This is a genomic window from Phocaeicola sp. RTP21359st1_B8_RTP21360_211022 (assembly GCF_040911965.1).
In the GTDB taxonomy this organism is placed as follows: domain Bacteria; phylum Bacteroidota; class Bacteroidia; order Bacteroidales; family Bacteroidaceae; genus Phocaeicola; species Phocaeicola vulgatus.
This window is the reverse complement of the sequence record NZ_JBDFXP010000018.1, coordinates 1-57,671: the sequence shown is the minus strand read 5'-3', so window position 1 is coordinate 57,671 and position 57,671 is coordinate 1. Positions and strand designations below refer to the sequence as shown.

Sequence of the window (57,671 nt, the reverse complement as noted above, 5' to 3'; positions counted from 1 at the left end):
CGGTGAAGCTTATTTCGATGTGACCCAACACCCCCGGAAACGATTCATCGTTTCCACCCCTCACCATTCGCAGGTGGAAGTGTACGGAACAAGTTTTAATGTGGAAGCATACGGTAATGAAACTCCCATTTCCACCACGCTTATCGAAGGCAGCGTAGGGTTTATTTATAAGAATAGCAAAGGAAAATTTCAAAAGAGTATGCTCTCCCCCAGACAGAAGCTGGTTTATTCCCCACAAACCGGAGATATCAAGTGCTACGCTACCTCGGGCGAATCGGAGATTTCATGGAAAGACGGCAAGCTTATCTTTAATGACACTCCGTTGGATGAAGTGCTGCACATGCTTGGAAAGCGGTTCAATGTGGAATTCGTATTGTCCAACAAGGGGCTGAAAGGCTGTTCGTTCACAGGAACATTCACCCATCAGCGTCTGGAGCGTATTATGGAATATTTCCGGATTTCTTCCCACATACGCTGGCGTTACATTGACAGTGCAGATATAAAGACGGAAAAGCTGAAAATAGAAGTGTACTAATATACGTTTAACCCTTAATTTAAATACTAGAAAAATGAACAGACAACAGGCTCCCTAAACAAAAACATACGGGAGGATATTGGCGTATCACCCCGTATGAAAAAATCATCTTTCCATGCTTGTTTGGCGACAAGCAAAGACAACATTTTATTCACTTTATCTCAATTACAAAATTATGAAAATTTATTTTAGCGTCCAATTATTATGGATGATAAAGTCGTGTAGGTTAATCTTAAATAAAACTCCATTACCTATGAAACTGAGTGTACTCTTTTTAATCTGTTCGCTAAGTATGACTTATGCGGCAGAGTCGTATGCGCAAAAGACCATGATCAGTCTTGAAGTGCGTAATGAAACAGTTGGCACTGTGTTGGAAAAGCTGAAAAAAGAATCGGGGTTTGATTTCTTCTTCAACAATAAACACGTAGATCTGAAACGTATTGTATCAGTTTCGGCAAACAACAATAATATCTTCAAGATATTGGATCAGATTTTCGCAGGAACGAATGTGAAGTATTCGGTGCTTGAAAAGAAAATCATTCTTTCTACTGAGATTGTGCAAGGAATACAGCAAGAACAAAATAAGGTGACAGGTATTGTGAAAGATGCGAATGGCGAACCGATAATCGGTGCCAATGTCATCGTAAAAGGCCAGTCAACTGGTACAATCACAGATATAGACGGGCGGTTCGTTCTGGATACTCCCAAAGATGCCGTTTTACAGATTACTTATATCGGGTATGTTTCTCAAGAAGTGAAAGTTTCTGGAAAGAAAGAACTTAATGTTGTATTAAAGGAAGATACTGAAACTTTGGAAGAGGTAGTAGTCGTAGGATATGGCGTACAAAAAAAGGCCAACCTGACAGGAGCAGTAAGCAGTGTAAAAATGGATGAAATATTGGGTGATCGTCCTGTCACTTCGGTTAGTAATGTACTGATGGGAGCAATGCCGGGACTGCAGGTAACAGGCACATCAGGCCAACCCGGTGCTGAAATGTCTTTCAATATCCGTGGAGTGAACAGCATCAATGAAGGTGCCCCGCTTGTATTAGTTGACAATGTAGAGATGGACATAAATATGCTGGATCCTAATGATATTGAATCTATCTCTGTATTAAAAGATGCCGCATCTTCGGCTATTTACGGTGCACGCGCTGCATTCGGAGTTATCCTAGTTACCACTAAAAAGGGAATGAAAGACACTCGCTTCTCTATCAACTACTCTAATAACTTCTCATTCAGTAAGCCCAGTAATTTACCCCATAAAGCAACTCCGTTACAAACAGTACAAGCTTATAAAGATATGGGAACAGTATCATATCAGACAGGACAAAATGTAGATACCTGGTTAGAGTTATTGAAAGAATATAATACTAATTCAAGCAATTATCCTGACGGTTATGCCGTTGTAGACGGACTTCGATACAGTTTACAAGAAACAGATCTCTTAAACGACATGATGGAAACAGGTTTTCAACAAACACATAACATTTCTGTTGGAGGAGGTAATAAATCAATATCTTACAGAATGTCAGCCGGTATGGTGAATCAAAATGGAATTCTTGTTACAGACAAAGACTCATATAAACGTTATAATATATCATCTTACATCCGCTCCGACATTCATTCCTGGATTACTCCAGAGTTAGACATCAAATATGCGAATTCACATTCAGAACTTCCCTATACTTCAGCTTCTTATGGTATTTGGGGAGCAGCAGTAGCCTTTCCATCTTATTTTCCATTAGGTAATATGGAACTGGATGGTGAAATCTTGCCTATCAATACTCCTCATAATTTCATCAATCTGTCAGCACCTAAAGAAAATGACAGAAACGATTTACGCATCTTTGGCAAGCTGACTATTACTCCGTTCAAAGATCTGAAAATAATCGGTGAATATACATTTAATAGAAAGACCAGAGAAATCACAACTTTCGATAAGAAATTTGCTTATGCTCACGGAGCTAACTTCCGCAAAGAACAGTCTGTTTCAAATTCGAAATATGAAATAGAAAATCGGGCAACCAATTATAATGCTTTTAATGTATATGCCAATTACAACAAAACATTAGGCCAACATGACATTGGAATTATGGCTGGTTTCAATCAGGAAAGCAATTCCTATAAGATGATGAAAGCGTCACGCACAGATATGATTAACGAAGATTTACCCTCATTATCACAAGCTACAGGAGATTATAAAAACAGTGATGAATTTGAAGAATACCATGTCAGAGGATTATTCTATAGGATAAATTACTCTTATGCCGGTAAATATTTACTCGAAACAAACGGGCGTTATGATGGTTCTTCGAAATTCCCTAAAGAAAATCGTTTCGGCTTCTTTCCTTCTGTTTCCGTAGGATGGCGTGTCAGTGAAGAGCAATTTATGGAATGGAGTAAAGTTTTTCTTTCTAACTTAAAATTGAGAGGTTCTTATGGTAATATCGGTAATCAAAGTATAGAACCTTATGCTTTTATTCCTGGCATGGATTCTCCATTGGCTAATTGGGTTGTAAACGGACAAGCTACTACAACATTGGCTCCTCCAGCCCTAGTCAGCAATAGTTTCACTTGGGAAAAAGTTAGTACCTTGGATTTCGGATTTGACCTAGGACTGTTTAATAACCGCCTAAATGTTGTATTTGATTGGTACCAACGGGATACAAAAGGAATGTTGGCTCCAGGTATGGAACTTCCAGGAGTATTGGGTGCCAAAGCCCCATTACAAAACTCTGCCGACTTACGCGCCAAAGGTTGGGAAATATCCTTGGATTGGAATGACCGTATCGGCAATGTGCAATATTATTTAGGTTTTAACCTATATGACTCGCGTACGAAAATCACAAAATACGACAATGAGGTAGGCTTACTAGGAAAAGATTCGGATGACAATCTGATTTACCGGAAAGGAATGGAATTAGGTGAAATATGGGGGTATACTACAGACCGCTTATATACTACCGAAGATTTTGACAGTCAAGGAAAGTTAAAAAACAATATTCCCAAAGTGGAAGGTTATAATCCTAATCCGGGAGATATACTTTATGTGGATTTTGATGGGAATGGTATCATAAACAATGGTAAAAACACATCAAACGAACCAGGCGACACTCGTATTATCGGTAATGATACTCGCAGATATCAATACGGAATTCGTGGTGGTGCAACATGGAAAGGTATTTCACTGTCATTTATTTTACAAGGAGTCGGCAAACGGGATCTTTGGCTCATGAACGAGCTATTCTATCCACATTACGATGCTTACTCAACTTTGTTTGACTCTCAATTGAATTACTGGACTCCAGAACATACAAACAGTTATTTCCCACGTTTATATGAAAAGGCAGAAGGAAACACTAAAGCCAATCAAAAACCACAAACCCGTTTTTTGCAAAATGGAGCATATTTGAGCATACGCAATATCAGTTTATCATATACCTTCCCCATAAAACTGATCAAGCCACTGGGTATTACTAACTTATCAGTATTTTTTGGTGGAGAGAACCTCTTTACATTTGATCATCTGCCCAAAGGGATAGATGCTGAACGTGTAGTAACAGACAATTTGGGACAACGTGGATTTACTTATCCTTATATGCGTCAATTCTCATTTGGTATTAATTTAAGTTTATAATAAAAGCTGACATTATGAAAAAATATATAGTAGCAGCAGGACTCTTCCTGTTGATGAACTCTTGTTTAAATAATGATTTTATGGAGGTATATCCTAAAGATCAACAAACGGAATTAACCTCTTTCCGATCATATGAAAACTTCAAGACTTACTCTTGGGGACTGTATAACGTCTTTTTCGGCTATGCATATAAAACAGGACAAACTGATGAAATCTTTAAAGGAGATTATGAAGCTGACAATATGATCAAGCATGTCTCAGGCAATGAAAGCCAATGGGCGTATCAAAAAGCTAAGGTACCTGCATCCTCTGATTCATGGGATTATGAATACATCCGCCGGGTAAATTTAATGTTGGACAATATAGACCAATCATCCATGAATGATGCAGAAAAAGCACACTGGAGAAGTGTTGGATATTTTTTTCGCGCTTATAAATATTTTAAAATGTTGTCTCTATATGGAGACTTACCATGGGTAGAACATACCTTATCAGAAGACAGCGAGGAACTATATTTCCCTAGAGACCCACGGGATGTTGTGGCCCAAAATATTCTGAATAACTTGAAATACGCAGAAGAACATATCAAAGTAGACGGAGATGGCAATAATACAATCAATCGAGCTGTAGTACAATCATTAATCTCCCGTTTTTGTTTGTTTGAAGGGACATGGAGAAAATATCATGCCCTACCAAATGCCACAACCTATTTAGAAGAATGTACACGGGCTTCCAAGGAAGTCATGAATAAATATACTACCCTACACCCCAACTATGAAGAACTTTTCAACTCAGAGTCTTTAGCTGGCATCAATGGAATTATTCTATACAAAGAGTATGCTACCAGCCAGCTATGCCATGGACTCACACGTATGGTAAGAACCGGCGAGTCACAAATAGAAGCAACCAAAGATGCCGTGGACAGTTATTTGTGCAGTGACGGACATCCTATCAAAAACAGTACCACATACGGAGGTGACAAAGATGTGTATGCCCAGTTCCGCAACAGGGATTATCGTCTATATCACACAGTATGTCCTCCCTATATGGTAAGTCTAGCAAGTGCCTCTACTACTCAATGGAAGTTCACAGATAATCCCTCTGAACGCGAGTATATTGACTTGATGGCAACAATTTCTAAAGAAACTTATCACCGGTTGCCGACATCTAATTTCAAAGGTTTTATAACCAAAGGGCAACCCCATTTTAAAAATGTCAATTGGGGACAGGGATGGAATGCCAGCCAAATGGGTTTCTGGGTATGGAAATACTATAATACCCATACCGATGCCAGCACTGCCAATGGAGTTTGTACTACAGACGCTCCCCTATTCAGACTCGGCGAGATACTGTTGAATTATGCCGAAGCAATGTATGAACTAGGGCTATTCGATCAATCTATAGCAGATAAAACTATTAACAAACTGAGGAAACGTGCTCACGTGGCCGACATGGTCTTGACAGATATTACCACAGATTTTGATCCTGACAGAGATCAAGATGTAAATCCTTTACTATGGGAAATCCGCCGTGAACGCCGCGTTGAATTAATGGGTGAAGGAACTCGTCTGGACGATTTACGCCGATGGAAAAAAGGACATTATGTAAACAAACAACCTACTGGAGTCTATTTAAAAGATGCAAGTGAATTTAATGTAAAAGTTATGAATGGTCCATCCAACAATGAAGGATATGTATATTATTTCGAGAAACCCATAGGGTGGTTGGAACATTACTATCTAAATCCAATTCCTCTAAATCAATTGGCACTCAATCCTGCTCTCGAACAAAATCCTGGATGGGAAAACAATAAATAAAATTATGCAGTTAAAATACACTTTGTTTTCAAGCATTTCAATGCTTGCCTTCTCTTCTCTGTCTGTATTTTCACAGACAGAGAAAATGAACGTTCTATTCTTGATGGCAGACGATATGCGCCCTGAGTTAGGATGCTATGGGGTAAAAGAAGTAAAGACCCCCAATATTGACCGTTTTGCCGCCAGCGGGTTATTATTTCAGAACGCTTACTGCAATATCCCAGTAAGTGGAGCTTCACGCGCCAGCTTATTAACAGGAGTGTATCCACACTATCCAGATCGTTTTGTCAACTATTCCGCTTATGCCAGCAAAGATTGCCCGACCGCAATTCCGATATCAAGATGGTTTACATCACATGGCTATTACACAATCTCAAACGGCAAGGTTTTCCACCATCTTTCAGATCATGCTAATTCATGGAGTGAACCCCCTTACCGTAAACATCCCGACGGATATGATGTATATTGGGCAGAATACAATAAATGGGAATTATGGATGAATGAAGCCTCCGCACGAACTATCAATCCCAAAACAATGCGTGGACCTTTCTGTGAGTGGGCTGAAGTACCTGACACCGCTTATGATGACGGAAAACTGGCATTAAAAGCCATTGCAGACTTAAAACGTTTAAAAGAACAAGGAAAACCTTTCTTTATGGCATGTGGATTTTGGAAGCCACATTTACCTTTTAATGCCCCTAAAAAATATTGGGATTTATATGACCGAGAAAAAATTCCAGTTGCTAACAATCGTTTTCGTCCTAAAGATCTACCGAATGAGGTTAAAAACTCTACAGAAATCTACGCTTACGCACGTACCACCACAGCAGATGATATTTCTTTTCAGAAAGAAGCCAAACATGGATATTATGCTTGTCTGAGTTATGTTGATGCGCAAATAGGGAAAGTACTGGACGCTCTGGATGAGTTAGGTTTAGCAAATAATACCATCGTTGTATTACTGGGAGACCATGGCTGGCATCTAGGGGAACATAACTTTCTCGGTAAGCATAATTTAATGGATCGTTCTACTCACGTTCCTTTAATTGTACGTGTTCCCGGATTGAAAAAAGGAAAGACTAAGTCCATGGTAGAATTCGTAGATTTATATCCGACACTATGTGAACTTTGTCATTTGCCCATACCAAAGAATCAATTAGATGGCACTAGTTTTGTTCCTATTTTAACAAATTTAAAAGCAAAAATAAAAGACCAAGTATATATCCAATGGGAAGGAGGGGACAATGCTGTTAGCAATAGATACAACTATGCGGAATGGAAACAAAAAGAAAAGATTCATTCTCGAATGTTGTTCGACCATCACATAGATCCAGAAGAAAATAAGAACAAGGTCAACGAACGAAAGTATAGAAGCGAAATTAATAAGCTCTCTTCATTTTTAAAGGCTAAAAAAGAAACTTTAATGAAATCACAATGAAAAAACTTTCCGGTTTACCTGCTCTAACCATCGAGATCGGATTATAACTGAAAGCAATTTGACGATTGTTTTTTGTAAAATAAGAAGTGATAGGCATATTTTAGTGAGAGAATATACTTCAACCAGTATATCTTTCACTAAAATATCATCGGAAACTGTTTATCATTATTCCTCTAAAATAATCACCACATAAACCGTCATACTCAATTCTGCCGGGAATTCATATACGCCTTCACCTGTTCACTAATCTGTTTCATCCCTTTCACCGAAGGATGGCCGCTCATCTTATCAAGCCCTTTCAATTCGATGCAATCGATCTGATAATGTTTGCAAATTGTTCTGACTGATTCAGTTATCTCGTTTCCCAAACCATCATTCAACAAAAAATAAATCTCCACATTAGGATAGTAATCAATCATTGTATCCAGCATATAAGCCATGGCAGGGCGGAAAGAATACAAATCTTTTTTAGACCAATCCGCATACTTATACTCTCCTAAAGGAGATTTTGCCCAATAATCATTAGTCGCGCCAAAAATAAAAATAATATCAGGACAGCCCAACGCCTTCATCCGGGTGATGAAAGAACGGTCGCTATAATCCTCCGAACGGTAACCGGTATGGCAAATAGTAGCACCGGAAAACGAATTATTCACACAAAGACGGTAGTTGTTCTCCTTAATAAACTGATGCCACCAGGTATTACGTACAGAAACCATATCTGTCTTCCGTCCTTTAGGAGGCGTCTTCAGATACCATACAAAATTAGTATCGGGCTGAACATAGCCTTCGAAAGTGGAATAAGAATCCCCCAGAATAGAAACGGATTTCAAACCTTGAGCAATGCCCGGATGACAGAACAACGTGCAAAACAGCAGAGTTATAATATACTTTTTCATAGGTATTTGATTATTTCGCCTTCAAATATACAGCATATTTTGGTTTAACTCCTATAAAAACAACCTTTTTCTTCCCTTTACAGACAAACAAGAAGACATCGAACCGCTTTATAAAAATAAGAACAAATCCAATGGTTACAAATTCGATCTATAAACGTCATTACCTATAAGAGCCGCAAAATGAAGGCCATTTAACTTTTAAAAGACTAAGTATGACAAGAAACGCTTTTTGGGGACTGTGTATCGGGATATGTATGGCAAGCACACAAAGTGTCGCTCAAAAGATAGAAAATACAAATATCCAAACTGATAATCAAAAAAACTATACCCCATCCCATATCAATGAAATTACCAATGGGGAATCTTTATATACTGTCCGAAGCGACACAAGTCTTCATAACATCAGAACAATACAAGCAAACTCGAATCCGGAAGTATTGGATAAACTGACAGCAGAACTGAAACCGGCTATCCCCTATTTAAATGAAGTCGGTGCACAAGCCATGCCCCGGAATATCGTTCCGATCAAGAATCCCTATTTCAATATGCCTCAGCCGAAGCGTCCCGTTTTCCCCGATTTCATCGTCAATATGAAAGACAAAGGAATGACAGAAGATGCCCCTATTACGGATGTAGTGAACCGGACGATTGCCGAAGTCAGCAACCAAGGAGGAGGAACAGTCGTCATTCCTGAGGGAAAATGGAAATCGGCCCGTATTGTACTGAAAAGTAATGTTAATCTACATTTAGCCAAAGGAGCCGAAATAGAGTTTGCCGGTCGCGCGGAAGATTATCTGCCGGCGGTTTTCACACGCCATGAAGGGGTAGAAATAATGGGGCCGGCCGCCTTTATTTACGCCAATGGGGAAAACAACATCGCCATTACGGGAGAAGGAACCATCTACGGACCACCTATGGATGCTGAAATCAGAAAACGTCCTAACGGTGCTTCAGTGGTAGAAAAAGATGTTCCGTGGGACATGCCTATAGAACAACGTATCTATGACGGTATGGAAGGCAGGACTTTCTATCGTCCTAAAACAATCTCTCCCATCAACTGTACCAATGTATTAATAGAAGGGATCACGATGGAACGAAGTACCTTGTGGAATGTGGTACCCATTTATTGCGAGAATGTAATTATAAGAGGCATTACCGTCAACTCCACCAAGGTGCCCAGCGGAGACGGCATTGACATAGAATCCTGTAAAAATGTACTGATTGAATACTGCACGCTGAACTGTGGTGATGATTGCTTTACCCTGAAAGCCGGCAGAGCAGAAGACGGATTACGTGTAGGCAAACCTACAGAAAATGTAGTTATCCGCTACTCGCTGGCCCAGCATGGACATGGCGGGATAACTTGTGGTAGTGAAACAGCCGGAGTGATCAAGAATCTGTATGTACACGATTGTGTATTCGACGGAACCCGTACCGGCATCCGTTTCAAGACACGACGCAACCGTGGAGGAGGCAGTGACAACACGTACTATGAGAGACTGCGCATGATCAATGCAGGAAAAGCCTTTACCTGGGATTTGTTGGGCAGTGCTTATTATATGGGCGAACTGGCCGCACGCTATCCGGCAAGAAAAGTAAACCGGCTGACGCCTGATGTAAAGAATATCCTGATCAAAGATTTCATTGTAGAATCAGCCGACCAGTTCTTTACCGCCAATGGTATTCCCGAAATACCTTTCAACCAGGTAGTGGTGGAAAATGGAGAGATCAAATGCAGGAAATTAATCGGTGCCCTGAATGATGCCGCCGGATTTACGATGCGGAAGCTGACGATAGAATCGCAGCACAATGACATTCACATATTGGATGGAAAAGACATCCTGTTCGAGGATATACATTTCAAACTCCCCGCCGGAGAGATCATGGTGAATGTGGAAGGGGAAAGATCCGGAAACATTGTTTTCAAGAACATCAATGCCAATCAGGAAAAGGTTGAGTATAAAAAGGAATCTCCCATGAGGATAGAAATAAAGTAACTAAATATCGGTCTGATTTGGAACGCAAATGACGCAAATGACACAAATTTAACCTTTCGGTAGGTTTTGCCTCTATGTAGTGAGGGGGCTTTATTTGTGTCATTCGCGTCATTTGCGTTCCAATCTTTCTCCTAAATAATCACACTTATCACACCCACTTCCGCAACTATAATCCCCTAGAATTGTATCATTTTTCATCATAATGTATGATTTTCCATTGTAAGGCGGGTTATCCCGCCTTATTTTTGTATCATGAAAACAGTATTCAATGGTATTATGAAAAACAAATGGACCAAACTGGCGGCTTTAGCAATAGCTGCCCTGTGGAGTGGACCAACCGTGCAGGCACAAGCTCCGCACCCCGAGCGTATCTATTTATCGGGAACCGGTATTGACAACACCAAGACTTGGGAGTTCTTTTGTTCGGGAGGACAAAACAGTGGGAAATGGAAAAAGATCGAAGTACCCTGCAACTGGGAACTGCAAGGATTCGGAGAATATACTTACGGTCGTTGGTATACTATAAAAGGTGAAAGGCCAAGCGACGAAACGGGTATTTACCGATATAAATTTGAATCTCCGGCAACAACTCCCGGTGAGCGGATAAAAATATTCTTTGACGGAGTGATGACCGACACGGAAGTTTTCATCAATGGAAAACCCGCAGGCGAAATGCACCAGGGAGGATTCTACCGCTTCAGTTATGATATCACCGATTTATTGAAGCCCGGCAAAAAGAACCTGCTTGAAGTAAAGATAGCCAAAGAATCAGCCAACAAATCCATCAATGCAGCCGAACGTAAAGCCGACTGGTGGCTGTATGGTGGTATTTACAGACCCGTATGGCTGGAAGTTGTCCCGGCAGTCCACATGCGACATTTTGTTCTGAACGCCGATCAGCATGGAAAATTGCAAGCGGCAATAGAAATGGAAGGGGATGCCAAAGGATATGAATTGTCTGTTTCCGTCCGTTCATTAAAGGATGGGAAAGAGATGTACACTCAAGGACACAAACCTACCGTTTCTCATCAGATTAAGGATTCGAACAAGGAACAGTTGGTGGAAGGAAACTGGATGAATATCCAGCCTTGGTCTACAGAGGACCCTAACCTGTACGTAGCCAGACTGGAACTGAAAGACCCCGAAGGGAAAACGGTGCAAAGCCGTGAAACGCGGATAGGTTTCCGCACCATTGAATTCTTTCCACAAGACGGAGTTTATCTGAATGGAACCAAACTAGTGGTGAAAGGTGTCAACCGCCATTCTTTTTCCGTAGATGGAGGTCGTGCTACCAGTGCGGCTATAAGCCGTCAGGATGCCTTGCTGGTAAAAGAGATGAATATGAATGCGGTCCGTTCACATTATCCGCCTGATGAACATTTCCTGGATATGTGTGATTCATTAGGAATTGTCTATATGGACGAACTGGCAGGATGGCAAAACGGATACGATTCAAAAGTAGGTCCTAAGTTAGTCAAAGAAATGATAGAACGCGATGTAAACCATCCGTCCATCATTATTTGGAGTAATGGCAACGAAGGAGGATGGAATTATAATCTGGATCCTTTATTCGCCAAATACGATAAATTACAGAAACGCCACATGGTACACCCTTGGGCCGATTTCAATGATCTGGACACCCACCATTATCCCACTTATCTGACCGGAGTGGCACGTTTTACCAACGGCTATAAAGTATTTATGCCTACCGAATTCATGCATGCCATGTACGATCAGGGAGGTGGTGCCGGACTGCGTGACTTTTGGGATCGTTGGTGCACGAACCCTCTGTTTGCCGGAGGCTTTATCTGGGTATTCTGTGACGAAGCTCCCAAACGTTCTGATAAAGGAGGCATATTGGATTCTGATAAATCCAATGCTCCTGACGGGGTAGTTGGTCCGCGTAGAGAAAAAGAAGGAAGTTACTATGCTATCCGCGCACAATGGTCGCCCATCCAGTTAAAACCCCTGCTGATTACCGACCACTTTGACGGCAGCTTCCTGGTTACTAATGAATATACGTATACTAACCTGGACAAATGTCGCATGACTTACAAAATACGTACTTGCGAAACACCTTTGAAAAATGCCATGGAAAGCGGTAAAGTTATCGCAGAAGGCCATGTACAACTGCCAGCCATCGCACCAGGTGAAACCGGAAAAGCCCGCTTCACTCTTCCTGCTTCTTTCCGGGAAGGTGATGTACTGGAGTTAGAGGCATTTGACAAAGAGGGAAAAAGTATCTGTAACTGGACCTATCCTATCCGGCTGGCAAAACAATACTTTGATCATAAAATGGCGCAGACTCCGATGACCCCGGAAGCGGTACAACCGGCCACCGCCACTCAAACCGCTACCTCCATCGAACTGAAAAGCGACCGTGTAACCGTCACTTTTGACCCGGCTACCGGCATGATCAGCCGTATCACATCAGGAGGAACAGAAGTTCCATTCAAAGACGGCCCTGTGGCAGTAGGCATGAAAATGCGCTACGAACCAACATTGAGTTATGTCCGCAACAGCAACGAGGGAGCTGTTTACTGTGCCAAGTACAAAGGTGCCGCCGACTCCATCGTATGGCGTCTTACGGACAAAGGATTACTCTATATGGATGCCATTCTGCTGAACCGGGCTTCCGGCGGAGGTGGATTCGATGATGCTTTCATGGACTCCAAAGTATTCAATCTCGGTCTGACTTTCTCTTATCCTGAAAAGAATTGCTCCGGCATGAAATGGATGGGCCGCGGCCCGTACCGTGTCTGGAAAAACCGGATTCCGGGAACGAATTATGGAGTATGGCACAAAGAGTACAACAATACCATCACCGGAGAAAGTTTTGAAAATCTGGTTTATCCGGAATTTAAAGGATATCATGCCAATATGTATTGGGCCACATTGGAAAGTAACACGACACCGTTCACCGTTTATTCCCGGAATGACGGTATCTTCTTCCATGTGTTCACTCCCGAAGAACCGAAAGGACGCGTAAAAGACACCATGCCCAAATTCCCCGAAGGAGATATATCCTTCCTGCTGGACATCCCGGCTATTTGCTCCTTTAAACCCATCGAGCAACAAGGGCCGAACAGCCAGCCGGGTAATATCCGTATCAAATCGGGGGATGAAGGGTTACATCTGAATTTGATGTTTGATTTCCGACAATAAACAAGTGAATAGTGATTAATTTAATAGCAGAATCATGAAATTAATAACTTTTGTATGTGCCGCCTTTCTATGCCTTCCGTCTTTGGCACAAGAAAAATTTCCGGACGGCACGCCTGTATCCGATTGGTTTAAGGACAGTAAGATAGTAGATATAAACACATTAGGCAAGAAATACATTCTGACAGATTACGGTGTCATCAATGACAGCACCCTGTTACAAACAGAGAAAATCCAATCTGCCATTGATGCTGCCGCACAAAATGGCGGCGGAGTCATCGTCATTCCCAAAGGAACCTATTTAAGCGGAGCGCTGTTCTTCAAACCCAAAACACACCTGCATCTGGAGGAAGGAGCTGTGTTGAAGGGAAGTGATGATATCAGCAACTTCCCCATCATAGATACCCGCATGGAAGGGCAAAGCTTGAAATATTTCGCGGCGTTGGTCAATGCCGACAGAGTGGACGGTTTTACGTTATCCGGAAAAGGCACGATTGACGGTAACGGATTAAGATACTGGAAATCATTCTGGCTTCGTCGAAAAGTCAATCCCCAATGTACCAATATGGATGAATTACGTCCCCGGCTGGTTCATATCTCCCATAGCAATAACGTCCAACTCTCAGGAGTACGCCTCATCAACTCTCCCTTTTGGACTACCCATCTTTATAAATGCAATCACATAAAATTACTGAACCTCTATATTTTCTCACCGGAGAAACCGGTAAAGGCTCCAAGTACGGATGCCATTGATATTGATGTATGCAGCAATGTACTGGTGAAGAACTGCTATATGTCTGTCAATGATGACGCCATAGCCTTAAAAGGCGGCAAAGGTCCCTGGGCAGATCAAGACCCGAACAATGGAGGTAATTTCAACATCATCATCGAAGATTGTACCTACGGCTTCTGCCACGGCGCCCTCACTTGTGGAAGCGAATCCATCCACAATCGCAATATTATCTTGCGACGCATCCACATCACCAATGCCAATCGTTTGTTATGGTTAAAGATGCGGCCGGACACTCCTCAACAATATGAATATATTCTGGTGGAAGATATCACCGGAGATGCAGACCATTTTCTGTATATCAAGCCTTGGACACAATTCTTTGACCTGAAAGACAGAAAAGACATTCCCGTTTCTTACTCAAACCATGTGACAATGAGAAACATTGATTTTAAATGCGATAATTTCTTCAGCGTAGAAAAGTCTGATCAATATCAACTTACTAACTTTACATTCGAAAACCTGAACATTAAAGCTAAAAACGGGGAATGCGACAAAGAAATGATTGACAATTTCATTTGGAAAAAGGTAAGTATAAATAATATAAAATAAGATCAGCAGTTGAATAAATCAAATTCAACAATATCTAATCACGAGCCACGGCTGGCACTATCCAAACGTGGCTCCTGTTTTTTCAACATGAAATTCACAAGATCCCGGTGTATTCCACATATATCCGGCATTCGTTTCTTTACTTAATAGTTCAATAACTCTTCCAGGCATCAGCCTCTTTGGCATTACGGGCTTTTGCACGCATTTTCTTACTGAAAATGATTCCCAGCAGCTTATCGGCATCAAACGTAGCACTGATACCCGCCCCCACCATCAAAGCGCTAGGAGTAAATTTGCCTGCCGGCGCAGGTTCCAAACGAGGATCATAGCCTGCCAACAACTCTTTGTTGATAGGAATCTCTACATAAATTTGTTCCTCTTCCGGAGTTTCAAACGGTCCGTACGGCAATAACCTGATATACCCTCTACCATCTATTGTATCCATTTGAGAGATATAATAACGAGGAAGTTCCGTTTCAAACTTCATGTTTTTTTTAGGGAAGGGAGTTGATTTCATTTTCCACTTTTCGGGATTGAACAATCTGTCAATCTCTTTCTGTGTTTCATCATCTATCACAATTTCTACTTGACCGCTCAATAGTTGCTGCAAACGCAAAGAGTCCTGTTTGGTCAACTGCTTGGTCTCATTCGTTCTCTGGGCAAATGACAGCACCGAGAAACAAAGACATAACAAAAGGAAGAATATACGTTTCATAGCTATCTATTTTTAGTAACTTCCTAAAGATACGCAAAAGTAACGTATGTTCATCCTTTTCAAGTCTTTTTCTTTCGTTCTTTTTTTCGTTAATTCTGGTAATAAACTCGTTTTACCCTATTAGACACACTGGTCAAGATCTCGTATGGAATAGTTTCCAAAATCTCTGACAGGACAGTGACCGGTAAATCATCTCCGAAAATGATAGCTTTATCCCCTTCCTTACAATCAATATCCGTCACATCAATCATGCATACATCCATACAGATATTACCCACGTATGGCGCTTTCTGCCCATTCACCAAACAGTAGGCATGTCCATTTCCCAAACGTCGGTTCAGCCCGTCGGCATAGCCGATAGGAATAGCGGCAATGCGAGAATCCCTTTCCAAATGTCCTTTACGACTATACCCCACTGTTTCCTCCTTAGGAACCTCATGAATCTGAAGAATAGTGGTTTTTAATGTACTTACATTATGGATGATCTGATTGGTAAACGGATCAATTCCATAAAGACCGATTCCCAAACGCACCATATCGAACTGGGCACCCGGATAACGTTCTATCCCGGCTGTATTACAGATATGACGCAATATCTTATGCTGAAAAGCCTCCTGCAAACATTCAGAAGCAGCTTCAAACATTTCTATCTGTCTGCGCGTAAACGAATCAAACTGAGCCCCGTCACTGCCTACCAAATGGGAGAATACAGAACGTGGAATAACAGCTGTCTGTTTCTTCAGACGGTCTATCAGTTCCGGAATCTCTTCGGGTGCAAAACCCAAACGGTGCATTCCCGTATCCAATTTAATATGAATGGGGAAATTCGTTACCCCTTCTTTTTCGGCAGCTTTAATCAGTTCATTCAATAAATGGAAACTGTAAACCTCGGGTTCCAATTTATAATCAAACATGGTCTTGAATGCTGTCAACTCAGGATTCATAATCATAATGGAACAGGTAATTCCCGCTTTCCTCAGATCCGAACCTTCATCAGCTACAGCTACCGCCAAGTAATCCACACGATGATCTTGCAGTGTCTTAGCTATCTCGTATGAACCGGCACCGTATGCAGAAGCCTTCACCATACATACCATTTTTGTTTCCGGTTTCAGTTTGCTGCGATAATAATTCAAGTTATCAACCAAAGCATTCAAATTGATCTCCAAAATGGTTTCATGCACTTTCAGTTCCAAACGATCTGAAATCCGGTCAAAATGAAAAGCCCGCGAACCTTTTACCAAAATCACCTCATTACGCAGCCCAGCCAGCAAATCCGACTCCAACAGTTCTTCTGTAGTACGGAAAAAATACTTTTCTATCTCAAAACGGGCAGCAGCAGTCCGAATTTCCTCTCCTACCCCGATAATCTTCTCTACTCCCCGGCTATGTACCAATTCGGCTACCTGACGATAAAGCAGTTTGCTGCTCTGTCCTGTTTCAAGCATATCCGAGAGGATAAGTGTCCGTTTTTTTCCTTTATCATCAGAACGACGCGACATAAAGTCAAGAGCAATATCCAAAGAAGCCAAATCCGAATTATAACTATCATTGATCAACACACAGCCATTCTTGCCTTCTTTTACCTCCAGACGCATAGCAATCTGTTCCAAACGCGCCATGCGCTCGGTTATTTGTTCAGGGGAAACCATCATATACAAAGCCACAGCCAGACAATGCAGCGAATTCTCAATAGAAGCGTCATCTATAAAAGGAATACTAAATTCATTCGGCATCCCCAGATAACGGTATTTAATAGTGGTAGCATGTGCCCCTTTTTGAATGGACTCAATAAACAACGGACGTTCATTGTCCTTTTTCGACCAAGCAATCTCACGCGAGGTAAAAAGAGATTTTGCCACACACGAACTGATCAGTTCGTTATCGCCATCATAAATGATGACGTCACAGTCTTTGAACAAAGTAAGCTTCTCCATACATTTATCCTGTAAAGAGAAAAAGTTCTCTTGGTGCGCACCACCAATATTAGTCAAAATCCCCACAGTAGGTTTAATGATAGTCTGCAACGCCTCCATTTCCCCCATTTCGGAAATACCCGCTTCAAAAATAGCCAACTCAGTGCGTTCATTCATCAACCATACCGAAAGTGGCACACCTATCTGTGAATTATAGCTACGTGGCGAACGGGTTACCACACGGTCCGGGCTCAGCAATTGATACAACCATTCCTTCACAATGGTTTTTCCATTGCTGCCTGTAATTCCTATAACCGGAATCTGAAACTGCTCCCGATGCTTTTCCGCCAATTTCTGTAATCCTTTCAGAGGATTGGCCAACTGCAGGAAATTCGCATCTTGAAAAGATTTCATATCGGCCGGCAATTCGCCCACTACAAAATTACGGACTCCACGTTCATACAATTCCGGAAGATATTTATGCCCGTCATTCCGTTTGGTTTTTAAAGCAAAAAATAATGTTTCTTCCGGAAAGCACAATGAACGGCTATCAGTTAAAATCCAATCAATCTGTGCACTACGGTCCCCAAACCGCTTTGCTCCCAGAACTTTTTCTATATTTTCAATCGAGCTTGACATTGTTCTAATTCTTTTTGAAGGTCAAAATACGGGAACTTTTCTTTAAGTCGCTCTATCTTTAACACTATTTGAGTTAAAAATTTGCGATATGTTTCAGATTGGGCATTAAACGGTTTGTGAGCTAAAGCCTTCCGGATATCCTCCCACTCTTTCATTATTCTATCCGTTTCTTTACTAAAATAACATTCTGTAAAACATTCCCATAAATAAGATACAGCAACAGGAGAAGGATGCAACATGTCATCTGCATAAAAACGATAATCACGAAGTTCATCCATCATGATTTCATAAGAAGGGAAATAGTAACAATCAGACCAGCGGCGGCATAATTCATCCACCGCAAGAAGCAAAGTGGACTTACTTATCTGATTACCATGCATACCATCTTTGCTATGCCGTATGGGGCTGACAGTGAAAAGTATCTTCAAGAACGGATTTACTTTTCTCAATTCCACCAACACACATTCCCATTCAGTGACAATTTCCTCTACCGTAAGAAGTTGTCGGGTAAAAAGGCTGTCGGGCTGTTTGTGGCAATTTCCTACCACCATGGTCCTTTCCTTCAGCCAATAAGCAAATGCAGTCCCCCAAGTAATAACCAGCCAATCAAGCTGAGGAAGTCCGGCTGAAGCCTGTTCCAGCCGCGTATTTATAGAAGACAAACAAGATGCTGCCGTAGAGGCTGAAAAAACGCTATGATGCATCCAACTGTGCCAACAGCCTCCGGCATAGAACAAATCCTCTTCCGTATATGTTTGATGGGATAGAATTTGCCAAAGAGCTTCCACTATGGATAAAGGATTATAGAGGATTCCAAAAGGATTTACATCACAACGGAACTTATTTGCCAACAACAAATTTCCGATGTTTTCTGCAAAACAAGAACCAAATAGCATGATTCGGTCCGAATGCCGGATTTCTGTTTCCCTTTTAGGTAATTCTACTTGCGTTCTGAAATTCATACGATAAGGAAAGCTTTTAAAATTTAAGGGCAAATGTAATCATAATACACATATTTATGCTATTTTTGCACGATATTTATCATATCATAGGAATGGAACAGGATAATTTATATAACTTACTGCAAAGCATAGATACTCCGGATGATTTGCGCCATTTAAGCGCAGACAAACTGCCCGAAGTGTGTAAAGAGCTAAGGCAAAAGATTATAGATGAGCTCTCATGTAATCCGGGGCATTTCGGTTCCAGTTTGGGCGTAATAGAACTGACCGTCGCCTTACATTATGTATTCAACACACCCTATGACCGCATTGTATGGGATGTAGGGCATCAAGCTTACGGGCATAAAATTTTAACCGGACGCCGGGATGCGTTCTGTACCAACCGTAAACTGAATGGCATACGTCCTTTTCCTTCTCCATCCGAAAGTGAATATGACACATTTACTTGCGGGCATGCGTCAAATTCTATTTCCGCAGCTTTAGGTATGGCTGTAGCAGCCAAAAAGCACGGAGAGAATAACCGGCATGTCGTTGCTGTAATTGGTGACGGTTCCATGAGTGGAGGGCTGGCTTTCGAAGGGCTGAACAATGCCTCGGCAACTCCTAATAACCTTCTGATTATCCTGAATGACAACAACATGGCTATAGACCGTAGTGTAGGAGGCATGAAACAATATCTGTTGAACCTGCAAATGTCTGAAGGATACAACCGAATACGCTATAAAATATCACAAATGTTCCATCGATGGGGTATCCTGAACGAAGAACGCCGGAAAAGCCTGATACGATTTAACAACAGCCTGAAATCCATGCTGGTACAACAGCAAAACGTATTTGAAGGCATGAATATCCGTTATTTCGGACCTATTGATGGACACGATGTCAACAATTTGGCACGTGTATTAAAAGAGATTAAAGATATGCAAGGACCTAAACTGCTCCATATACATACCACCAAAGGAAAAGGTTTCGGTCCGGCAGAAAAAGCTGCCACCATCTGGCATGCTCCGGGCATATTCGACAAGGAAACCGGAGAGCGTATCGTTGTCGATACCAAAGGAATGCCCCCTTTGTTTCAGGATGTTTTTGGAAATACCCTATTGGAACTGGCCCAAACAAATGATAAAATCGTAGGAGTCACTCCCGCAATGCCCTCAGGGTGCTCTATGAACATATTAATGAAAGCCATGCCCGAAAGAGGTTTTGATGTGGGAATTGCCGAAGGACATGCCGTTACCTTTTCAGGAGGAATGGCAAAAGATGGTCTATTGCCTTTCTGCAATATCTATTCGTCTTTCATGCAACGTGCCTATGACAATGTGATTCACGATATAGCGATACAAAAACTCAATGTAGTATTGTGCTTGGACCGCGCTGGATTGGTAGGAGAAGACGGTCCTACTCATCACGGAGCATTCGATCTGGCTTATATGAGACCGATACCCAATCTCATTGTGGCCTCCCCTTACAACGAACATGAACTGCGTTGTTTGATGTATACCGCCCAGTTACCTGACAAAGGTCCTTTTGTCATCCGTTATCCACGTGGAAGAGGTTCATTGGTAGACTGGAAATGTCCAATGCAAGAGATTGAGATAGGAAAAGGAAGAAAATTGAAAGAAGGAAAAGACATAGCGGTCATTACGCTGGGGCCCATTGGCGTTCAAGCAGAAAAGGCTATCACACATGCCGAACAGGAAACAGGAAAAAGCATTGCTCACTATGATTTGCGTTTCTTAAAGCCGTTAGATGAAAGTATGTTACACGAAATAGGCAAGAGATTCAAGCAAGTAGTCACTGTTGAAGACGGTGTGCTAAAAGGTGGAATGGGCAGTGCCATACTGGAATTTATGGCAGACAATGAGTATAATCCGCAAATAAAACGTATCGGACTACCGGATCAATTTGTCCAGCATGGTTCAGTAAAAGAACTATATCATATTTGCGGCATGGACGAAGAAGGTATTTACAAAGTTTTGATATCATTCTAAGAGAGACGAACAATGAAAATCATTATTGCAGGAGCAGGAGCAGTAGGCACCCATCTGGCGAAATTATTATCGGATGAAAAGCAAGACATCATTTTGATGGATGAAAACGAAGAAAAGTTGAGCAAACTTGATTCCAACTTCGATTTAATGACTGTCAATGCATCCCCCACCTCCATTTCCGGCCTTAAGAATGCAGGAGTGGCAGGCGCGGATTTATTTATCGGGGTCATGCCGGAAGAAAGCCGCAATATGACGGCCTGTATGTTGGCTACCAATATGGGGGCAAAAAAGACTGTAGCCCGGATTGACAATTACGAATATTTACTTCCTAAACATAAAGAATTCTTTTCCCAACTAGGAGTACACTCACTGATTTATCCGGAAATGCTGGCCGCCAAAGATATAGTAGATGCCATCAAAATGAGCTGGATACGCCAATGGTGGGAATTTTGCGGTGGTGCATTGGTCCTGATAGGTACCAAAATGCGCGAAACGGCAGAAATTCTGAACGTTCCCCTTCATGAACTGGGAGGACGTAATATTCCATTCCACATTGTAGCTATCAAACGGGGAAATGAAACAATCATCCCCCGGGGAGATGATGTTATCAAACTGCATGATATTGTTTATTTCACAACAACAAAGAAATACATTCCCTATATCCGCAAGATTACAGGAAAAGAAAATTATCCCGATGTACGCAATGTGATGATTATGGGCGGCAGCCGCATAGCTGTTCGCACCACACAATATGTACCGGATTACATGCAGGTCAAGATTATTGAAAATGACATCAACAGATGTAACCGGCTGACCGAAGTGGTAGATGACAAAGTAATGATTATCAACGGAGATGGACGGGATATGGATCTGCTCATGGAAGAAGGGTTAAAAAACACGGAAGCATTTGTCGCTCTGACGGACAATTCTGAAACAAACATTCTGGCTTGTCTTGCCGCCAAACGTATGGGAGTAACCAAAACTGTGGCAGAAGTAGAAAATATCGATTATATCAGCATGGCAGAAAGCCTGGATATCGGTACGGTTATCAATAAAAAAATGATTGCCGCCAGCCATATCTATCAAATGATGCTGGATGCAGATGTTTCCAACGTAAAATGTCTGACTTTTGCCAATGCTGATGTAGCCGAATTTACGGTTAAAAACGGTTCACGTATAACCAAATGCGCTGTCAAAGATGCCGGCCTTCCCAAAGGTGCCACCATTGGCGGACTGATTCGCAACGGTGAAGGGATACTGGTGACAGGTAATACCGTCATCCAACCTAACGACCATGTCGTAGTATTCTGTCTAGGTATGATGATTAAGAAAATAGAAAAATTCTTCAATTGATGATAAATGCAAAAATGATAGCCCGGATTATGGGGGCGTTATTCTTCATCGAAGCGGGGTTTCTTATTCTATGCTCGTTTCTCGCTGTCTATTATAATGAATCAGATATTTCAGCTTTCCTATATTCTGCCGCAATAACAGCCGGAGCAGGTAGCATAGCCGCTTTAGCAGGGAAAAATGCAGAAAAGAGAATCAGCCGCCGCGATGGATACGTTATTGTAACCCTTGCCTGGGTGTTTTTTTCTTTATTCGGTATGCTTCCATTCTATCTAAGCGGATATATTCCCACTATAACGGATGCTTTTTTTGAAACCATGTCAGGATTCACCACCACCGGAGCAAGTATTTTGGACAATATAGAGTCATTGCCACACGGGCTTTTGTTCTGGCGAAGTATGACACAATGGATCGGAGGATTAGGAATTGTCTTTTTTACTATTGCCGTATTACCGATTTTCGGAGTAGGCAGTGTACAATTATTTGCGGCGGAAGCCACCGGTCCCACCCATGATAAAGTACATCCGCGTATTGGAGTTACGGCCAAATGGATTTGGACTATCTATTTGGGGCTGACCATTACAGAGATTATTCTGCTGGTTGCTGGAGGCATGAACTTTTTCGACAGTGTATGTCATTCTCTGACTACTACCGCCACAGGAGGATATTCAACCAAACAAAATAGCATTGCCGCCTTCAACTCTCCTTACATAGAATATATAATTACGCTATTCATGTTTTTGGCAGGTATCAATTTCACCTTACTATATCTACTGTTCTTAAAAGGAAATTTCAAACGCTTATTCCAAAATACAGAACTCCACTGGTATTTGGGAACTGTGGGATTTTTTACCCTTTTCACTACCGTCACTCTTATTTTCACCAGTCCGTTCAGTATTGAAGAATCTTTCCGTAAAGCCATATTTCAGGTTGTTTCCTTACAAACCACTACCGGATTCATTTCTGCAGATTATATGACCTGGGTACCTGTACTTTGGACATTAATGTGCATCATCATGCTGTTTGGAGCTTGTGCCGGATCCACCACAGGAGGAATAAAATGTATACGCATAGCCATTATGAGCCGTGTTTCTAAAAATGAATTCAAACATATCATTCATCCCAATGCTATACTTCCTGTACGTATCAACCGCCAAGTTATTTCATCAACAACCAAGTCAGCAGTACTTGCATTCATTTTTCTATATATGGCTATTATTTTTATTGGATGGCTGGTTCTTATGCTGTTTGGAGTAGGGTTTGAAGAAGCTTATAGCGTAGTCATTTCCAGTTTGGGCAATGTAGGACCAGGTATTGGAAAATGCGGCCCTTCCTATTCATGGAGCGGGTTGCCGGATGCAGCAAAATGGATAAGTGCAATATTGATGCTGATAGGGCGTTTGGAATTATTTACCGTACTTCTGCTCTTCATGCCGAGTTTTTGGAAAAAGCATTGACATTTACGTCCTATAACCATTTTTATACATAAATAATTCAAAAAATCTCAATGAAGCTTCAAATATTGGCTATCTTTGCACCCTCATTTAAAGGGTAACAAGATGAATAATATGTTGAGATACATTGTATATATCCTATTATTTCTACTGTTTACGATAACAGTAGGTCAGGATTATCATACGGTTGAGACAACAGATTTACCCCCACAGACCTCTTGTTACCAGCAACAACAAGACCCCTGCAAAAGAACAGTGGACTTCCTGTTTACCAACAATTTTGCAGATATGCCACAAATAGCCATATCACTTGACAACCCTTCCACATCAAAGTTCAAATGTATAGTCCGCATTTTAGCAGCATTGAACGAACTTAAAAAGCAGGAGCTACAAACAAACCATATAGTTTGCCACACTTTTCATTCGCTTTACACTGATGCAGTAGATTATTATATCTATGCACTCCGGCGGATCATCATTTAATTTTTAATCTTTTTTCAGCATTTTGCTGAGTAGAAATCCTTATAACAAACGTCTTATAAGGAAAATTTTTCTATCCGTTTGTCTAATCAAAAAAAGTTTAGATATGTATTTTACATTATTAGTTGTCGTTATCCTGACGGCAATCGCATTAGTTGCCGTAGCATTGGGAATTGCCCGTGCCATTTCTCCCCGTTCATACAACTCACAAAAGGGAGAAGCTTACGAATGTGGTATTCCTACGCGGGGACGGTCGTGGATGCAATTCAAAGTAGGTTATTATCTATTTGCTATCCTCTTCCTGATGTTCGATGTGGAAACAGTATTTTTATTTCCTTGGGCTGTAGTGGTACAAGACCTAGGAGTGTACGGTCTGTTTAGCATCCTTTTCTTTTTAGTTATATTAGTTTTAGGTCTGGCATATGCCTGGAAGAAAGGAGCGTTGGAATGGAAGTAAAGAAACCAACCATAAAGTCTATTCCTTATGAAGACTTCAAAGACAATGAGTATTTGGAAAACATGGTCAAGCAGCTCAATGAAGGCGGTACCAAAGTATTGGTGGGCTGTTTGGATGACCTTATCAACTGGGGACGCAGCAATTCGTTGTGGCCGCTTACATTTGCAACCAGTTGTTGTGGAATCGAGTTTATGGCAGTGGGTGCTGCCCGGTATGATTTCGCCCGCTTCGGGTTTGAAGTAGCCCGTGCCAGTCCGCGCCAGGCAGATATGATCATGGTAGCAGGAACTATCACACACAAGATGGCTCCGGTACTAAAACGTTTGTATGACCAGATGGCGGATCCTAAATACGTCATTGCAGTAGGCGGATGCGCCATTAGCGGCGGTCCTTTTAAAAAATCATATCACGTATTGAACGGAGTAGACAAAATTCTTCCCGTTGACGTATATATTCCCGGATGTCCGCCCCGACCTGAAGCCTTGTTGTACGGCATGATACAATTGCAACGTAAAGTAAAACTGGAAAAATTCTTCGGCGGAGTGAACCGCAAAGAAAATGAACCACAAAATCCCGAACAAGCATGAGTGAAAGAATAGAAATACCTGCCGAAAAGCTACATGAAGAAATGCTGAAATTGCGGCAGGGTAAACATATGGATTTTCTACGCAGCCTTACCGGAATGGACTGGGGCGAAGAAGGACTAGGTGTAGTCTATCATCTGGAAGATACGAATACAAGAGAAAATATAGTGGTCAGCACTCGCACAACCAACCGAGAAAAGCCGGAACTTCCTAGTGTAAGTGATATTTGGAAAGGTGCTGAATTCAATGAACGCGAAGTGTACGACTATTATGGTATCCGCTTTATAGGACATCCTGATATGCGCCGTTTGTTCCTGCGTGATGACTGGGTAGGCTATCCATTGCGTAAGGACTACGATGAAAGCCTCAACCCACTCCGTATGACCAATGAGGAACCTGTAGACACGACACAATATATAGAAGTACAACATGATGGCAGTGTAATAGAAAAACGCGAAACCATTTTTGATGAGGACGAATATATCATTAACATAGGTCCTCAACATCCGGCAACCCACGGTGTACTTCGTTTTCGTGTTTCACTGGAAGGTGAGATTATCAAAAAACTGGATGTGCACTGCGGATACATCCATCGAGGTATCGAAAAAATGTGCGAAAGTCTTACCTATCCCCAAACCTTGGCCCTGACCGACCGTTTGGATTATTTAGGTGCGCACCAAAACCGCCATGCTCTCTGTATGTGCATTGAACAGGCAATGGGCGTAGAAGTAAGCGAACGGGTACAATACATTCGTACCATTATGGACGAATTGCAACGTATAGATTCTCACTTGCTTTTCTTCTCCTGTCTCTGTATGGATATGGGTGCCTTGACCGCATTCTTCTATGGATTCCGTGATCGTGAGAAGATATTGGATATCTTCGAAGCAACTACCGGAGGACGTTTGATACAGAATTATAACACCATTGGAGGGGTACAAGCTGATATCGCTCCGGACTTTGTACAGAAAGTAAAAGAATTCATTGCTTATCTGCGTCCGATGCTAAAAGAATACCATGAAGTATTCACCGGAAATGTCATTGCCCAAGAACGTTTGAAAGGTGTGGGAGTTCTTTCACGGGAAGATGCCATCTCTTTCGGAGCGACAGGAGGTACAGGACGCGCCAGCGGTTGGGCATGCGATGTCCGCAAGCGTCATCCCTATGCGATGTATGGCAAGGTAGATTTTAAAGAGATTGTCCACACTGAAGGTGACTGCTTTGCACGTTATATGGTCCGTATGGAAGAAATACTGGAAAGTATGGATATCATTGAGCAACTGATAGACAATATTCCTGAAGGGAACTATCAGGAAAAGATGAAACCGATTATACGTGTGCCCGAAGGGAATTATTATGCCGCAGTGGAAGGTTCTCGCGGAGAGTTCGGTGTTTATCTGGAAAGTCGTGGAGACAAATTTCCTTACCGCATGAAATTCCGCGCTACCGGTTTGCCTTTAGTATCAGCAATGGAAACTATGTGCCGCAACGCAAAAATTGCCGACTTAATTGCTATTGGTGGAACGGTGGATTATGTAGTACCGGATATTGACCGATAATAATGTGCCGATTCTTCAATATACAATTTGGAGAATGCACTATTTATCAGACTGAGAATTAACAAATTAAATAATTACAAGTTTGCCTATTGGCAAATTAGCAAATTGACACATTATTAAATTATGTTCGATTTTAGTATAGTCACCCAATGGGTACACTCACTGCTCACGTCATTTATGCCTGAAGAACTGGCAGTGCTCATAGAATGTATAGTAATTGGCGTATGTATCATGTTGGCATATGCAGTTATTGCTATCATTATGATTTTCATGGAACGTAAAGTGTGCGCCGCTTTCCAATGCCGCTTGGGGCCAATGCGTGTAGGTCCCCAAGGTACCATACAGGTGTTTGCCGATGTATTCAAGATGTTGATCAAGGAAATTATCACCATCCGGCATGCTGACAAGTTCCTGTACAATTTGGCACCTTACATTGTTATCCTCGCCTCTATCATGGCTTTCAGTTGCCTACCCATCAACAAGGGCATGGAGGTCCTTGATTTCAATGTAGGTATTTTCTTCTTATTGGCAGCATCCAGTATCGGCGTGGTAGGTATTTTGCTGGCAGGTTGGAGTTCCAATAACAAATATTCATTAATCGGAGCCATGCGAAGTGGCGCTCAAATGATTAGTTATGAATTATCTGTAGGATTAAGCATCCTTACCATTGTAATCTTAACAGATACCATGCAACTAAGCGAAATTGTAGAACGCCAAGCTGACGGCTGGTTCCTTTTTAAAGGACATATACCTGCATTGATCGCTTTTATCATTTATCTGATAGCCGGAAATGCAGAAGTCAACCGCGGCCCGTTTGACTTGCCTGAAGCAGAAAGTGAACTGACTGCGGGATATCATACCGAATATTCCGGTATGCACTTCGGTCTGTTCTATGTGGCAGAATTTGTAAACTTGTTTATCATCGCCGCAGTAGCCACAACCATCTTCCTGGGAGGATGGATGCCGCTACATATTCCTGGGCTAGACGGATTCAATGCCATCATGGATTATATACCCGGATTTATTTGGTTCTTTGGCAAGTCATTCTTTGTAGTATGGTTACTAATGTGGATCAAATGGACATTTCCCCGTCTGCGTATTGACCAAATTCTAACGCTGGAATGGAAGTACTTGGTTCCAATAGGTTTGTGCAACCTGTTGTTGATGGTAATTATTGTTGTATTTAAATTACATTTCTGATGAAAGAAGAAAAACATTCCTATATAAAAGGGCTGCTTCATGGCATCGGTACATTACTTACCGGCATGAAAGTGACAGGACGAGAGTTCTTCACTCCTAAAGTCACTGAACAATATCCCGAAAACCGTGCCACATTAAAAATATCGCCCCGTTTCCGAGGACGGCTTATCATGCCGGTTGATGAGAATGGTAATAACAAATGTATTGCTTGCGGACTTTGCCAGATGGCTTGCCCCAATGATACAATCACCATTACCAGCGAATCTGTGACCAACGAAGAAACAGGCAAGAAAAAGAAAATATTGGTAAAGTATGAGTACGACCTGGGAGCCTGTATGTTCTGTCAACTTTGTGTGAACGCTTGTCCACACGATGCCATTCGGTTCGATACAGAATTCGAAAATGCTGTATTCGACCGCAGCAAACTAGTTCTCACTCTGAACAAAAAATAAAAAACAAACGATATTATGACACTACAACTAATTGTATTCATTGTACTAGCGTTGTTTATCGCTGTCTGTTCGGTATTGGCAGTCACGACCTCACGTATCTTGCGTGCAGCAACTTATCTGCTGTTCGTTTTATTTGGTACAGCAGGTATTTACTTCCAACTCAACTACTCATTCTTGGGAGCTGTACAATTACTGATTTACGCCGGTGGTATAACAGTGCTTTATGTATTTAGTATCTTATTGACCTCTTCACAGGGAGACAAAGCAGAGAGATTAAAAAATGGAAAGATGGTGGCCGGAGCTATTTCTACTATAGCAGGACTGGCTATCTGTCTGTTCGTCATGCTGAAGAACGAATTCTTGCCCTCTCATTTTGTTCATGGTGAACTGGATGTACGCACGATCGGTCATGCACTGATGGGCATGGAAAAATATCAATATATCCTTCCTTTCGAAGTAATCAGCGTGTTATTACTCGCTTGCATCGTAGGAGGAATCCTAATCGCTAGAAAAAGATAGAACTTATGGTACACATGGAATATTATCTGGTGGTTTCCACCTTTATGATGTTTGCGGGAATCTATGGTTTCTTCACCCGCCGCAATTTATTGGCCATGCTCATCAGTGTGGAACTGATACTGAATTCGGTAGACATCAACTTCGCCGTATTCAACCGATACCTCTTTCCCGAAGAACTGGAAGGCTTTTTTTTCGCCCTGTTCGCTATCGGCGTGAGTGCGGCTGAAACAGCAGTAGCTATTGCTATCATTATCAATATTTACCGCAATGTACGCAATATCCAAGTGAAGAACTTAAATGAAATGAAAAACTAATTATGGAACATACAATACTAATCCTTATCCTACCTTTCCTCAGTTTCCTGATACTGGGGCTGGCAGGTATGCGTATGAAGAACGGATTGGCAGGGACCATCGGCACCGTTTCACTGGCAGGGGTGACGTTGCTTTCCTACCTCACTGCCTTCAATTATTTTGCAGGAGGGCGTACGGCAGAAGGCGTCTATCCTACTCTCACACCTTATAATTTTGAATGGTTACCTTTCACAACGAACCTGCATATTGACATGGGAATCATGCTTGACCCTATTTCAGTTATGATGCTAGTCGTTATTTCCACCGTCAGTCTGATGGTACATATCTATTCATTCGGATATATGAAAGGTGAAAAAGGCTTTCAACGTTACTACGCATTTCTTAGCCTGTTTACCATGTCCATGTTGGGGCTCGTAGTAGCAACTAATATTTTCCAGATGTATGTCTTTTGGGAACTGGTAGGTGTTTCTTCTTATCTACTTATCGGCTTTTATTACACCAAGAAAGAAGCGATTGCTGCCAGTAAAAAAGCATTTATTGTTACCCGTTTCGCTGATTTAGGCTTTCTGATCGGTATCTTGATTTACGGCTATTATGCCGAAACATTCTCGTTCACCCCCCAACTTCAGGTACTTGCAGTTGCCGGAAGTATGATACCATTGGCCTTGGGGCTAATGTTTATCGGTGGTGCCGGTAAAAGTGCGATGTTTCCATTGCACATCTGGTTACCGGATGCTATGGAAGGTCCTACTCCTGTCAGTGCATTAATCCATGCTGCTACCATGGTAGTAGCCGGTGTATATCTGGTAGCCCGTATGTTCCCGTTGTTTATAGGATATGCGCCCGAAGTGCTGCACTGGATAGCTTATATCGGTGCGTTCACTGCATTCTACGCCGCTAGTGTGGCGTGTGCACAAAGCGATATCAAACGTGTGCTCGCCTTCTCCACTATATCTCAAATTGGATTTATGATTGTCGCATTAGGCGTTTGTACTTCTATGAATCCTCATGAAGGAGGACTAGGCTACATGGCATCCATGTTCCACCTGTTCACACATGCCATGTTCAAGGCATTGCTGTTCTTAGGAGCCGGATGTATCATTCATGCCGTACACAGTAACGAGATGAGCGCCATGGGAGGACTTCATAAATTCATGCCCGTCACCCATTGGACATTCCTGATTGCTTGTCTGGCTATCTCGGGTATCTGGCCATTCTCAGGTTTTTTCTCTAAAGACGAAATTCTGACTGCCTGCTTCCAATTCAATCCTGTTATGGGATGGATAATGACAGGCATTGCCGCCATGACAGCATTTTATATGTTCCGCCTTTATTATTGTATTTTCTGGAATGGAGAATGGAAAGGACACTCCCACGAATCCGGACCTGATGCACATACTCCGCATGAGGCTCCACTTACCATGACATTCCCGCTGATGTTTTTAGCCGCTATCACCTGTATTGCCGGATTCATACCTTTCGGCAATCTGATCAGTAGTAACGGAAAAGCCTATACCATTCATCTGGATATGCAGATAGCCGCTACAAGTATCATTATTGCTATAGCATCCATCGCTTTAGCTACATGGATGTATGCAGGTAAGAGACAACCCGTAGCCAACTATCTGGCGCGCACATTCCCACGTTTGCACACAGCAGCTTACCACCGTTTCTATATGGATGAGATATGGTTGTTCGTAACCAAGAAAATCATCTTCCGGTGCATCAGTACTCCGATAGCCTGGTGGGACCGGCACGTTATCGATCAATTCTTTAACTTCACTGCGTGGAGTACTCATGCTACCGCCGATGAAATACGTGACATGCAAAGTGGAAACGTACAGCAGTACAGTATTTGGTTCCTTGCAGGTGCATTGATATTGACGCTGATACTATTAATTTAATGAATAATAAAAAATCCGCCGCATGGCCATTTTTTAATTTTTAATTTAAAAAGATGAACATACTAAGTTTTTTCATTATAGTTCCCTTGTTGATGCTCGCGAGCCTTTGGGCTTCGCGCAGCGTCAATCAAGTTCGCGGAGTGATGGTTGTCGGATCTTCCATATTATTGGCATTATCCGTTTACCTCACCATTGATTATATCGAACTACGCCAAGCCGGTGCTACAGGAGAGATGCTGTTCACAGCCAGCACAGTTTGGTATGCACCACTCCATATATGTTACTCAGTAGGAGTAGACGGTATATCAGTAGCAATGTTGCTACTTAGTTCCATTATTGTATTCACCGGTACTTTTGCATCGTGGAAGTTACAACCATTGACAAAAGAATATTTCATGTGGTTCACTCTATTGAGTGTAGGGGTATTCGGATTCTTCGTTTCAACAGACCTGTTCACCATGTTCATGTTTTATGAAGTAGCCTTAATTCCAATGTATCTGCTCATCGGTGTATGGGGAAGCGGACGTAAAGAATATGCCGCCATGAAACTTACATTAATGTTAATGGGTGGTTCTGCATTTCTACTGATCGGAATTCTCGGTATTTTTTATGGTGCAGGCGGTGAAACTATGAACTTGCTGGAAATCGCCAAACTGCATATACCTCATGAAATGCAACGCATCTTCTTCCCGCTTATCTTCTTGGGGTTCGGAGTCTTAGGAGCTTTGTTCCCTTTCCATACATGGAGTCCCGATGGTCATGCTTCTGCACCGACTGCTGTTTCTATGCTTCACGCTGGAGTATTGATGAAACTAGGAGGTTACGGATGCTTCCGTGTTGCTATGTACCTGATGCCTGAAGGTGCAGCCATGTGGGGAGATGTATTCCTGATATTGACCACTATTTCTGTAGTTTACGGTGCATTCAGTGCTGTGGTACAAACCGACTTAAAATATATCAATGCCTATTCCTCCGTATCCCACTGCGGATTGGTGCTCTTTGCCCTGCTGATGATGACACGCACCAGTTGTACGGGTGCTATTCTCCAAATGTTGAGTCACGGATTAATGACCGCTTTGTTCTTCGCCCTTATTGGTATGATATACGGACGTACCCACACTCGTGATGTCCGATTAATGGGAGGTTTGATGAAGATTATGCCTTTCCTGGCTGTAGGTTATGTTATTGCTGGTCTTGCTAATTTGGGACTTCCGGGACTAAGTGGTTTTGTTGCTGAAATGACGGTCTTTGTAGGTTCTTTCCAAAATGATGATACATTCCATCGCGTATGTACCCTAGTGGCAACAACAAGTATCGTCATTACCGCAGTCTATATCCTGCGTGTAGTAGGTAAAATTCTTTATGGTAAAGTTTTGAATCCCGAACATCTGAAACTCACAGACGCAACCTGGGATGAACGAGTAGCCGTTATCTGCCTCATCGCCTGTGTAGCAGGTTTAGGAATGGCTCCATTCTGGATAAGCGATCTGATCAGTAACAGTGTAGAACCAATCATAAGTCAATTATTAAATTAAAATTTGAGAATTAAAAATTAAAAAAATAGCAATGATGGACATAACTGCAATACTCCATATGCATGCCGAACTGAGTCTGACAGCCGTTTTTATTCTGATGTTTCTGTTAGATTTATTTTTACCGGCTCCACAACGTCACTGGTTACGCCCCATGGCATGTATCCTGCTGACCATTCAACTCTTAGCAAACCTATGGCCGGAAGAGGTGACTTTATTTGGCGGCATGTATCACTCAACCCCTATGGCGTCTGTTCTGAAAAGCATCCTGACCATAGGTACCATACTGGTGTTTCTGCAAGCAGACACTTGGCTAAAACGTGAAGACACCCGTCATAAACAAGGCGAATTCTACATCCTTACCCTCAGTACCTTGCTGGGTATGTATTTCATGGTAAGCGCAGGGCACTTCCTGCTATTCTTCCTTGGATTGGAATTGGCAACCGTTCCTATGGCTTGTCTCGTAGCTTTCGATAAATATAAAGGACATAGTGCCGAAGCCGGAGCTAAATTCATTCTTTCGGCTTTATTCTCCAGCGGTATTTTCCTCTATGGTATTTCTATGATTTATGGGACAGCAGGTACTTTATATTTTGAAGATATCCCTGCCGGATTGACAGGAACTCCATTACAAGTTCTTGCACTAGTATTTTTCTTCTCCGGATTGGCCTTCAAGTTAAGCTTGGTACCTTTTCATCTGTGGACAGCAGATACTTATCAAGGTGCACCGACTACAGTAAGCGCCTACCTATCCGTTATTTCAAAAGGTGCAGCTGCTTTTGCTTTAATGATTATTTTAATGAAAGTATTCGGACCAATGACTGAACAATGGAGTGAAATACTATGTATTATCATTGTAGCCACCATCACTATAGCCAATCTGTTCGCCATCCGCCAAAACAACCTGAAACGCTTTATGGCCTTCAGTAGTATTTCACAAGCCGGTTACATAATGTTGGCTGTACTGGCTGGAACTCCGCAGGGCATGGCATCCCTAGTATATTATATAGTAGTATACATTGCCGCCAATCTCGCCGTATTCGGTGTCATCAATACCATTGAGCAACATACCCACGGTAAAATAGAGCGCGAAGATTATAACGGACTTTATAAGACCAACCCTAAACTAACTATGGTCATGACACTTGCTCTTTTCTCATTGGCAGGTATCCCGCCATTTGCCGGATTCTTCAGTAAGTTCTTTGTATTCATGGCAGCATTCCATAGCGGATATTATCTTATTGTATTTATCGCATTGGTCAATACAATCATTTCATTGTATTATTACTTATTGATTGTAAAAGCCATGTTCATCACACCTAATGAAGACCCTATCGGCAATTTTCGTACAGCAACTCCGATGCGCATCAGTCTGTTGGTATGTGTAGCCGGCATATTCGTTTTAGGAATTATAAGTGGGGTATATCAACTATTAAGTGATACAGCAATACTATAAAAGTTCAGTTACAAAAAGAAGAATAATAACTGAAATGATTATTGTATTTCTATGATCAATATTCTTTTACTTTGGAAGCAGAATCAATCTGTTTTCAAAGTAAAAGAATACCTTAAAGTTTCTCTTCAACAAATTTATCATTATCTTCGTAGCAAATTATAAAAAAATAAGTACTATGAAGAAAGTCCTCTATATTACAATACTCGCTTGCTCTACTTTATGGGGATCTTGCACAGAGAAAAATAAACAATCCGCCAGAACAGATTCCTTTATAGAAAAAAATGTAGCATTTGCACGTGCACAAATCGGGAATGAAATACAAATTATAGAAAAATCAGAGAAATTTATAAACCCCGTTACATTGAAAACTGACAGTACCATTTATTATTGTGACTACGCCGACTGGCGAAGTGGTTTTTTCCCTGGGTCAGTGTGGTATCTATATGAGTTAAGTGGCGACACTACTCTCTTATCATTAGCTGATAAATACACTTCGGCCATAGAAGAAGCCAAAAAACTGACTTGGCACCATGATGTAGGTTTCATGATAAATTGTAGTTTCGGCAATGGATGGCGAACAACTAAAGTACCCAAATACAAAGAAGTCATGATAGAAGCTGCACGTTCATTAGCTACTCGTTTCCGTGAAAAGCCGGGAATTATCCAATCATGGGATGTGACCCGCGGCTGGCAATCGGAACGCGGTTGGGAATGTCCGGTCATAATAGATAATATGATGAATTTAGAGTTACTATTTGAAGCAACTAAATTATCTGGTGATTCCACCTTTTATCATATAGCAGTGAACCATGCAGACCGCACTTTGAAAGAGCATTTCCGTACAAACGGAAGTTGTTATCATGTAATAGATTATAGTTTGGCAGACGGCATGGTACGGCATAGACAAACAGCCCAAGGATATGCAGACGAATCGACTTGGAGTCGTGGACAAGCATGGGCGATTTATGGTTACACTGTGTGTTACCGGGAAACTCATGATAAAAAGTATCTGAATCAGGCATTGAAGACTTTCCAATTTATGAAAACACATCCCCGGCTTCCCAAAGACTTGATTCCTTATTGGGATATGGATGCTCCCAATATTCCCAATGAACCACGAGACGCTTCAAGTGCTTCTTGTATAGCTTCTGCACTTTATGAAATTAGTACAATGGATGTGCCTGATGCAAACAGTTATAAGAACTATGCAGACAGTATTATGGCCTCTCTAGCCTCACCAAACTATCTGGCATCTCTTGGAAAAAATGGTAACTTTTTATTAATGCATTCAGTGGGCAGTATTCCTCATGGCACAGAAATAGATGTACCTTTAAATTATGCAGACTATTATTTCCTGGAAGCATTGAAACGAAAGCGTGACATTGAAGAAGGCACACACTAAGTTATACAGACAAACACAGAAATATTTCCTCCCGTTCTTCGGGAGGAATGCCACAGCCGGTATCGGTTACTTCAATTCGTAACTTACTTTGTGCCTTATCCAACTTTATCTTAAGAGTTACAGATCCAGAATCTGTAAATTTATTAGTATTATCAAACAGGCTCTCTATCACTAGCGACAAATGCAATTCATTGGTGGAGATAAACATTTCCCCTTTTGGTAATTTCACCAATACAAGTACCATAAAAAGTCTAATTACTAAAAAACTCCTGTTCTTAGTTTCCAAACGGTAATTTTCATAGTTCAATTGATCTACTCCATACTTTACAGGTAGTTCACTAAATTATTTTTTCAGACTAGAAGAATTAATGGAATCCTGCGCTTGTATATCTTATAATATTCAGAAGACTATCTTTGGTAGTAGAAATACTACCTCCTATCACGACAAGAATTCCCCAACAGATATCAATATATACAAGTGATGTATTTCATAATATCAGATTATTAAGGTACGAATATACAAATAATATAAAAATGTAGCAGCAGTTATTCCTCTATTATTAGAATTTACACAATAATGGGCAATTAATCCACTTATTTTCTAATTATATGCTTTAATATTGCATCGTAGATATTTTTTGGTAACTATGAAATTATTAATTATTAAACATCAAAGATATGGTAAAAAAGTTAGTTAGTGTACTTTGTATATGTGCATATTTTGGACTTGCTCATGCACAAATACCACAAGAGATTTGGAAAGAAAGTGAGCAAATAGAAAAACAAATCAAAAAGACTTCTTTTCCCGATCGTGTGTACAACATTAAAGATTTCGGTGCCAAAGAAGGAAATAATGGTGAAATACTCTGCCATGAAGCAATCAATCTAGCTATCCTCACATGTAGCCAGACAGGTGGAGGAACTGTATTAGTTCCACCCGGAGAATTTCTAACAGGTCCTATCACACTGAAAAGTAATGTAAATCTGCATTTGGAAGAAGGTGCCTATCTAAAATTTTCTTCAGAGAAATATCTATATACTCCAACCGTACTCACTCGTTGGGAAGGAGTAGACTGTTACAATTTGCATCCATTAATTTATGCTTATGGTGAAAGCAACATAGGCATTACCGGTAAAGGTATTATAGACGGACAGGCCAGTAATGATAACTGGTGGAGTATGTGTGGTGCTCCACACTATGGCTGGAAGGAAGGGATGACAGCTCAAAAAAATGGCGGCAGAGACAAATTACTGATGTACGCCGAAACATTTGCCCCGATAGATAAGCGCCAAATGACTTTTGAAGACGGTTTACGTCCCCAACTTATCAATCTATATCGTTGCAACACTATTTTAATAGAAAATGTAACATTGAAAAATTCTCCGTTTTGGGTTATCCATCCTTTATTTTGTGAAAGTCTAACAGTGCGTGGGGTTAAAGTTTCCAGTCACGGTCCCAATAGCGATGGCTGCGATCCGGAATCAAGTAAGAACGTATTAATTGAAAACTGTATATTCGATACTGGAGACGACTGCATTGCCATTAAAAGCGGACGGAATGCTGACGGACGGAAATGGAATGTACCAAGTGAAAATATCATTGTACGCAATTGCGAAATGAAAGACGGACACGGTGGTGTAGTTGTAGGCAGTGAGATTTCGGGAGGATATAAGAACCTGTTTGTTGAAAACTGCAAAATGGACAGCCCGAACCTGGAACGTGTCATCCGCATCAAAACCAATAACTGCCGTGGTGGTGTCATTGAAAATATTTATGTGCGTAATGTAGAAGTAGGTGAATGTCGCGAAGCCGTTTTGAAAATCAACCTGCAATATGAAAACCGTGAAAAATGTGACAGAAGTTTCCCACCTGTAGTACGCCATGTATATCTGGATAATGTTACCAGTGAAAAAAGTAAGTACGGAGTCTTGATTACCGGATATGATGACCGTGTTAATATTGAAGACATCCATGTAACAAACAGCCGTTTCAATAATGTAGAGAAAAAGGGAAATTTAATTACGGGAGCTAAGGATGTAGTACTGAAAGAACTGTATATCAATGGAAATAAGGTAAGAAAATAAGATAAAAAATCTTTGGTATAATGAGATACCATCATACCAAAGATTATATCCTCTTTTGAGAACCTATTCCAGACACTCATCAAGTTCACGTATCAACTCTTCTTTATCAAGATGTCGCCCGATAAAAACTATTTTCTGCATACGATCTCCATATTTATCATCCCAATCCCGCAATAAGCCCGGTTCCTGACGCATTACCTCTATCAGTTCTTCTTCAGGTGCCGTAGCATACCATAAACCGGCTTCCTTCAACTTTTTCTGCACACCGGCCTGTTCAAAAAGAAAAGACATATCACGATTATTGCTGAAATAACAGACTCCTTTTGCTCGAATAATATTACGACTCCACTGGGTTGATACAAAACGATCAAATTTATGGATATCAAAAGCCGGACGACGATAATACACAAAAGTACTGATGCCATATTCATCCACTTCACTACCTTCATGATGATGATGGTGTGCATGCTCCTCATCGTGATGATGATGCTCATGCTCCTCCGCTTCTTTTTTCTGCTCTTCCGTAAGGGCACTCTCTATTCCACGTATCCAACCGGCAGAAGTGGCAGTACGTTCAAAGTCAAATGCTTCAGTATAGATTATCTTATCCAAATCTGCATTAGCATAATCACATTCTATTATTTCAGCTGCAGGTTGTAATGTACGGATAATCTGTTTGATACGTTCCAATTCGTCACGTTTCACTTCCGAGGCCTTATTCAACAATACAACATTACAAAATTCAATCTGTTGGATAATCAAATTTTCAATATCCTCTTCGTCAATACCCTTACAGGTCAAATCGTTGCCACAAGAAAACTCACTTTGCAGACGCAAGGCATCTACCACAGTCACAATACAATCCAAACGACATCCCCCGTACGTATTCCCCATACTTGAAATAGAACAAATAGTCTGTGCGATAGGAGCTGGTTCACAAACCCCACTTGCCTCAATCACAATGTAATCAAAACGCTCCTGCTTCATAATATCATCTATCTGCTCCACCAAATCCATCTTTAAAGTACAACAGATACAACCGTTCTGAAGTGCTACCAAGCTTTCGTCTTTCTTTCCTACAATCCCCCCCTCTGTATGAGGTCGGCATCAATATTCACCTCACCGATATCATTGACAATAACCGCAAACTTAATACCACGTTTATTAGAAAGAATATGGTTCACTAATGTCGTTTTTCCACTGCCCAGATAACCGGTCAAAAGCAGTATAGGAATTTCTTTTACTCTCATATAAAATTCAATATTACTTTCACAAAGGTATAGAATGATTAATTTCCAAACAATAGAAAACATCTTTTTATACCTTATAAACAAAAAAGACTCTTTACATACCCCCAGTTAGAATCCATTAAAATTCAATTCGCAGTGCAACATTTTTCAAAAAATGCTTTAAATATTCCAAGAGTATAACTATATTTCGCAAAACAAATTTATAATAACAATGAGAAACAAATTAGCACAAAAAATCAAATTAGGCGCAGCCTTGTTATTGATGGCGGGAACTTCAGCCTTCGCACAAACCTCCAATCAAATTTATACACCTACTCCTGAAAATATAAAAGCACGGCAGGAATTTCAAGATAATAAATTCGGTATATTCCTTCATTGGGGCATTTACAGTATGACCGCCCAAGGAGAATGGTATATGAACACTCACAACATCAACCGTAATGAATACGCCAAACTGGCATCCGGATTCTATCCTTCGCGCTTCGATGCTGCCGAATGGGTTTCTGCCATCAAAACCTCCGGAGCCAAATATATCTGTATTACCAGTAGACACCATGACAGTTTCTCAATGTTTGATACAAAAGAATCCGATTTTAATATCGTAGATGCCACCCCTTTCAAACGAGACATACTAAAAGAACTGGCAGAAGAATGTCAAAAACAAGGCATCAAACTCCATTTTTATTATTCACATTTGGACTGGTTTCGTGACGACTATCCGGAAGGAAACACCGGACATGGAACAGGACGTCCCAAAGGACATGGAAACTGGGCAAGTTACTACAAGTTTATGAATAAACAGCTGACCGAACTTTTGACTAACTATGGTCCTGTCGGTGCCATTTGGTTTGATGGTATTTGGGATCAACCTACCAACTTCAATTGGCAACTGGAAGAACAATACGCATTAATTCATAAACTGCAACCATCCTGTCTAATAGGTAACAATCATCACCGAACTCCTTATGCAGGAGAAGATTTCCAAATGTTCGAACGTGATTTGCCCGGTGAAAACAAAGCCGGTTTTTCAGCAGGACAAGGAATAAGTGAACTCCCTTTAGAAACTTGTGAAACAATGAACGGAATGTGGGGCTACAGAATTGAAGACCAAAATTACAAATCCCCTAAAGAATTGATACACTATTTGGTTAAGGCAGCTGGAAAAAATGCAAATTTGCTAATGAATATTGGACCTCAACCCAACGGAGAATTACCTGCTACAGCTGTAGAACATCTAAAACAGGTGGGTAAATGGATGAATCAATATGGAGAAACGATTTATGGAACCCGTGGTGGTGATGTAGTTCCTCATACATGGGGGGTATCAACTCGCAAAGGTGACCGTTTATTCATCCATATACTAGATTTGCAGGATGATGCACTTTATATACCTCTGAAGGCAAAAGTAAAGAAAGCAATACAGTTCATTTCCAAAACTCCACTTTCTTTCAAACAGGAGAAAGACGGCATATTTATAAAACTGCCTCAAGTACCTGATGACATAGATTATGTAATAGAATTAGTCATTAAACAATAAAATAGCATTCATCTTTAAACAAGTGTCTTTACGTGAAAAACAAGAATATCTTTAGAAAAAGAGAGAAAATGTATTCTACACAAATCAGAAAAGAAACATGAGTAAGCTACATACATTACTCTTCTAAAAAAGAATTCGTCCTTGGATTATGAAAACCCAAGGACGAATCACTCTTAGTTTGTGGAGCTGGAGGGAGTCTCTCGAACCTTTTTATAAAATATCATAATCTATCAAACATCAGATTATTAAATAGTTATATTTAGCTATCATCTATCTAAATATCTCTTAATATCATTGCATATCTCAATTATTGGGTGTACTTTTGGGTGTAACTTTTCAAATACACCCAGTTTATGAACATCAAGAGAAATATCATCTTCGCACTGGAAAACCGTAAAAAAGATGGCATTCCTATCACTCAAAATGTACCCATCCGTATGCGTGTCGTTTTTGCAAGCCAACGGATTGAGTTTACAACAGGCTATCGGATTGATATGGAGAAATGGGATGCAGACAAGCAACGGGTAAGAAACGGCTGTACCAATAAGCTGAAACAAAGCGCATCAGAAATCAACACCGAACTACTGCGTCAATACACCGAGATACAGAATGTGTTCAAGGAGTTCGAAGTACAAGACATAATGCCCACCCCTGCACAAATCAAAGAGGCTTTCAATCTAAAAATGAAAGGAGAAAAGGAAGAGAGCCATCATGAGAAAGAGGAAGTGAAATTAGACTTCATGAAAATCTTTGATGAGTTTGTTGCCGAATGCAGCAAACAAAATGACTGGTCATCCTCTACTCTAAAGAAGTTTGCAACAGTAAAAAAGCACATCGCAACTTTTGATCCGAACACGACATTTGAGAGCTGGACGGAAAGACACTTCAATGAGTATATAGATTACTTACGCAGTGATAAAGATATGCGCAACACTTCCATAGCCAAGCAAATCAAGTTCTTGAAATGGTTTTTACGTTGGACTAACCGAAAAGGGTATCATCAAAACACCGCTTATGACAAATTCATGCCCAAAATGAAAAGTGCACCGAAAAAAGTAATATTCCTTACCCGGAATGAATTGGACAAAATCAGAGCCTGCCAGATACCTGCTGCCAAACAATACCTTGAAAGAGTAAGGGATGTTTTATTATTTTGTTGCTTCACAGGTCTTCGGCATTCTGATGTGTATAACTTGAAACGCAGCGACGTGAAAGAGGAACACATAGAAATTACCACCATCAAAACGGCTGACAGCCTTATTATTGAGCTGAATGACCACAGCAAAGCTATTCTTGAAAAATATAAAGATATTCCTTTCCAAAACAATAAAGCATTGCCAGTGGTAAGTAATCAGAAGATGAACGAGTATTTGAAAGAGTTAGGAGAACTGGCAGAAATAGACGAACCTGTACGGGAAACCTACTACAAGGGAAATGAACGAATAGACGAAGTCACACCTAAATATGCCTTGTTGAGCACCCATACTGGCAGACGCACATTTATTTGTAATGCTTTGGCTCTGGGCATTCCGGTGCAAGTGGTCATGAAATGGACAGGGCATAGCGACTACAAAGCCATGAAACCTTACATTGACATAGCAGACGACATCAAAATTCAGGCAATGAACAAATTTAATCTCCTATAAACATGAATACGATAACAACCCTCATACCCCAATACGGAGAGCTGAACAGAATCAGCAAAGACTGGATTGTAAGCCATACTTTCTCTTTTGAAAAGCAGAAATTCATCGTTGATTTCTACTCGGAATGGAGCGATATAAAGGCTTTTGAACAAGCTATCCTTGAACTGGTGCTGCATACACCGCCAGAACCATGTACCCTGCTGCTGAAAAGTCTGAAAAAGGAAGTCAGAGAATACACACGGCTTTATGAAGCTTACAGCCTTCCCCATGATGAAGTGATTATGCGTGTATGCAACCAATACGCAGACAGCTACAAGGAAGCCATCAAGGAAGAGATGGAAGTGGTAAACAGGCTACGCAAACCGATGAACGAAGCCAACAACCGCTATGATACCATTGGCTACCGAGAGCATACACCCGAAGAAGAAAAGCTGGCGGAAAGAGAATATGAGCGTTGCAAGGCTGAATATGAAAGGGAGAAAGCCCAGCTGGACCATCTTTATGAGCAGCAAACCCTTCTCTGGAAAGAAGCCCGGCAATACATGAAAAACCGTTGCGACGACATCTACCTGCTTAGCTTACACTTCATGGGCATCCTGACCAAATATGTACCGGACGAAGAAAACCAACCGAACGAAGCAGACAGGCAGAGCCGTACAGACAGCCAGCCAGAAACAGAAACGGCAACCGCATCGGCTACAGCTACGACTGCCGGATTGCCTGAATATTTCAGCATGAAACTGATTTCCCTCATTCATGAAATTTGTGTAGGGGAACAGTTTGAAGACATTACCGCACCGGATTTCTATGCCTGCATGAATCTGCATCCCTGCCAGTGCGTACTGAAAATAAAGCCAAGGGAAAAGATACGGGTATGCTATCTGATTTCCCTGATGAAGGAGCAGTTGCCAGAGCAGGATAAGGACAAATGGAAGGAAGCCATCCTGAAACACCTGGATATTGATGAAGACTATTACAAGTCCAAGTACAGGGAACCCGTCTCCGATTTACCCAGTATTCCCAACCAAAAGTTCGCCAAGGAAATGGACGGAATATTCCGATAACCCGTGATATTCCAATATATTTTACGACATGACCACTTATACCACTCAAAATAATTTTTGAGTGGTATTTTTATTTCTTGATATTCAGCGATATAACAAAACAATCCGTTTATATCATCCACATACTTACCACTCAAAACCCTACCTAATTTTGCATCGTTCGAGAACAGAAAAAAACAGCCTGTGCGCAGGGCTATTGTCAAACAAGTAATCATACGGACGATGAACAATCTCAAAGAACTGTTAGTGAAACCCGTCTGGCAGATGACAGGCGAAGAGTTCCTTTTTTTAAGCAGACACGCTTCGGTACAGGCAGAGGCGCAACCGCAGCCAACCACCGACACGGAAAGAAAGTACGTGTACGGCATACTCGGCATAGCCAAGCTTTTCGGATGCAGCCTGCCCACAGCCAACCGCATCAAGAAAAGCGGAAAGATAGACAAAGCCATTACCCAGATTGGACGCAAGATTATTGTGGATGCGGAACTGGCACTGGAACTGGCTGGAAAGAAAACCGGAGGACGCAGATAAAGGAGGTGATTATGGACTATATAAAAGAAATATCACCCGAACAAGCCGTTATCCTCTGGCAGGAATCCCGGCTAAGTCTGTCAAGATGCTACGAAAAAGCCCCCGAAATTCTGAAAGTACACGGCTCTGTCATCGGGACGCTGGGCAATTTCAGCGCATCCATCGGCAAAGCCAAGAGCAAGAAAACCTTCAATGTATCGGCTATCGTAGCCGCTGCATTGAAGAACAGTACCGTGTTACGATATGCGGCTGAACTGCCCGAGGAAAAGCGGAAAGTGCTTTATATAGATACGGAGCAAAGCCCCTACCACTGCCTGAAAGTGATGAAGCGGATTCTGCGGATGGCAGGATTGCCCGACGACAGGGACAGCGGTTATCTGGAGTTTCTCGCTTTGAGAAAATACACCCCGGAACAGCGCATCAGCATTGTAGAACAGGCTATCTACCACTCACCGGATATTGGGCTGGTCATCATAGACGGCATCCGGGATATGGTGTACGACATCAACAGCCCCGGTGAATCCACCCGCATCATATCCAAGCTGATGCAGTGGACGGACGACAGGCAGATTCATATCCATACGATACTGCATCAGAACAAGGGGGATGAGAACGCAAGAGGGCACATCGGTACGGAACTGAACAACAAGGCAGAAACAGTCCTGCTGGTGGAAAAGGACAAGGGGAACAGCGACATCAGCCATGTTTCCGCCATGCACATCCGGGCGATGGATTTCGAGCCTTTTGCATTCCGCATCAACGACCGAGCCCTGCCCGAACTTGCGGAAGGTTACAAGCCGGAAGTAAGGAAGCCGGGAAGACCCTCGGTGGAAAAGTTTGACCCTTACAAGGATATTTCAGAACCGCAGCACCGTGCCGCACTGGAAGCCGCTTTTGCACTGAAAGAGGAATACGGCTACAAGGAGCTGGAAGACACCTTAATCAAGACTTATCTGGCAGAGGGGGTTAGGCTGAATCACCAGAATGCAGTGGCACTTATCACCATGCTGCGCAACAAACGGATGATAGTACAGGAAAACGGCAGGAAGTATTCCTTCAAGCCCGATTACCACTATTAACCGGCTACATCGAAAATCACTTCACTTTATTCCCGTATCCTATATATACGACAATTTAGTGAAGTGATTTCAGAAACAGACTAATCGCTTCACTTTATTCCGGGGGGCTATATATTAGGAGTTTAGTGAAGTGATTGTACAGACCGCATAGTTTTAAGAGTTGCGGGCAAAAAAAGAAATAATCAAAGTACTCACTAAAAACGATTTCCTTATGAACATCGAGACTGCAAAACAAATCAATCTGGCTGACTACCTGCACAGCCTGGGTTATTCACCCGTCAAACAGCAGGGTATCAACCTCTGGTACAAATCTCCCTTGAGGGAAGAAACAGAGGCTTCCTTCAAAGTGAACACCGAACGCAACCAGTGGTACGACTTCGGTTTAGGGAAAGGGGGCGGTATCATTGAACTGGCTGCACACCTGTATGCTACCGACCATGTACCTTACCTGCTGGAGCGGATTGCGGAACAAACACCGCATGTACACCCGGTATCTTTCTCTTTTGGCAAGCAAGACTCTTTCGGTCCGAGCTTCCAGCAGCTGGAGATAGTACCGCTATCGTCTCCTGCCCTGCTTTCCTATTTACAAGGTAGAGGAATAAATCTGGAACTGGCAAAAAGAGAATGTAGTGAAGCCCGTTACACCCACAACGGCAAGCGTTACTTTGCCATCGCATTCCCTAACGGTTCGGGTGGGTTTGAGGTTCGTAACCCCTATTTCAAGGGCTGCATCGCCCCCAAGGAAATCTCCCACATCAGACAGGCGGGAAAAGCAAGGACTGCCTGCTATGTGTTCGAGGGTTTCATGGACTACCTTTCCTTTCTGACATTGAGACAGGAAAGCTGCCCGAATTATCCGGAATTGGACGGGCAGGACTACATTGTATTGAACTCCGTATCGAATATAAACAAGGCTCTCTATCCGTTGGGCAATTACGAACGCATCCACTGCTTTTTCGACAACGACCATGCAGGAATGGAAGCACTCCGGCAAATCCGCATGGAATACGGCAGAGACCGGTACATCCGGGACGCTTCGCAGATTTACAGCGGATGCAAGGACTTGAACGAATACTTACAGAAACAGATTGAAAGAAAAAGGCAGCTCCAGTCCGCCAAAGGGGTGCGCAGCCAATCACCGGAGAAGAAGAACGGCTTCCGGTTATAGCCCACTATAACTACACGCTCCGCTTTCGTAGTTGTGGGCTCTCCCGAGGGGATTAGGGCTTTGCCCTAATGACCCACTCAGGGCGTTTCACCCCTGAGAACCCCGAGCAAAGAGTGACCCTCTCTTTGCAATCTCCGCTTATGGGTTACCCCTAAGAACCCCTCTACGAAAGCGAGCAGAATAATCAATTGCAAACAAAAAAAAGAAGCTATGGCAACAAAATCAAGCATACATATCAAGCCTTGCAACATCGCATCGAGCGAGGCGCACAACCGAAGGACTGCCGAGTATATGCGTAATATCGGGGAGTCCAGAATCTATGTCGTTCCCGAACTTTCCACCGATAACGAACAGTGGATAAATCCCGACTTCGGCACTCCCGAACTGCGGACGCACTATGACAATATCAAGCGGATGGTCAAGGAAAAGACCGGACGTGCCATGCAGGAAAAGGAAAGGGAACGCAAGGGAAAGAATGGAAAGATTATCAAGGTGGCGGGATGTTCACCCATCCGTGAAGGAGTATTGCTTATCAGACCGGACACCACACTGGCTGATGTACGCAAATTCGGTGAAGAGTGTCAAAGACGCTGGGGCATCACTCCGCTACAGATTTTCCTGCACAAAGACGAAGGGCATTGGCTGAACGGTCAGCCGGAAGCGGAAGACAAAGAGTGCTTCCAAGTCGGTAACAGATGGTTCAAGCCGAACTATCATGCCCATATCGTTTTCGACTGGATGAACCACGAAACCGGGAAGAGCCGAAAGCTCAATGACGAGGATATGGCAACTATGCAGACCCTTGCTTCCGATATTCTCCTGATGGAACGTGGGCAGGCAAAAGCTGTTACAGGTAAAGAGCATTTGGAACGGAACGATTTTATCATTGAGAAACAGAAAGCCGAACTGCAACGTATAGAGGAAACCAAGCGACACAAGGAGCAACAGGTAAGCCTCGCCGAGCAGGAACTCAAACAGGTAAAAGCAGAGATACGTACGGACAAACTCAAAAGTGCAGCTACCGATGTAGCCACAGCCATAACCAGCAGTGTAGGTTCTCTTTTCGGAAGCGGTAAATTAAAAGATTTGGAACAATCTAACGAGAATTTACGTCATGAAATTGCCAAACGTGACAAGAGCATTGATGAATTAAAAGCCAAGATGCAGCAAATGCAGGAACAGCACGGCAAACAGATTCGTAATATACAGGGAATACATAATCAAGAGCTTGAAGCTAAAGACAAGGAAATATCACGATTGAATACCATTCTCGAAAAAGCATTATGCTGGTTCCCATTGCTCAAAGAAATGCTGAGAATGGAAAAATTATGCTATGTCACTGGTTTTACCAAGGGGATGGTTGATTCTCTTTTATACAAAAGGGAAGCTCTCAGATGTAGTGGAAAAATCTATTCCGAAGAATATAGACAGAGATTTGAAACAAAAAATGTAATTTTCAAAATTGAACGAAGCCCGATCAATAAGAATAAATTGATGCTGACTATAAACCAACAGCCAATCAGCGAATGGTTCAAGGAACAATGGGAGAAGTTACAGCAGCATCTGCGTAACTCAGTGCAGAAAGAACAAAAATCCAAAGGATTCAGAATGTAATCTGATAGTATTTGATTGGATTTCAATAAAATTGACTATCTTTGCAAGCGGATGGAGGTAACTCTGTCCAGACATATTAGAATTTTGAAGAAGCGTTATGCTTATCTTGTAAGTTAGAAACCTGAGAAACTTCGAACGTAGTACAAGGATAGCATAGTGGTTCTCACGCTATAGCGTGGGCTGCTATCACCATATCTGTACTACAAGGTTTTCTCAGGACCTCTAACTTAGGACGTGGGCATTTGCAGTTCCACGCTTCGTGGTTTAAACTAAAGGGTACTCAAGGAAGCTGCAAGACCCAATTCTCTTTTATTATGGAAATTATTTTTATTGGAATTGCCGTTATCTTAGGAATTTGGCTTCTATTTCATGCGGCTATATATTTATGGGTTTTATTCGAGGAATATGTTCTTCCTATACTCATATTTTGTGGAGTTGGCTCATTTTTCTTTTGGTTGATATTTTGGATATTTGGCATAAAAGAAATCTTTGGCATTTCTACCATGATTATAGGTGCTGTTATCGGTTTTATTCTATGGATATGGATAACTTTTTTTGGCGACAATGGGGGACATAGCGATTATGAACATGAAGATATGGATCATGACATGCCGATTCATGTAAAAATAGACAATTAATAACCCAATAAAAAAGAGTAAATATGAAAAAGTTTTGCTATTCGATTATCGGCTTATTTGTAATAGTTTTAGTAAGCAGTTGTAGTAATGGAAGTAAAGTGTTACAATCGCCTGAAGATGCCGTACGCGAAAGGTATGGGCTGCCGTGGCAAACAGAAGAAGAATATGAAGCCGCTTGCAAGTCTAACAGAAAGTTCCAAGGGCTTACACCCTTTACAGAGCTTCAAGAATGGTCGAAATATTATTATGAAGAAGATGCCGTATTCGAAGAAAAAGTCAAACAGTACGACATGATAAACAATACGCTTCAAAAACTGGCATTCGGGGTGATGTATAACAAGGGCAATGATGAAAACGCAATGAAAAAACTACTCATAGAATCAGGCTATGGCGATAATGAAGAACAATGCAAAGCCCTTATCGAAGGATTGAAAAAAGACGGATTCCTAATGAAAGAGCTGAATGAAATGCGCTTAGCGCACAGAAAGCGTATCATGGCAGAGATAACCCCTCTGTGCGAGTCTCTAAATGATGAAGGGATTGCGTTTCAGGCAGAAAACAGAGAAGGGATAGAAAACAATGTCATCAAAGAAGCGTATGTTACTGCGAAACCAAAGGACTATGAAATACAACCGGGACAATGTCCCTTTAATTTCTATATCAAGGCATCAATGCTGAAAGACGTCTATGTGAGTAGTTGTTCGATATATAATAAGACATTTCTAATGCATGAAGACGGAGAAGATTTTATATCGGGCATAATAGGCTTTGAAGACTTGAGATTGTTTCCATTTATCACAGGAAAGTTAGTTACATTTAGGTATTTCTAATATTAAAACCAAGAAACAATGAATATTAAGACATTTACTATTATCGCTATAGCATCATTTGCCGTTTTGTCAGTTACCGCATGCGGTGGGAAACAAAAAGCATCAATCGAAACCGAACAAACAGAAGAAACTTCAAAGACAGAAGTTATAGTGAGTGACAATAAACTTTTTATTAACTCTGATTTGTATAACATGTCGGAAGAAAAAGTGATATTCAATGCGCACGGCAGACTAGATCCTGACAACCCATCCTTTGGTACAGACCACATAGACCATTATCGCACTTTATTCGTTAAAGAAAATGGCGGATTGACCGTTGGCTATGTAGTTAAGACAACGAGAGGAATCACCCTGCAAACCGGGAAGACTTTCTATTTTTACAATGACTTATGTTTGAAGGAAAGAACAAGGGATCTTTACAATATTGTTGGGATGGTGAAAAACAATGGAGTCTTGATACCAATGAAAATCACAATTGACGGAGAGGACAACCGCATCATGCTGGAATGTAAAGGAGATGAGACGCTTACATTCGTTCCGCTTCGTGGTGATGATTCCGAAATTGAATATACGGTTCAAGCACTAAAAGATTATTGCTACAAGAACAAACTTACTATCCATGCTGTACCTTATCTGGAATTTACAAATTAAACAACCCTAATATAGCGAAATTCACTCTTTTAGTGAAATTGGGTAGTATAATTCCACAATGGTAAAAACAAAAGAGTCGTATCATTACTCATAAACGAGCTTGATACGACTCTTCTATTTAATTAGGTAACTACAATTCAAGAAGGTTGTTCTATTGGTTTATCAAAAATAACTAATTCGTCAAATAGAAGACATAATCATAAATAGCCCAATCTTTATATTTATAAATACCTTCTATCGGGAACTGTAATTTGCATTTCTTTTGGGCAGTTGAAAGTATAAGAGAAACATCGTCATCCGTAACTGTTAAGCCTTCAGGAAAAGCTAATGTAATATCAGTTATACAGCCATTTAAATCCGAATACAAAAAAATATTCATCCAACCTTTTACACCTTGAGACTTATATTTATTACAAATTTCATCTAAAAAAACTGATCCTTGCAAAATTACCGGAGGTGCATATAAACTTTCTTCTGCAAATGAGAAATTTCGGATAGACTCAGCTTTTTTCTCACTTGTATTTGTAGATACATACACATTGTTACCGATACTTTTTCTTTCAAATATTGACTGCGCAACAGTATATTGAAATGCAAGAAAAGCAAATAAAAAAAACAATATCTTTTTCATAACAGTAAATTTAATAAAGTTTGAGTAATGAATTAATGCATGATGTACCATAGTCGTAATTGCCAAACTTATATCCTTTTCCACTATATCCTCTACTATATTCTCCAAAAATATTGCTCCACTTTACGAATTCATTAATATCTATAGATGTAGGCTTCCCATTTGCACATATAGAAGCAACATACGTTTGAAATTCTCTTTCATATTGAGGTATTAAAGAAGGGTCAGTCAAGCCCGAAGTCCATAACGATTGATATGAAGGGTCACCATCTTCACCTTTAAAAGTCCAAGAATACCCAGCATGAATATATCTAATAATACCTTGATAAAAGGCTAATTCAAATTCCATCATACCTGTATCTCTTTTTTCCTTATCAGTATCTACTTTTTTACCCTGAACATCTCTTTGATACATGTGAATAAACTCATGTTCCATGCTGCTGGCTAAGATACCATAAGGAGGAAAAGCTAAACTTCCTTTTCTAAAATATGCCGACGCATATGTGTCATCCAAAAAGATAGTTCCAGCATAAGAAGTCTTATTGCGTACTGCTTCATCTATATTTCTATAGCAATTTATACTGGTCATTTTTGCATAAGCATCATTAACTTCTTTAATTTCAGCAGAAGTTAATGTCGGAGCTCCTCCTGTAAATAACGATGCCAAATTAGCGTTTAAGGCAGTTGAAACTGAACGGGTGCTTGGTTCAACATTACCTATAAATTCATCAACCTCATTAGTACAAGAAGACCAACATAGCCCAACGCATGTAAGTAAATACAAAATTTTCTTTTCCATAAGAGATCTGATTTTTAAGGTTATTACAAAACAGGAAGACTGTCACTATTTATAAGCAACTAATCATCCATGTTAATATATTTTTAAATAACAATTTTAGAAAAACAACTTAAATCGCTTACAGAAAGGATTAGATTATTTAATACTTTAAAATTTCAAAGGGGATGGAATGGAGTAACAAAATCGGGGTATTCACAAAAACTCAAGGTACAAAACAACAAGCAATACAGAAAACACCATTAGTTTTCATGATATACTTACCGCTCATCAAAAGTGGACCTGGGGAGAATCGAACTCCCGTCCAAACGAGGAAACCATATGCTTTCTACATGCTTATCTTTGCCTTCGGTTTTCGAGCATAAGCAAGACCAAAGCCACCAACCTATGCCTTATCTCCTAATATTTCGTAAGAGCTATGGAGAAGAACTCAAACTATCCCCGATTTTGCTGTGCCGCTTTATCAAACGCTTCGGAGCAAGAGCTTTTGAGCGACATCTCGTTTCCACCACTTTGGCAGAAATAAAGCTAATCTACTATACTTCGATTAAGCAGCGAGAGCATAATTTTCGTTGCCAGATAAAATTTTGATAACTGAGATTTAAGTGGAAATTACCGACCCACTGCATGCTTACATACCATTCCAACTCGCTGTCAATTCCAGTCAAGCCCAAAATGATATTTCAAAGTTACGTATTTATTTGATAAGAACAAACAAAACAGCAAAAAATATAATAGAATACCACAAGGCATCATAATAGTTAAATTATTTAAGACTTGTAGGTAGTGCTTGATATAAAGAATGATAATCAGACTATCACTTTTTATTTTAGGGTGTATTTCGGGGTGTAAATCCTGTAACAATCTGATTATCAATCTTATTTGTGGAGCTGGAGGGAGTCGAACCCTCGTCCAAACGAGGAAGCCATACGCTTTCTACATGCTTATCTTCGCCTAAATTTTCGAGTATAAGCAGGACCGAAGCCACCAACTTATACCTTATCCTCTAAATTTTCGTAAGAGACACGAGACGGATCTCTAACTATTCCCGATTTTACTGCACCACTTGATCAAACGCTTCGGAACAAGAGCTTTTGAGTGATGTCTCGTTTCCACCACTTTGGCAGAAATAAAGCTAATCTACTATGATTCGATTAAGCAGCAAGAGCATAATTTTCGTTGCCAGATAAAATTTTGAAAACTGGGATTATAGTGCCAATCAACCACGCACTGCATGCTTACATACCACTTAGCCACGCTGTCAAATCCAGTCAACCCCGTACTGGTAACTCATAAAAAGATTACAAATATACACACACTTCTGTTAATATCCAATTATTTATTCATTTATTTATAGCATTTTAATGAGAACAATGTATCTTTGAAAATAATTTTTCTAATCCTAACAGATCAGACAATATGAACAAAAAATTAATGGTATTGTGTATGAGCAGTATGATACTGGGAGGCTGTATACCCTCTCCCAAGAAACAAACGGAAGCAATTACAGTTGAAGAAAATCCGAATATGATGTATATGTTGGTAGGCAGTTATGCAACTCCGGAGGAAGAAGGTATCAAGGTTTATAACTTTGATGAACAAAATGGCAACTCACAATATATCAGCGGAATAAAAGGAATATCCAACCCATCTTTCCTCATTCCTTCGGCTGATGGAGAAAGAATATATGCTGTAGGGGAGGATTCCGGAAAAAGTTCTACCGCCAATGCCATCAAATTCGATAAAGAACAAAAGAAACTAACTTTGCTTAATTCTCAACCCACTGACGGCGGTGCACCTTGTTATATAACTCTCAGCCCGTCGGAAAAATTTGTCCTGACAGCAAATTATATGGGAGGTAGCATTACCGTTTTCCCACTAGATAAAGACGGCAAATTAAAATCCGAAACACGCCTTATTTCCTTTACAGGAAATAGTCTTGACAAAGAGAGACAAACACAGCCACATTTACATTGTATAGAATTCACTCCAGACCATAAATATCTACTTGCCAGTGATTTAGGAACAGACCAGATTCATGTATTTCCTGTTAGTGAGAATGTAACTGATGGTGTATCCCATTCCTTGCTGAATGAATCCGAAGAATTTAATATAAAAGTAGAATCAGGATCAGGACCACGCCACATTTGTTTCCATCCGAACCAAAAATTCGCTTATCTGATTAATGAAATCTCAGGAAAAGTTATAGCTTTCTCTTACGACAAAGGAAAATTAAACGCCATACAATATATAGAAGCTGACACAGTGGGTGCCAAAGGTAGCGGAGATATTCACATTTCACCTGATGGAAAATTTCTATATGCATCCAACCGCTTAAAAGCAGACGGTATCGCTATTTTCTCCATAAATCAGGAAGAAGGAACATTAACAAAGACAGGTTATCAGCTGACTGGTATCCATCCACGTAATTTTATTATCAGCCGGAACGGACGATACCTGTTAGTGGCCTGCAGAGACAGCAACTCCATACAAGTATTTGAAAGAGATTCCCAAACAGGACTACTGAAAGACACAGGCAAAACAATAAAAACCAATAAACCTGTATGCCTGAAGTTTACCTTTTAAACAGGAAACATTGTTTTTAATAAAATAAACTGCTGCTTTCGTTGTATGTATTGGAAAGCAGCAGTTTATTTTATCAAAAACAAAACGAATCTTTATACATAAGTTTCCAAGAACTTAACATGACCTTCCACAGTCACTTTCACCTCTTTTGTTGTGGCAGGGAAAAGGATAGATTCACCGGCTTGCAATTCCAATGAGTTACCATCCCCATCAGTTACCGTACATGTACCTTCCATGCAAATATAAATTACAAATGAATCAAGTTCACTATAATCTATCGTCATATTTTCAGTCAAATCATAAACAGAAGTAGTGAAATACGGACAGGTAACCAACTCGACAGATTCATTCTGTTTCGGAGTATAATGAGTACGATAATCCTCTTCTACAGAATAATCTATGGCATCTTTTGACAATTCTGTATGCAACTCACGAGTATTGCCATTTTTATCCTTACGATTGAAATCATAAATTCGATAAGTCACATTCGAGGTCTGCTGAATCTCAGCAATAAAGCATCCGGCTCCAATACTATGGATACGTCCTGCAGGCAAGAAAAACACATCACCCGGTTGTACGGCATAATCAGCCAATGCATCACAAATAGTATTATCAGCAATCATTGCAGCATATTCATCGGGAGTAATTTTTTTACTTAATCCCGAACGCAGATGTGCTTTCCCCCCGGCATTGTCAATAACATACCACATTTCGGTCTTGCCCATCGAATTATGACGCTTCTTTGCCAGTTCATCATCTGGATGCACTTGTATAGAGAGATCGTCACAAGCATCAATGAATTTGATCAACAAGGGAAAATTATCGCCAAAACGCTGATAATTACTATCTCCTACCAAAGAACCTTTATATTCTTTTACCAACTGGCTCAAATTTTTGCCGGCTTCAGTTCCATTAGCAACAACAGACTCATCGCCTGGGACATTAGAAATTTCCCAACTTTCGCCAACCTGAGGCTGTTCAATATTCAGATGTTTGAACGGGATAATCTTTTCTCCACCCCAAATGGTGGATTTCAGAATGGGGTTAAATTTAAATGGATACATAGGTGTATTAATTAATAGTTTCTAGGTTTGGATACAAAAATAAGGGAATTCTATGACTTTACCGCATAGAATCCCCTAAAATTAACAGCTATGTGTGTATATTCAAAGGTGTATTAGTAGTCTGTATTATTAGGATCGAAATTAGTCCAGCCATCCAACCAATTATCATCTGTTCCAAACGCTCCGATATATTCTACTGTCTCAAAACCGCTGCTCAACAGTGCGTCATTAAATGAAGCGGCTGTCAACACAGGGCTATCTGCATCCGGCATATAATTAACACCGAAGCACCAAACAAATTATTATCCATATCCAGATATGTCTTATATAGTTCACTGTTCCTAACATAGCCAAAGTACGTCCGCTACTATCCACCCAGCAACGGCTGAAATTCATATTCAGGCTAAGATCTACCAAGGGCCTACGATCTTTAACGGTCCAGTCATTGTTTAACCCATTATTTAATAAATCATAGCCATTGTTCATCGGACTAAGCACAACATTGATTCCACCCTTCAAGCTACAAAAGCCATTATCGAAACCTAGAAAATCTGTGCCACTTCCTTTATTATACAGATTTTTTTTTAAATGAGTCTGATCATTTAAACTAGTTCCAACCGAAATAGTAAACAAATTACTGCTAGGAACATCTTTGGTATTCACTAAAATAAAACCACCACTGAAATCAGCCGGATATTCCAGTGCAGGCGATTTCACTACCAACATATTATCCAACTGCGACGATGGAATAATATCGAAAGAGAAAGCACGCGCATCGGCTTCAGAACTAGGTACGGCACTATTATAAATCCACACATTATTATACCGTTGTGAAAACCCACGTACCATAACGAATTTCTCCTCAATCATACTGATACCCGGTACACGGCAAATCACTTCCGAAGCATCTTTATCTTGCGTCTTGGTAATCTGCTGGGCAGAAGCTCCCGTTTGCATAACCAAGCTGGTACGTTGTTGGGTAATAATAGCATTCTCCGTATTCTTTTTAGCATCCGCTACAACCACAACTTCTCCTAATTGTTGATGATCCTGTTCTAGTTCTACTTTTATTTCGAACATACCGTTTATTGTAACCTCAACAGTCTGTGTACAATAAGACACATAAGATATAATAAGCTTGTACGTTCCATTTCTTAATCCCGCAAGTTAGAAATTACCATCCACATCAGTAATAGTTCCTGTATTTGTACCACTTAACTGTACAGCAGCACCAATAAGTGGCTCTTTAGTCGCTTCATCTGTTACAGTTCCTCTCAAAGCAGCCGCCTGTACGGTCAATACCAACATCAAGAGAATTATCATAAGGCTAATGCCTTTCATCTGAGCTTTCATCATACTTTTACCTTGTTATTTTTCCGATGACAAAGATCAGATAAAAGCATTACATGTATAATACATCTGCATGATGCTCCTTTTGCGTATTTATTTCAATGATGTTTCATTGCATTTTGTTGAAAAAGCTCCTACCTTTACAAATAAATTGTAAAATAGAAAAAGAATATGAGAAGTTTTGCATCTGACAATAATTCAAGTGTACATCCCCGCATCATGGAAGCGTTAATGAAGGCCAATAACGGACATGCACTTGGCTATGGAGATGATCCATGGACAGAAGAAGCCGCCCACAAAGTGAAAGAACAATTTTCACGTCCATGTGAAGCACTGTTTGTTTTTAATGGCACAGGCAGTAATACTATGGCGCTGCAAATAATGACCCGTCCTTACCATATTATCTTCTGTGCCGACACAGCTCACATTGCTGTAGATGAATGTGGTGCCCCCAGTAAAGCAACTGGCTGTTTCATGCGCACAATTCCTACTCCGGATGGCAAACTGACTCCGGAATTACTAAAACCATTTATGGTTAACTTTGGTATAGAGCACCATTCTCAGCCCGGAGCAATTTACCTAAGTCAATGTAGTGAATTGGGAACAATTTATAAACCAGAAGAAATATGCGCATTGACAGAATTTGCACACCGGCATGGACTGTTTGTGCATATGGACGGTGCCCGTATCTCTAATGCCGCGGCAGCATTGGGAATGAGTCTTGATGATATATCAGGAGCTTGCGGAGTTGATACATTGACTTTGGGAGGAACAAAGAACGGACTGATGGGAGCCGAATGTGTAGTGATTTTCAATCAGGATTTGATAAAGGAAGCACGTTATGCCAGAAAACAATCTTGCCAATTGGCCAGCAAAATGCGTTATATCTCTTGCCAGTTCACAGCCTTCCTTGAAGATAACCTATGGTTAACATGCGCACAACATGCCAACGCAATGGCGCAACGCTTGTACAAGAAACTTTCCACAATGCCTGATATAAAGTTTACCCAAACAGTGGAGAGCAACCAATTATTCTTCATCATGCCGCGTGAAAAAGAAGATAAGCTACAAGAATATTATCATTTCTACTTTTGGAACGAAACCATAGGAGAAATGAGACTTGTTACCTCTTTCGATACAACAGAAGAAGATGTCGACAAACTGATAGCTTGCATAAAGACTCTATAATCATCTCCGGTTCTCTATCAGGGCAGGCCTTCAGACCTGCCTGTTCTATTTCCAGTCCCTATTCCAAGGCATAAGTACCCGGCGAGGGTTTCCGGAACCGCCCCTGCCGGAGAAAAGACATGGCGGAGCCTTCCGGACAGTTCCGTGGGAAACGTATCCACACCCACGGGGAAAAAACGGTAGAGGTCACATTTCACACGTGCGGATACAAAAAAAGCCTCCGGAACTTCTTCAAGTCCGGAGGCTT

General features: G+C 41.1%; 45 protein-coding genes, 2 other RNA genes and 2 pseudogenes (1 of these 49 running past the window's edge). 35 read left to right on the top strand and 14 right to left on the bottom strand.

Translation table 11 applies throughout. The annotated features are described in order from the left end of the window. The 4 genes from AB5062_RS11260 to AB5062_RS11245 all read left to right on the top strand — a co-directional run. Positions 1-535, top strand: the 3' portion of a protein-coding gene (locus AB5062_RS11260; RefSeq protein WP_005842818.1) for a FecR family protein. The gene continues 479 nt to the left of window position 1, outside the view; the window shows 535 of its 1,014 coding nt (coding positions 480-1,014); its start codon lies off the left edge, out of view; the stop codon is at positions 533-535. Positions 536-827: 292 nt separating this feature from the next. Beyond that, positions 828-4,175 (top strand): TonB-dependent receptor, encoded by a 3,348-nt coding sequence (locus AB5062_RS11255; RefSeq protein ID WP_229097011.1) that lies wholly within the window; start codon positions 828-830, stop codon positions 4,173-4,175. Between the two features lie 14 nt (positions 4,176-4,189). Then, on the top strand, positions 4,190-5,992 hold the full coding sequence (locus AB5062_RS11250) for a RagB/SusD family nutrient uptake outer membrane protein (protein WP_011965319.1): 1,803 nt from the start codon (positions 4,190-4,192) through the stop codon (positions 5,990-5,992). Between the two features lie 4 nt (positions 5,993-5,996). Continuing rightward, positions 5,997-7,430 carry a sulfatase gene (locus AB5062_RS11245; RefSeq protein ID WP_172770293.1) on the top strand — a complete coding sequence of 478 codons (1,434 nt, stop codon included), beginning with the start codon at positions 5,997-5,999 and terminating at the stop codon, positions 7,428-7,430. 203 nt (positions 7,431-7,633) lie between these two features. On the opposite strand, the gene AB5062_RS11240 is transcribed toward AB5062_RS11245, so the two are convergent. Beyond that, positions 7,634-8,329 carry an SGNH/GDSL hydrolase family protein gene (locus AB5062_RS11240; protein WP_117814765.1) on the bottom strand — a complete coding sequence of 232 codons (696 nt, stop codon included), beginning with the start codon at positions 8,327-8,329 and terminating at the stop codon, positions 7,634-7,636. 212 nt (positions 8,330-8,541) lie between these two features. Between AB5062_RS11240 and AB5062_RS11235 the strand changes: the two genes are divergently transcribed. The 3 genes from AB5062_RS11235 to AB5062_RS11225 all read left to right on the top strand — a co-directional run bounded on the left by AB5062_RS11235 (position 8,542) and on the right by AB5062_RS11225 (position 14,830). After that, complete coding sequence (locus AB5062_RS11235; protein ID WP_130084967.1) at positions 8,542-10,326, top strand: glycoside hydrolase family 28 protein; 1,785 nt, start codon at positions 8,542-8,544, stop codon at positions 10,324-10,326. A gap of 252 nt (positions 10,327-10,578) precedes the next feature. After that, positions 10,579-13,491: a glycoside hydrolase family 2 TIM barrel-domain containing protein gene (locus AB5062_RS11230; protein WP_195508318.1), complete on the top strand. Its 2,913-nt coding sequence runs from the start codon at positions 10,579-10,581 to the stop codon at positions 13,489-13,491. A 34-nt stretch (positions 13,492-13,525) separates the two neighbouring features. Then, complete coding sequence (locus AB5062_RS11225; RefSeq protein ID WP_117700076.1) at positions 13,526-14,830, top strand: glycoside hydrolase family 28 protein; 1,305 nt, start codon at positions 13,526-13,528, stop codon at positions 14,828-14,830. Positions 14,831-14,981: 151 nt separating this feature from the next. On the opposite strand, the gene AB5062_RS11220 is transcribed toward AB5062_RS11225, so the two are convergent. The 3 genes from AB5062_RS11220 to AB5062_RS11210 all read right to left on the bottom strand — a co-directional run bounded on the left by AB5062_RS11220 (position 14,982) and on the right by AB5062_RS11210 (position 19,062). Further along, positions 14,982-15,545: a DUF4858 domain-containing protein gene (locus AB5062_RS11220; protein ID WP_005842844.1), complete on the bottom strand. Its 564-nt coding sequence runs from the start codon at positions 15,543-15,545 to the stop codon at positions 14,982-14,984. An 89-nt stretch (positions 15,546-15,634) separates the two neighbouring features. After that, complete coding sequence (locus AB5062_RS11215; protein WP_032953522.1) at positions 15,635-18,100, bottom strand: bifunctional UDP-N-acetylmuramoyl-tripeptide:D-alanyl-D-alanine ligase/alanine racemase; 2,466 nt, start codon at positions 18,098-18,100, stop codon at positions 15,635-15,637. Further along, a complete protein-coding gene (locus AB5062_RS11210; protein WP_005842849.1) occupies positions 18,076-19,062 on the bottom strand; it encodes a GSCFA domain-containing protein in 987 nt (328 codons plus the stop codon). Before AB5062_RS11210 ends, AB5062_RS11215 begins: the two co-directional genes overlap by 25 nt. Positions 19,063-19,154: 92 nt before the next feature. On the opposite strand from AB5062_RS11210, the gene dxs reads away from it, so the two are divergent. The 15 genes from dxs (at position 19,155) to AB5062_RS11135 (ending at position 35,716) form a co-directional block, all read left to right on the top strand. Further along, positions 19,155-21,053, top strand: coding sequence for a 1-deoxy-D-xylulose-5-phosphate synthase (dxs, locus tag AB5062_RS11205; RefSeq protein WP_011965312.1), 1,899 nt, complete (start codon positions 19,155-19,157; stop codon positions 21,051-21,053). A gap of 12 nt (positions 21,054-21,065) precedes the next feature. Then, positions 21,066-22,406, top strand: a complete 1,341-nt coding sequence (gene trkA / locus AB5062_RS11200) for a Trk system potassium transporter TrkA (RefSeq protein ID WP_005842854.1) — start codon at positions 21,066-21,068, stop codon at positions 22,404-22,406. Next, positions 22,406-23,860: a TrkH family potassium uptake protein gene (locus AB5062_RS11195; RefSeq protein ID WP_005849248.1), complete on the top strand. Its 1,455-nt coding sequence runs from the start codon at positions 22,406-22,408 to the stop codon at positions 23,858-23,860. Before trkA ends, AB5062_RS11195 begins: the two co-directional genes overlap by 1 nt. Before the next feature lie 102 nt (positions 23,861-23,962). Then, positions 23,963-24,340, top strand: coding sequence for a hypothetical protein (locus AB5062_RS11190; protein ID WP_005849251.1), 378 nt, complete (start codon positions 23,963-23,965; stop codon positions 24,338-24,340). A 103-nt stretch (positions 24,341-24,443) separates the two neighbouring features. Then, on the top strand, positions 24,444-24,794 hold the full coding sequence (locus AB5062_RS11185) for an NADH-quinone oxidoreductase subunit A (RefSeq protein WP_005842860.1): 351 nt from the start codon (positions 24,444-24,446) through the stop codon (positions 24,792-24,794). Continuing rightward, positions 24,785-25,381, top strand: coding sequence for an NADH-quinone oxidoreductase subunit B (locus AB5062_RS11180; RefSeq protein WP_005842862.1), 597 nt, complete (start codon positions 24,785-24,787; stop codon positions 25,379-25,381). The genes AB5062_RS11185 and AB5062_RS11180 overlap by 10 nt, the downstream gene beginning before the upstream one ends. Beyond that, positions 25,378-26,937, top strand: a complete 1,560-nt coding sequence (locus tag AB5062_RS11175) for an NADH-quinone oxidoreductase subunit D (protein ID WP_005842864.1) — start codon at positions 25,378-25,380, stop codon at positions 26,935-26,937. The genes AB5062_RS11180 and AB5062_RS11175 overlap by 4 nt, the downstream gene beginning before the upstream one ends. A 123-nt stretch (positions 26,938-27,060) precedes the next feature. Then, positions 27,061-28,137: an NADH-quinone oxidoreductase subunit NuoH gene (gene nuoH / locus AB5062_RS11170; RefSeq protein ID WP_005849254.1), complete on the top strand. Its 1,077-nt coding sequence runs from the start codon at positions 27,061-27,063 to the stop codon at positions 28,135-28,137. Further along, the gene (locus tag AB5062_RS11165) at positions 28,137-28,589 is read left to right on the top strand and encodes an NADH-quinone oxidoreductase subunit I (RefSeq protein ID WP_005842869.1); all 453 of its coding nucleotides are present in this window, start codon (positions 28,137-28,139) and stop codon (positions 28,587-28,589) included. The genes nuoH and AB5062_RS11165 overlap by 1 nt, the downstream gene beginning before the upstream one ends. Before the next feature lie 15 nt (positions 28,590-28,604). Further along, positions 28,605-29,108 (top strand): NADH-quinone oxidoreductase subunit J, encoded by a 504-nt coding sequence (locus AB5062_RS11160; RefSeq protein ID WP_005842872.1) that lies wholly within the window; start codon positions 28,605-28,607, stop codon positions 29,106-29,108. Positions 29,109-29,113: 5 nt separating this feature from the next. Then, positions 29,114-29,422, top strand: a complete 309-nt coding sequence (nuoK, locus tag AB5062_RS11155) for an NADH-quinone oxidoreductase subunit NuoK (protein ID WP_005842874.1) — start codon at positions 29,114-29,116, stop codon at positions 29,420-29,422. A 2-nt stretch (positions 29,423-29,424) separates the two neighbouring features. Then, positions 29,425-31,326, top strand: a complete 1,902-nt coding sequence (gene nuoL / locus AB5062_RS11150; RefSeq protein WP_074783897.1) for an NADH-quinone oxidoreductase subunit L — start codon at positions 29,425-29,427, stop codon at positions 31,324-31,326. Positions 31,327-31,379: 53 nt separating this feature from the next. Then, positions 31,380-32,861, top strand: a complete 1,482-nt coding sequence (locus AB5062_RS11145) for a NuoM family protein (protein ID WP_005842878.1) — start codon at positions 31,380-31,382, stop codon at positions 32,859-32,861. A gap of 31 nt (positions 32,862-32,892) precedes the next feature. Next, positions 32,893-34,314, top strand: a complete 1,422-nt coding sequence (locus tag AB5062_RS11140) for an NADH-quinone oxidoreductase subunit N (protein WP_005849259.1) — start codon at positions 32,893-32,895, stop codon at positions 34,312-34,314. Between the two features lie 175 nt (positions 34,315-34,489). Next, positions 34,490-35,716 carry a glycoside hydrolase family 88 protein gene (locus AB5062_RS11135; RefSeq protein ID WP_005842882.1) on the top strand — a complete coding sequence of 409 codons (1,227 nt, stop codon included), beginning with the start codon at positions 34,490-34,492 and terminating at the stop codon, positions 35,714-35,716. Position 35,717: 1 nt separating this feature from the next. Here the strand turns inward: AB5062_RS11135 and AB5062_RS11130 are convergent, their stop codons facing one another. Then, positions 35,718-35,960, bottom strand: a complete 243-nt coding sequence (locus AB5062_RS11130; protein ID WP_005849262.1) for a HAMP domain-containing sensor histidine kinase — start codon at positions 35,958-35,960, stop codon at positions 35,718-35,720. 434 nt (positions 35,961-36,394) lie between these two features. Here AB5062_RS11130 and AB5062_RS11125 point away from each other — a divergent pair, with 434 nt between their 5' ends. Beyond that, complete coding sequence (locus AB5062_RS11125; RefSeq protein ID WP_005849263.1) at positions 36,395-37,801, top strand: glycoside hydrolase family 28 protein; 1,407 nt, start codon at positions 36,395-36,397, stop codon at positions 37,799-37,801. Between the two features lie 63 nt (positions 37,802-37,864). Here the strand turns inward: AB5062_RS11125 and AB5062_RS11120 are convergent. Then, positions 37,865-39,114 (bottom strand): annotated as a pseudogene (locus tag AB5062_RS11120) (GTP-binding protein). Between the two features lie 148 nt (positions 39,115-39,262). On the opposite strand from AB5062_RS11120, the gene AB5062_RS11115 reads away from it, so the two are divergent. The 10 genes from AB5062_RS11115 (at position 39,263) to AB5062_RS11070 (ending at position 49,809) form a co-directional block, all read left to right on the top strand. Next, a complete protein-coding gene (locus AB5062_RS11115; RefSeq protein ID WP_005842890.1) occupies positions 39,263-40,588 on the top strand; it encodes an alpha-L-fucosidase in 1,326 nt (441 codons plus the stop codon). A gap of 353 nt (positions 40,589-40,941) precedes the next feature. After that, positions 40,942-42,234: a site-specific integrase gene (locus tag AB5062_RS11110; RefSeq protein ID WP_007478456.1), complete on the top strand. Its 1,293-nt coding sequence runs from the start codon at positions 40,942-40,944 to the stop codon at positions 42,232-42,234. Between the two features lie 2 nt (positions 42,235-42,236). Then, positions 42,237-43,298 (top strand): hypothetical protein, encoded by a 1,062-nt coding sequence (locus AB5062_RS11105; RefSeq protein WP_005654523.1) that lies wholly within the window; start codon positions 42,237-42,239, stop codon positions 43,296-43,298. Positions 43,299-43,520: 222 nt separating this feature from the next. Continuing rightward, positions 43,521-43,829: a DUF3853 family protein gene (locus AB5062_RS11100; RefSeq protein WP_005654521.1), complete on the top strand. Its 309-nt coding sequence runs from the start codon at positions 43,521-43,523 to the stop codon at positions 43,827-43,829. An 11-nt stretch (positions 43,830-43,840) separates the two neighbouring features. Beyond that, complete coding sequence (locus tag AB5062_RS11095; protein ID WP_005654519.1) at positions 43,841-44,908, top strand: AAA family ATPase; 1,068 nt, start codon at positions 43,841-43,843, stop codon at positions 44,906-44,908. Between the two features lie 211 nt (positions 44,909-45,119). After that, positions 45,120-46,076, top strand: coding sequence for a toprim domain-containing protein (locus AB5062_RS11090; protein WP_117808953.1), 957 nt, complete (start codon positions 45,120-45,122; stop codon positions 46,074-46,076). A 210-nt stretch (positions 46,077-46,286) separates the two neighbouring features. Then, positions 46,287-47,690, top strand: coding sequence for a hypothetical protein (locus AB5062_RS11085; protein ID WP_005654510.1), 1,404 nt, complete (start codon positions 46,287-46,289; stop codon positions 47,688-47,690). A 314-nt stretch (positions 47,691-48,004) separates the two neighbouring features. Further along, a complete protein-coding gene (locus AB5062_RS11080) occupies positions 48,005-48,328 on the top strand; it encodes a hypothetical protein (RefSeq protein ID WP_005654503.1) in 324 nt (107 codons plus the stop codon). A 23-nt stretch (positions 48,329-48,351) separates the two neighbouring features. Next, a complete protein-coding gene (locus tag AB5062_RS11075; RefSeq protein WP_005654501.1) occupies positions 48,352-49,158 on the top strand; it encodes a hypothetical protein in 807 nt (268 codons plus the stop codon). An 18-nt stretch (positions 49,159-49,176) separates the two neighbouring features. Continuing rightward, positions 49,177-49,809: a hypothetical protein gene (locus AB5062_RS11070; RefSeq protein ID WP_005654499.1), complete on the top strand. Its 633-nt coding sequence runs from the start codon at positions 49,177-49,179 to the stop codon at positions 49,807-49,809. Positions 49,810-49,981: 172 nt separating this feature from the next. On the opposite strand, the gene AB5062_RS11065 is transcribed toward AB5062_RS11070, so the two are convergent. The 4 genes from AB5062_RS11065 to ssrA (AB5062_RS11050) form a co-directional block, all read right to left on the bottom strand. Then, entirely contained in the window at positions 49,982-50,440 is a 459-nt protein-coding gene (locus tag AB5062_RS11065) for a hypothetical protein (RefSeq protein ID WP_005654497.1), read from the bottom strand. A gap of 10 nt (positions 50,441-50,450) precedes the next feature. Further along, positions 50,451-51,239, bottom strand: a complete 789-nt coding sequence (locus AB5062_RS11060) for a hypothetical protein (RefSeq protein ID WP_005654492.1) — start codon at positions 51,237-51,239, stop codon at positions 50,451-50,453. A gap of 271 nt (positions 51,240-51,510) precedes the next feature. Beyond that, positions 51,511-51,908, bottom strand: a transfer-messenger RNA (tmRNA) gene (gene ssrA, locus AB5062_RS11055). A gap of 210 nt (positions 51,909-52,118) precedes the next feature. Continuing rightward, positions 52,119-52,515, bottom strand: a transfer-messenger RNA (tmRNA) gene (gene ssrA, locus AB5062_RS11050). Positions 52,516-52,655: 140 nt separating this feature from the next. Between ssrA (AB5062_RS11050) and AB5062_RS11045 the strand changes: the two genes are divergently transcribed. Continuing rightward, the gene (locus AB5062_RS11045) at positions 52,656-53,822 is read left to right on the top strand and encodes a lactonase family protein (RefSeq protein WP_022508350.1); all 1,167 of its coding nucleotides are present in this window, start codon (positions 52,656-52,658) and stop codon (positions 53,820-53,822) included. A gap of 92 nt (positions 53,823-53,914) precedes the next feature. Here AB5062_RS11045 and AB5062_RS11040 read toward each other — a convergent pair whose 3' ends face one another. From AB5062_RS11040 to AB5062_RS11030, 3 genes and pseudogenes are all read right to left on the bottom strand, one after another. Then, positions 53,915-54,886, bottom strand: coding sequence for a type I phosphomannose isomerase catalytic subunit (locus AB5062_RS11040; RefSeq protein WP_016271028.1), 972 nt, complete (start codon positions 54,884-54,886; stop codon positions 53,915-53,917). 113 nt (positions 54,887-54,999) lie between these two features. After that, complete coding sequence (locus tag AB5062_RS11035; protein ID WP_005849418.1) at positions 55,000-55,158, bottom strand: hypothetical protein; 159 nt, start codon at positions 55,156-55,158, stop codon at positions 55,000-55,002. Positions 55,159-55,172: 14 nt separating this feature from the next. Beyond that, positions 55,173-56,242 (bottom strand): annotated as a pseudogene (locus AB5062_RS11030) (carboxypeptidase-like regulatory domain-containing protein); the annotation flags it as partial. Positions 56,243-56,407: 165 nt separating this feature from the next. On the opposite strand from AB5062_RS11030, the gene AB5062_RS11025 reads away from it, so the two are divergent. Then, positions 56,408-57,424, top strand: coding sequence for a low specificity L-threonine aldolase (locus AB5062_RS11025; protein WP_022508352.1), 1,017 nt, complete (start codon positions 56,408-56,410; stop codon positions 57,422-57,424). Between the two features lie 17 nt (positions 57,425-57,441). On the opposite strand, the gene AB5062_RS11020 is transcribed toward AB5062_RS11025, so the two are convergent. Further along, positions 57,442-57,671 (bottom strand): hypothetical protein (locus tag AB5062_RS11020; RefSeq protein ID WP_368331263.1); only part of this gene is annotated, 230 nt, incomplete at its 5' end.

Bases quoted from the DNA above. Each gene is read 5' to 3' on its own strand.
- AB5062_RS11255 (WP_229097011.1), top strand. From the start codon at position 828: ATGACTTATGCGGCAGAGTCGTATGCGCAAAAGACCATGATCAGTCTT.
- AB5062_RS11250 (WP_011965319.1), top strand. From the start codon at position 4,190: ATGAAAAAATATATAGTAGCAGCAGGACTCTTCCTGTTGATGAACTCT.
- AB5062_RS11245 (WP_172770293.1), top strand. From the start codon at position 5,997: ATGCAGTTAAAATACACTTTGTTTTCAAGCATTTCAATGCTTGCCTTC.
- AB5062_RS11240 (WP_117814765.1), bottom strand. From the start codon at position 8,329: ATGAAAAAGTATATTATAACTCTGCTGTTTTGCACGTTGTTCTGTCAT.
- AB5062_RS11235 (WP_130084967.1), top strand. From the start codon at position 8,542: ATGACAAGAAACGCTTTTTGGGGACTGTGTATCGGGATATGTATGGCA.
- AB5062_RS11230 (WP_195508318.1), top strand. From the start codon at position 10,579: ATGAAAACAGTATTCAATGGTATTATGAAAAACAAATGGACCAAACTG.
- AB5062_RS11225 (WP_117700076.1), top strand. From the start codon at position 13,526: ATGAAATTAATAACTTTTGTATGTGCCGCCTTTCTATGCCTTCCGTCT.
- AB5062_RS11220 (WP_005842844.1), bottom strand. From the start codon at position 15,545: ATGAAACGTATATTCTTCCTTTTGTTATGTCTTTGTTTCTCGGTGCTG.
- AB5062_RS11215 (WP_032953522.1), bottom strand. From the start codon at position 18,100: ATGTCAAGCTCGATTGAAAATATAGAAAAAGTTCTGGGAGCAAAGCGG.
- AB5062_RS11210 (WP_005842849.1), bottom strand. From the start codon at position 19,062: ATGAATTTCAGAACGCAAGTAGAATTACCTAAAAGGGAAACAGAAATC.
- dxs (WP_011965312.1), top strand. From the start codon at position 19,155: ATGGAACAGGATAATTTATATAACTTACTGCAAAGCATAGATACTCCG.
- trkA (WP_005842854.1), top strand. From the start codon at position 21,066: ATGAAAATCATTATTGCAGGAGCAGGAGCAGTAGGCACCCATCTGGCG.
- AB5062_RS11195 (WP_005849248.1), top strand. From the start codon at position 22,406: ATGATAAATGCAAAAATGATAGCCCGGATTATGGGGGCGTTATTCTTC.
- AB5062_RS11190 (WP_005849251.1), top strand. From the start codon at position 23,963: ATGAATAATATGTTGAGATACATTGTATATATCCTATTATTTCTACTG.
- AB5062_RS11185 (WP_005842860.1), top strand. From the start codon at position 24,444: ATGTATTTTACATTATTAGTTGTCGTTATCCTGACGGCAATCGCATTA.
- AB5062_RS11180 (WP_005842862.1), top strand. From the start codon at position 24,785: ATGGAAGTAAAGAAACCAACCATAAAGTCTATTCCTTATGAAGACTTC.
- AB5062_RS11175 (WP_005842864.1), top strand. From the start codon at position 25,378: ATGAGTGAAAGAATAGAAATACCTGCCGAAAAGCTACATGAAGAAATG.
- nuoH (WP_005849254.1), top strand. From the start codon at position 27,061: ATGTTCGATTTTAGTATAGTCACCCAATGGGTACACTCACTGCTCACG.
- AB5062_RS11165 (WP_005842869.1), top strand. From the start codon at position 28,137: ATGAAAGAAGAAAAACATTCCTATATAAAAGGGCTGCTTCATGGCATC.
- AB5062_RS11160 (WP_005842872.1), top strand. From the start codon at position 28,605: ATGACACTACAACTAATTGTATTCATTGTACTAGCGTTGTTTATCGCT.
- nuoK (WP_005842874.1), top strand. From the start codon at position 29,114: ATGGTACACATGGAATATTATCTGGTGGTTTCCACCTTTATGATGTTT.
- nuoL (WP_074783897.1), top strand. From the start codon at position 29,425: ATGGAACATACAATACTAATCCTTATCCTACCTTTCCTCAGTTTCCTG.
- AB5062_RS11145 (WP_005842878.1), top strand. From the start codon at position 31,380: ATGAACATACTAAGTTTTTTCATTATAGTTCCCTTGTTGATGCTCGCG.
- AB5062_RS11140 (WP_005849259.1), top strand. From the start codon at position 32,893: ATGATGGACATAACTGCAATACTCCATATGCATGCCGAACTGAGTCTG.
- AB5062_RS11135 (WP_005842882.1), top strand. From the start codon at position 34,490: ATGAAGAAAGTCCTCTATATTACAATACTCGCTTGCTCTACTTTATGG.
- AB5062_RS11130 (WP_005849262.1), bottom strand. From the start codon at position 35,960: ATGGTACTTGTATTGGTGAAATTACCAAAAGGGGAAATGTTTATCTCC.
- AB5062_RS11125 (WP_005849263.1), top strand. From the start codon at position 36,395: ATGGTAAAAAAGTTAGTTAGTGTACTTTGTATATGTGCATATTTTGGA.
- AB5062_RS11115 (WP_005842890.1), top strand. From the start codon at position 39,263: ATGAGAAACAAATTAGCACAAAAAATCAAATTAGGCGCAGCCTTGTTA.
- AB5062_RS11110 (WP_007478456.1), top strand. From the start codon at position 40,942: ATGAACATCAAGAGAAATATCATCTTCGCACTGGAAAACCGTAAAAAA.
- AB5062_RS11105 (WP_005654523.1), top strand. From the start codon at position 42,237: ATGAATACGATAACAACCCTCATACCCCAATACGGAGAGCTGAACAGA.
- AB5062_RS11100 (WP_005654521.1), top strand. From the start codon at position 43,521: ATGAACAATCTCAAAGAACTGTTAGTGAAACCCGTCTGGCAGATGACA.
- AB5062_RS11095 (WP_005654519.1), top strand. From the start codon at position 43,841: ATGGACTATATAAAAGAAATATCACCCGAACAAGCCGTTATCCTCTGG.
- AB5062_RS11090 (WP_117808953.1), top strand. From the start codon at position 45,120: ATGAACATCGAGACTGCAAAACAAATCAATCTGGCTGACTACCTGCAC.
- AB5062_RS11085 (WP_005654510.1), top strand. From the start codon at position 46,287: ATGGCAACAAAATCAAGCATACATATCAAGCCTTGCAACATCGCATCG.
- AB5062_RS11080 (WP_005654503.1), top strand. From the start codon at position 48,005: ATGGAAATTATTTTTATTGGAATTGCCGTTATCTTAGGAATTTGGCTT.
- AB5062_RS11075 (WP_005654501.1), top strand. From the start codon at position 48,352: ATGAAAAAGTTTTGCTATTCGATTATCGGCTTATTTGTAATAGTTTTA.
- AB5062_RS11070 (WP_005654499.1), top strand. From the start codon at position 49,177: ATGAATATTAAGACATTTACTATTATCGCTATAGCATCATTTGCCGTT.
- AB5062_RS11065 (WP_005654497.1), bottom strand. From the start codon at position 50,440: ATGAAAAAGATATTGTTTTTTTTATTTGCTTTTCTTGCATTTCAATAT.
- AB5062_RS11060 (WP_005654492.1), bottom strand. From the start codon at position 51,239: ATGGAAAAGAAAATTTTGTATTTACTTACATGCGTTGGGCTATGTTGG.
- AB5062_RS11045 (WP_022508350.1), top strand. From the start codon at position 52,656: ATGAACAAAAAATTAATGGTATTGTGTATGAGCAGTATGATACTGGGA.
- AB5062_RS11040 (WP_016271028.1), bottom strand. From the start codon at position 54,886: ATGTATCCATTTAAATTTAACCCCATTCTGAAATCCACCATTTGGGGT.
- AB5062_RS11035 (WP_005849418.1), bottom strand. From the start codon at position 55,158: ATGCCGGATGCAGATAGCCCTGTGTTGACAGCCGCTTCATTTAATGAC.
- AB5062_RS11025 (WP_022508352.1), top strand. From the start codon at position 56,408: ATGAGAAGTTTTGCATCTGACAATAATTCAAGTGTACATCCCCGCATC.